This is a genomic window from Streptomyces sp. NPDC006235 (genome assembly GCF_040613735.1).
In the GTDB taxonomy this organism is placed as follows: domain Bacteria; phylum Actinomycetota; class Actinomycetes; order Streptomycetales; family Streptomycetaceae; genus Streptomyces.
In genome coordinates, this window is sequence record NZ_JBEXSR010000031.1 from 1 (window position 1) to 57671 (window position 57671).

The 57671-nt window shown below is 67.5% G+C and carries 50 protein-coding genes and 4 pseudogenes; 20 read left to right on the forward strand and 34 right to left on the reverse strand.

What is annotated here, in order from left to right; all coding sequences use genetic code 11:
* Positions 1-84: 84 nt before the first annotated feature.
* From ABZ192_RS29290 to ABZ192_RS29310, 5 genes are all read right to left on the reverse strand, one after another.
* Positions 85-1305: a hypothetical protein gene (locus ABZ192_RS29290; protein WP_356927485.1), complete on the reverse strand. Its 1221-nt coding sequence runs from the start codon at positions 1303-1305 to the stop codon at positions 85-87.
* 39 nt (positions 1306-1344) lie between these two features.
* Positions 1345-4656 (reverse strand): hypothetical protein, encoded by a 3312-nt coding sequence (locus tag ABZ192_RS29295; protein ID WP_356927486.1) that lies wholly within the window; start codon positions 4654-4656, stop codon positions 1345-1347.
* A complete protein-coding gene (locus ABZ192_RS29300; RefSeq protein ID WP_356927487.1) occupies positions 4653-5900 on the reverse strand; it encodes a hypothetical protein in 1248 nt (415 codons plus the stop codon). Before ABZ192_RS29300 ends, ABZ192_RS29295 begins: the two co-directional genes overlap by 4 nt.
* A 10-nt stretch (positions 5901-5910) precedes the next feature.
* Positions 5911-7215 (reverse strand): helix-turn-helix transcriptional regulator, encoded by a 1305-nt coding sequence (locus tag ABZ192_RS29305; RefSeq protein WP_356927488.1) that lies wholly within the window; start codon positions 7213-7215, stop codon positions 5911-5913.
* 105 nt (positions 7216-7320) lie between these two features.
* Entirely contained in the window at positions 7321-7773 is a 453-nt protein-coding gene (locus ABZ192_RS29310; RefSeq protein WP_356927489.1) for a DUF317 domain-containing protein, read from the reverse strand.
* A 417-nt stretch (positions 7774-8190) separates the two neighbouring features.
* Between ABZ192_RS29310 and ABZ192_RS29315 the strand changes: the two genes are divergently transcribed.
* The gene (locus tag ABZ192_RS29315; protein WP_356927577.1) at positions 8191-9408 is read left to right on the forward strand and encodes an IS110 family transposase; all 1218 of its coding nucleotides are present in this window, start codon (positions 8191-8193) and stop codon (positions 9406-9408) included.
* 246 nt (positions 9409-9654) lie between these two features.
* Here the strand turns inward: ABZ192_RS29315 and ABZ192_RS29320 are convergent, their stop codons facing one another.
* The 5 genes from ABZ192_RS29320 to ABZ192_RS29340 form a co-directional block, all read right to left on the reverse strand.
* A complete protein-coding gene (locus tag ABZ192_RS29320; protein WP_356927490.1) occupies positions 9655-10836 on the reverse strand; it encodes a NosD domain-containing protein in 1182 nt (393 codons plus the stop codon).
* 44 nt (positions 10837-10880) lie between these two features.
* Positions 10881-11078, reverse strand: a complete 198-nt coding sequence (locus ABZ192_RS29325) for a hypothetical protein (protein ID WP_356927491.1) — start codon at positions 11076-11078, stop codon at positions 10881-10883.
* 41 nt (positions 11079-11119) lie between these two features.
* Entirely contained in the window at positions 11120-12025 is a 906-nt protein-coding gene (locus tag ABZ192_RS29330) for a carbohydrate ABC transporter permease (protein WP_356927492.1), read from the reverse strand.
* A complete protein-coding gene (locus tag ABZ192_RS29335) occupies positions 12022-12897 on the reverse strand; it encodes a sugar ABC transporter permease (RefSeq protein WP_356927493.1) in 876 nt (291 codons plus the stop codon). The genes ABZ192_RS29330 and ABZ192_RS29335 overlap by 4 nt, the downstream gene beginning before the upstream one ends.
* 62 nt (positions 12898-12959) lie before the next feature.
* Positions 12960-14300 carry an extracellular solute-binding protein gene (locus ABZ192_RS29340; protein WP_356927494.1) on the reverse strand — a complete coding sequence of 447 codons (1341 nt, stop codon included), beginning with the start codon at positions 14298-14300 and terminating at the stop codon, positions 12960-12962.
* Between the two features lie 436 nt (positions 14301-14736).
* Here ABZ192_RS29340 and ABZ192_RS29345 point away from each other — a divergent pair, with 436 nt between their 5' ends.
* The 4 genes from ABZ192_RS29345 (at position 14737) to ABZ192_RS29360 (ending at position 19798) form a co-directional block, all read left to right on the forward strand.
* Positions 14737-15741 (forward strand): LacI family DNA-binding transcriptional regulator, encoded by a 1005-nt coding sequence (locus tag ABZ192_RS29345; protein WP_356927495.1) that lies wholly within the window; start codon positions 14737-14739, stop codon positions 15739-15741.
* A gap of 91 nt (positions 15742-15832) precedes the next feature.
* Positions 15833-17212 carry a glycoside hydrolase family 172 protein gene (locus tag ABZ192_RS29350; RefSeq protein WP_356927496.1) on the forward strand — a complete coding sequence of 460 codons (1380 nt, stop codon included), beginning with the start codon at positions 15833-15835 and terminating at the stop codon, positions 17210-17212.
* Complete coding sequence (locus tag ABZ192_RS29355) at positions 17205-18674, forward strand: glycoside hydrolase family 32 protein (RefSeq protein WP_356927497.1); 1470 nt, start codon at positions 17205-17207, stop codon at positions 18672-18674. Before ABZ192_RS29350 ends, ABZ192_RS29355 begins: the two co-directional genes overlap by 8 nt.
* Before the next feature lie 161 nt (positions 18675-18835).
* On the forward strand, positions 18836-19798 hold the full coding sequence (locus ABZ192_RS29360) for a carbohydrate kinase (protein WP_356927498.1): 963 nt from the start codon (positions 18836-18838) through the stop codon (positions 19796-19798).
* Positions 19799-19914: 116 nt separating this feature from the next.
* Here ABZ192_RS29360 and ABZ192_RS29365 read toward each other — a convergent pair whose 3' ends face one another.
* Genes ABZ192_RS29365 through ABZ192_RS29395 form a run of 7 tightly spaced genes read right to left on the reverse strand, consistent with a single transcriptional unit; the run spans position 19915 to position 26269 of the window.
* Positions 19915-20337 (reverse strand): hypothetical protein, encoded by a 423-nt coding sequence (locus ABZ192_RS29365; RefSeq protein WP_356927499.1) that lies wholly within the window; start codon positions 20335-20337, stop codon positions 19915-19917.
* The gene (locus tag ABZ192_RS29370) at positions 20334-22433 is read right to left on the reverse strand and encodes an integrase (protein ID WP_356927500.1); all 2100 of its coding nucleotides are present in this window, start codon (positions 22431-22433) and stop codon (positions 20334-20336) included. Before ABZ192_RS29370 ends, ABZ192_RS29365 begins: the two co-directional genes overlap by 4 nt.
* Positions 22430-23494, reverse strand: coding sequence for a hypothetical protein (locus tag ABZ192_RS29375; protein ID WP_356927501.1), 1065 nt, complete (start codon positions 23492-23494; stop codon positions 22430-22432). The genes ABZ192_RS29370 and ABZ192_RS29375 overlap by 4 nt, the downstream gene beginning before the upstream one ends.
* 9 nt (positions 23495-23503) lie before the next feature.
* Entirely contained in the window at positions 23504-24184 is a 681-nt protein-coding gene (locus tag ABZ192_RS29380) for a hypothetical protein (protein WP_356927502.1), read from the reverse strand.
* Entirely contained in the window at positions 24181-25194 is a 1014-nt protein-coding gene (locus ABZ192_RS29385; RefSeq protein ID WP_356927503.1) for an integrase, read from the reverse strand. Before ABZ192_RS29385 ends, ABZ192_RS29380 begins: the two co-directional genes overlap by 4 nt.
* 23 nt (positions 25195-25217) lie before the next feature.
* Positions 25218-25763, reverse strand: coding sequence for a site-specific integrase (locus ABZ192_RS29390; protein ID WP_356927504.1), 546 nt, complete (start codon positions 25761-25763; stop codon positions 25218-25220).
* A 23-nt stretch (positions 25764-25786) separates the two neighbouring features.
* A complete protein-coding gene (locus ABZ192_RS29395) occupies positions 25787-26269 on the reverse strand; it encodes a hypothetical protein (protein WP_356927505.1) in 483 nt (160 codons plus the stop codon).
* Positions 26270-26590: 321 nt separating this feature from the next.
* Here ABZ192_RS29395 and ABZ192_RS29400 point away from each other — a divergent pair.
* A pseudogene (locus ABZ192_RS29400) lies at positions 26591-27788 on the forward strand (IS110 family transposase).
* A 290-nt stretch (positions 27789-28078) separates the two neighbouring features.
* On the forward strand, positions 28079-29356 hold the full coding sequence (locus tag ABZ192_RS29405) for a hypothetical protein (protein WP_356927506.1): 1278 nt from the start codon (positions 28079-28081) through the stop codon (positions 29354-29356).
* 56 nt (positions 29357-29412) lie between these two features.
* Here ABZ192_RS29405 and ABZ192_RS29410 read toward each other — a convergent pair whose 3' ends face one another.
* The 6 genes and pseudogenes from ABZ192_RS29410 to ABZ192_RS29435 all read right to left on the reverse strand — a co-directional run bounded on the left by ABZ192_RS29410 (position 29413) and on the right by ABZ192_RS29435 (position 35070).
* Entirely contained in the window at positions 29413-29871 is a 459-nt protein-coding gene (locus ABZ192_RS29410; protein WP_356927507.1) for a hypothetical protein, read from the reverse strand.
* Between the two features lie 167 nt (positions 29872-30038).
* Positions 30039-30224, reverse strand: coding sequence for a hypothetical protein (locus ABZ192_RS29415; RefSeq protein WP_356927508.1), 186 nt, complete (start codon positions 30222-30224; stop codon positions 30039-30041).
* A 62-nt stretch (positions 30225-30286) separates the two neighbouring features.
* Positions 30287-31411 (reverse strand): DnaB-like helicase N-terminal domain-containing protein, encoded by a 1125-nt coding sequence (locus ABZ192_RS29420; protein WP_356927509.1) that lies wholly within the window; start codon positions 31409-31411, stop codon positions 30287-30289.
* Positions 31411-32682 (reverse strand): annotated as a pseudogene (locus tag ABZ192_RS29425) (DNA cytosine methyltransferase). The gene ABZ192_RS29420 and the pseudogene ABZ192_RS29425 overlap by 1 nt, the downstream one beginning before the upstream one ends.
* Positions 32679-34469, reverse strand: a complete 1791-nt coding sequence (locus ABZ192_RS29430; protein WP_356927510.1) for a TraM recognition domain-containing protein — start codon at positions 34467-34469, stop codon at positions 32679-32681. Before ABZ192_RS29430 ends, ABZ192_RS29425 begins: the two are co-directional and overlap by 4 nt.
* A gap of 31 nt (positions 34470-34500) precedes the next feature.
* A complete protein-coding gene (locus tag ABZ192_RS29435; protein ID WP_356927511.1) occupies positions 34501-35070 on the reverse strand; it encodes a DUF317 domain-containing protein in 570 nt (189 codons plus the stop codon).
* 193 nt (positions 35071-35263) lie between these two features.
* On the opposite strand from ABZ192_RS29435, the gene ABZ192_RS29440 reads away from it, so the two are divergent.
* The 7 genes and pseudogenes from ABZ192_RS29440 to ABZ192_RS29470 all read left to right on the forward strand — a co-directional run bounded on the left by ABZ192_RS29440 (position 35264) and on the right by ABZ192_RS29470 (position 42037).
* On the forward strand, positions 35264-35677 hold the full coding sequence (locus tag ABZ192_RS29440) for a DUF317 domain-containing protein (RefSeq protein WP_356927578.1): 414 nt from the start codon (positions 35264-35266) through the stop codon (positions 35675-35677).
* A 37-nt stretch (positions 35678-35714) separates the two neighbouring features.
* Positions 35715-36735 (forward strand): annotated as a pseudogene (locus tag ABZ192_RS29445) (SpaA isopeptide-forming pilin-related protein).
* Positions 36736-36841: 106 nt separating this feature from the next.
* The gene (locus ABZ192_RS29450; protein ID WP_356927512.1) at positions 36842-37042 is read left to right on the forward strand and encodes a hypothetical protein; all 201 of its coding nucleotides are present in this window, start codon (positions 36842-36844) and stop codon (positions 37040-37042) included.
* A gap of 600 nt (positions 37043-37642) precedes the next feature.
* Positions 37643-38089, forward strand: coding sequence for a hypothetical protein (locus ABZ192_RS29455; protein ID WP_356927513.1), 447 nt, complete (start codon positions 37643-37645; stop codon positions 38087-38089).
* Positions 38082-39809, forward strand: a complete 1728-nt coding sequence (locus ABZ192_RS29460; RefSeq protein ID WP_356927514.1) for a caspase family protein — start codon at positions 38082-38084, stop codon at positions 39807-39809. Before ABZ192_RS29455 ends, ABZ192_RS29460 begins: the two co-directional genes overlap by 8 nt.
* A gap of 340 nt (positions 39810-40149) precedes the next feature.
* Positions 40150-40524 carry a hypothetical protein gene (locus ABZ192_RS29465; protein ID WP_356927515.1) on the forward strand — a complete coding sequence of 125 codons (375 nt, stop codon included), beginning with the start codon at positions 40150-40152 and terminating at the stop codon, positions 40522-40524.
* Positions 40517-42037 (forward strand): caspase family protein, encoded by a 1521-nt coding sequence (locus tag ABZ192_RS29470; RefSeq protein WP_356927516.1) that lies wholly within the window; start codon positions 40517-40519, stop codon positions 42035-42037. Before ABZ192_RS29465 ends, ABZ192_RS29470 begins: the two co-directional genes overlap by 8 nt.
* An 84-nt stretch (positions 42038-42121) precedes the next feature.
* Here ABZ192_RS29470 and ABZ192_RS29475 read toward each other — a convergent pair whose 3' ends face one another.
* The 5 genes from ABZ192_RS29475 to ABZ192_RS29495 form a co-directional block, all read right to left on the reverse strand.
* Positions 42122-42250, reverse strand: coding sequence for a hypothetical protein (locus ABZ192_RS29475; RefSeq protein ID WP_356927517.1), 129 nt, complete (start codon positions 42248-42250; stop codon positions 42122-42124).
* Between the two features lie 790 nt (positions 42251-43040).
* On the reverse strand, positions 43041-43910 hold the full coding sequence (locus ABZ192_RS29480) for a sugar nucleotide-binding protein (protein ID WP_356927518.1): 870 nt from the start codon (positions 43908-43910) through the stop codon (positions 43041-43043).
* A gap of 20 nt (positions 43911-43930) precedes the next feature.
* On the reverse strand, positions 43931-44743 hold the full coding sequence (locus tag ABZ192_RS29485; protein ID WP_356927519.1) for a class I SAM-dependent methyltransferase: 813 nt from the start codon (positions 44741-44743) through the stop codon (positions 43931-43933).
* A 390-nt stretch (positions 44744-45133) separates the two neighbouring features.
* The gene (locus tag ABZ192_RS29490) at positions 45134-45841 is read right to left on the reverse strand and encodes a hypothetical protein (protein WP_356927520.1); all 708 of its coding nucleotides are present in this window, start codon (positions 45839-45841) and stop codon (positions 45134-45136) included.
* 598 nt (positions 45842-46439) lie between these two features.
* A complete protein-coding gene (locus ABZ192_RS29495) occupies positions 46440-47126 on the reverse strand; it encodes a hypothetical protein (protein ID WP_356927521.1) in 687 nt (228 codons plus the stop codon).
* Positions 47127-47786: 660 nt separating this feature from the next.
* Between ABZ192_RS29495 and ABZ192_RS29500 the strand changes: the two genes are divergently transcribed.
* The 3 genes from ABZ192_RS29500 to ABZ192_RS29510 all read left to right on the forward strand — a co-directional run bounded on the left by ABZ192_RS29500 (position 47787) and on the right by ABZ192_RS29510 (position 49372).
* Entirely contained in the window at positions 47787-48140 is a 354-nt protein-coding gene (locus ABZ192_RS29500; protein WP_356927522.1) for a DUF317 domain-containing protein, read from the forward strand.
* Between the two features lie 104 nt (positions 48141-48244).
* Complete coding sequence (locus ABZ192_RS29505) at positions 48245-48535, forward strand: hypothetical protein (RefSeq protein WP_185015125.1); 291 nt, start codon at positions 48245-48247, stop codon at positions 48533-48535.
* 15 nt (positions 48536-48550) lie between these two features.
* Positions 48551-49372: a DUF317 domain-containing protein gene (locus tag ABZ192_RS29510; protein WP_356927523.1), complete on the forward strand. Its 822-nt coding sequence runs from the start codon at positions 48551-48553 to the stop codon at positions 49370-49372.
* A 555-nt stretch (positions 49373-49927) separates the two neighbouring features.
* On the opposite strand, the pseudogene ABZ192_RS29515 reads toward ABZ192_RS29510, so the two are convergent.
* A pseudogene (locus ABZ192_RS29515) lies at positions 49928-50260 on the reverse strand (hypothetical protein); the annotation flags it as partial.
* 300 nt (positions 50261-50560) lie between these two features.
* Between ABZ192_RS29515 and ABZ192_RS29520 the strand changes: the two are divergent.
* From ABZ192_RS29520 to ABZ192_RS29530, 3 genes are read left to right on the forward strand one after another with little or no spacing between them, the layout of a single operon-like run.
* Positions 50561-51625 (forward strand): site-specific integrase, encoded by a 1065-nt coding sequence (locus tag ABZ192_RS29520; protein ID WP_356927524.1) that lies wholly within the window; start codon positions 50561-50563, stop codon positions 51623-51625.
* Positions 51625-51951: a helix-turn-helix transcriptional regulator gene (locus ABZ192_RS29525; protein ID WP_356927525.1), complete on the forward strand. Its 327-nt coding sequence runs from the start codon at positions 51625-51627 to the stop codon at positions 51949-51951. Before ABZ192_RS29520 ends, ABZ192_RS29525 begins: the two co-directional genes overlap by 1 nt.
* On the forward strand, positions 51948-53411 hold the full coding sequence (locus ABZ192_RS29530) for a hypothetical protein (protein WP_356927526.1): 1464 nt from the start codon (positions 51948-51950) through the stop codon (positions 53409-53411). Before ABZ192_RS29525 ends, ABZ192_RS29530 begins: the two co-directional genes overlap by 4 nt.
* Positions 53412-53505: 94 nt before the next feature.
* On the opposite strand, the gene ABZ192_RS29535 is transcribed toward ABZ192_RS29530, so the two are convergent.
* From ABZ192_RS29535 to ABZ192_RS29555, 5 genes are all read right to left on the reverse strand, one after another.
* Positions 53506-53652 (reverse strand): hypothetical protein, encoded by a 147-nt coding sequence (locus tag ABZ192_RS29535; protein WP_356927527.1) that lies wholly within the window; start codon positions 53650-53652, stop codon positions 53506-53508.
* Positions 53653-53897: 245 nt separating this feature from the next.
* Positions 53898-54974, reverse strand: a complete 1077-nt coding sequence (locus ABZ192_RS29540; RefSeq protein ID WP_356927528.1) for a UbiA family prenyltransferase — start codon at positions 54972-54974, stop codon at positions 53898-53900.
* Positions 54971-55621, reverse strand: coding sequence for a hypothetical protein (locus tag ABZ192_RS29545; RefSeq protein WP_356927529.1), 651 nt, complete (start codon positions 55619-55621; stop codon positions 54971-54973). Before ABZ192_RS29545 ends, ABZ192_RS29540 begins: the two co-directional genes overlap by 4 nt.
* Positions 55605-56552 carry a hypothetical protein gene (locus ABZ192_RS29550; protein ID WP_356927530.1) on the reverse strand — a complete coding sequence of 316 codons (948 nt, stop codon included), beginning with the start codon at positions 56550-56552 and terminating at the stop codon, positions 55605-55607. Before ABZ192_RS29550 ends, ABZ192_RS29545 begins: the two co-directional genes overlap by 17 nt.
* The gene (locus ABZ192_RS29555) at positions 56552-57580 is read right to left on the reverse strand and encodes a UbiA family prenyltransferase (RefSeq protein ID WP_356927531.1); all 1029 of its coding nucleotides are present in this window, start codon (positions 57578-57580) and stop codon (positions 56552-56554) included. The genes ABZ192_RS29550 and ABZ192_RS29555 overlap by 1 nt, the downstream gene beginning before the upstream one ends.
* Between the last annotated feature and the right edge of the window lie 91 nt (positions 57581-57671).

Consider the following 57671-nt stretch of genomic DNA (forward strand, 5'->3'; position numbering starts at 1 on the left):
CTGGGAGAGACGCGACGACATCCACGAAGCCTTCCTCGGCCTCGCCACCTGCCTCATCACCCACCGCCACGTCCAACGCCTTTGTTAGGACCTCTTAGGCATGGTGGCGTGCAGGGGCCGGACCTTGCCGGGCGCCTCCATGGTGAGTGATTTGCCGCTGCCGCGTTTGTCGATCTCCGTATTGGCCCGGGTCTGGACAGCGAGCAGGCCCGTGTGGTCGACGTCCAGACGGGCGGCGATCTCCAGTCCGTATCGGTTGGCGGACTTCAAGCCTCCGGGGCCGTCCAGCTTGAGGGAGAGGACTGGCTTGTCGCCGCCGCAGTCGACCATGGCCGTCTTGGCGTAGATGACGGCATTGCTGATGCGCCGGTTGCTGCCGTGGAAGTGGATGACGGGGTTGGCATAGCCGGTGAAGGTGGCCATCTTGGTGTCAACGCGGGAGAGCGCGTAGTCCCGGGCGCTCCAGTCATCGGGGAGTTCGGACCAGTTGTCAGCGATCTGTTGTGTCGCTTCGGCGCTTGGAGGGTGCCCGATGTGCGCGAAGGCGGGTCCGAAGGGGTGGTCCCAGGCGATGACGCTGCCGTCGCTGAGTGGCCGGTAGGCGAGAGCGGCGGCGGTTTCGGTGTCCTTTGCCCATCCCGCTTGCCGGGACTTGGCCGTCTCCTCTCGTTCCCTCTCGTCCTCTGCCTGTTCGGACTCCTTGCTCTTCGGCGTCACCGGCTTCATGGCGTACTCGGTGAAGTGAGTCCCGGCGAACTTGTCGGCCATGCACCAGCGCACGGCCTGGTAGGCCCAGTCAGGCGGGTTGGGGGCCAGGCTGCCGCGGTTGAGGATGACATCGGCCAGGGAGAGCTTCGCCGGCGTGGTGGCACGGACGAGGTCCGGCAGCGTGGACTTCCCGGTGTCGGGGGCGCTGTCGAGCGACGTGCCCTTGACCGCGGCTTCGAGGTAGGTGAACAGTTTGGCGAGCTTGACCGGGTCGATCTCCTTGAGGGAGATCATGTAGCGGAAGTGCTTGTCGAGGTGGACGTAGCCCTCGCCGAGGGCTTGCAGGGCGGTGGTGGCGATACTGAGCGGCCACAGCATCGCCACGTCCACACCCTCAGGGAGATTCTTGTTCTTCCGGCTCTCCCCAGCCCACGCACCATACTTGTGCCACTCGACGAGAATCTCCGGCTTGTCTTTTCGTCCTTCTCCGCCGAAGTCGCTCCAGTCGTGGAAGGACCACACGTACGCGTACTGGCCCGCCAGCACAGCGTCGTTCAGGAGGAGAGAAGAGGTGTAGATGGTGGTGAGCTTGGCCATGCGGCTGCCGGAACCTCTCTTCGATTAGACCGGCCGGGGTCAGGAGAAAGAGTGCGAGACCTCGGCGTAGCGCAGGAATTCGATGATGGCTCGACCGTACAAACGGTTCATCATCTCGCGTTCCTCCGGTGACCAAGCATCGTAGATGAGCCGGATGACCTCTGCGAGTCCCGTCGTATATTTGGTGCCCAACGCGGCCTGATCGACTACGAATAGATCCATGTCGGTGTCGCCGCGTCGTGCCCGTCCGGCGAGTTGGATCAGCTCCACGAGCATCGAGCTGATCAACTCCATCTGAAGGTCCTGATGCATGCTGGAGAACCGCGTGGGGGAGCGCAGGATTTTCACCAGGTGCTCGCGGGATGCGGTGCGGGCGTGCTCGATCGCCTCGCACGGGTCGTCCCCGCTGAAGGAGCGCGCGGCACGTTGGCCGCGCGCGTTGACGCTGCCATGCATCCATGCTGGGTCCTCGATGCTGAGGACTGGCCGGACGCACAGGTAGACGTCGCTGATGGCCGAGCGGGTCTCGACCACGATGTTCAGGCCGCGGGCGATCCGGGCCATGGGGGCAATGAGGATGTCGCCGAACTCGTGGAAGTCCTCCAGTTCCTCGGCGACGATCGCGCGGACGCCCTTGGGGAGGATGTTTCTGTACTCCGCGAGATCTTCACGGCGCAGCAGCACGCATACGCGGTGTGTCATCCCTTCCGCTTGCGCCATGCCGATGGCGAGGTAGAGCCCTTGCTTGTAGCCGTTGACCTGGAGGATGCAGCGGGCTCGGTCTGGGTCGTGGCGGGCAAGCCAGTCGAGACGCCCCCGAAGCTGTTGTTCGTAGATCGCCTGGCCCATCTCCCGCAGCGCCGAGAGCTTGTGCTCGTCGTAGAGGCCGGCGATCTGGATTCCCTCTCCGCCTGGCACGACGCTGTTGGTGACGGGCAGTCTGTTGGCCCTGATGGACTCCTTGACGTCGGGCATCCACCAGGCCACGGGCGCGTGGACGTGCTCTCCGGAGGCGTGGGGGAAGAACGCCGTGGCCGACAGGCCAAGGACGGGACGTCGTACCCCGGCCTCCATCAGCGAGGTCAGACGGCCGAGTTCGCTGATGAACGTGTGAGGGTCACCGATGGTGGCGCTCTCGCGGAGTTCGGCTGTCGGCTTGCTGTCGTCACCGATTCCAGTCACCTGGTATCCGTGGATGTCGCGGCCCAGCATGCCGGTCGGGTACAGCTTGGAGACCGTGCTCCGGTAGGTCATGGCGAGGATGTCCCGGGCTGCGGCGCTGTCATGGTCCTGGACCTTCTGCGCCTGTTCACGCAGGAGAGAAAGAGCCTGTCCCAGTTCCAGCAGGGTGGCGCGCACGGTGATGAGGTTGACGAGACGGGCACGTACGGTGTCCTCGGTGACCGTCCCCTCAATGGACTCGTGCATGGCCTGCTTTACGGGAAGCAGGTTGTGCCGGCCGCGTGGAGAGACAAGGTCGTAGAGCTGGTCGGTAAGACGCTCCCAGTCGGCTCCCTCCGGCATCAGCAGCAGCTCGACGGGCTCGTCTTCGTCAGAGTCTTTGCCGGGCATGAGCTGGTTGAGCAGGGTAAACAGCTCATCGGGGATCGGCTCGTCGACGTCGTGGTCGTCGGGGAACAGGTAGTTGATGATCTCCCGGTCCCGGGACGTCGCGGTCCGCCATCCCTTGTTGTCGCGGTAGGCGTCGTCCTTGTCGTCCCGGGCTTTGCTGAGCGCGGGCGGGTTGAGGATCAACTGTTTGTTCGCCAGCCACAGAAGCAGGTTCTCGGCGGTCAAGCGGGCGTGGCTGAGGGGGTTCGTGAGCAGTTCGCGCAGGTGCGGGGGGAGATTGCGCCTGTCGTCATCGACGATGTCCAGCAGGGACTTCTTCATCAGGGATGCGAGGACCGCTTCCTTGGCGCATCCCTTGATGGCACTCAGTTGGAGGGCGTCCACCTCGTCCACGACGAGCAAATGACACATGCGTGCCATTGCTTCGAACACGGACGCTCCACGGGTCCCTCGGGGCTTGTTCTGGAAGGAGTCGCCGTCGAAGACGACTCCGGTTCGCAGGGTTCCTTCCACGAAGTTCATGTGGTTGGTGATGATGACGCTGGCACGGGTCGCCTCGTAGAGGGGCCGGAACTTGTCGCACACCGGGATGAACGGACAGGCGTAGGTGCCACTCTCTCCGGGCTTGCTCAGCGTCAGGCAGTTCTCCTCGCCGGCCGGGAACGGGTCCTGGACCGTCATGTACGCCTTCTGGGCGCACGCATAGCCCACCTCGGCAAGATCTTCAAGGTTCTTACCGTCCCACTGCTCGATGGGCGTGTCCTTCATGAGTGCCCCGTACTCCAAGGCACGTTCGTGGCGCTTGGCCGGGGACATCAGCGCGGCGCAGGTCTTGGGCTCAGGGAGCTCCTCCAACTGGTACAGCCAGTCAAGATCGCTGCTGATGTCCCGCTTCATTTTCAAGGTGGCCTTGACGTCCGGGACGACAATCCCCAGACGCAGGTCCCGCTTGGCCATCAGCGCGGCCAGCACCCGCACCAGGACTGTCTTCCCGCTGCCGGTGGGCGCGTTGAGGATCTGGAAGCTGCCGTTCATCAGCTCGAGGGCCTTGACCTTGCCGCTGGGGCAACGGAGCTTCTTCAGGAACTTCTTCACGGTCCGGCGGATGTACTTGGTCCCGGCCTTGCGTTCGGGACGGCTGAGGAGTTCGGCGACCTCCAGGATCTCTTTCTTGCTGAACGAGAGCTCGGGTGTCTCAGGAACGGTGACGATGTGGGGAAGGGCGTCGTGACCGGGAGCCTCGTCGAAGTCCGGGGCTGAGGGGAAGGTGAGGCCGACCGCGGCCCGGCCAAGGTCCTTGCCGAGGTAGGCGACGCGGGTCGTGTAGTGGCCGGGACCGGCAAATTCCAGCGCGCGCGGGCGTTTGCCCATGGTGTAGTAGCCGCGAATGATGCTGCCGGCGTAGTCCAGCGGCGGCTCGGGCAGGTAGCAGAGCACATGCCCGGTCGCGCCGTCGGAGGGCAGTGCAAACAGTCCGTCGGTCAGGTCCACGGAATGTTCGCTGTCGTCGCCCAGCACGGCCCGGAACGCGACGCGGACAGCGTCGGCCGACGTGTAGGAAGAGGGCAGCTTCTTGATGACGCGGGCGAAGACGCGGTATTCGTCGGTGGTGAGATGGTCCCATTGTTTCAACGACCAGGGTTTGCGTTCAGCGAGCAGGGCCACGTGCCGAAAGGACGCGATGGGCGTGCCGTCGTCGCTGGTTGCCGGGAAGAGGTGGCTTGCCAGGGCGAACGCGGCGAGGAGGGCGTCCTGCTCGGGGGAGCGTCCACTGCTCACCTGTACTCCTTCAGGCGGTCGGTGAACAGGGCCAGGAAGTCGGACGCGGCCATGGCCGTCATCCCAATGCGTTCTCGCTGAATGACGGATGTGAGGTAGCCGACCTGCTGGCGGCGGTGGTCGGGCACTACGAGCCAGGTGGCTCCGCCCTTGTCCCCGCGGTCCTCGATGAGCTTCTTGGCCAGGGTTCCCGGCCAGGTGTAGTCCTTGACGTCGATGGAGAAGACGACCGTGTCACCGTCTTTGACCTCGATGTCGACGCGGTCGTTGTCGGGCCAGACCCGGACCGTCAACCGGGTCCCTGCAGCGGCTTCCTTGAGGACGTCGGCAAGCCTGAGTTCCGGGAGTCCGGGGATGCAGGTGCTGCGCCAGACACGTCGCACCAGCGCACGGTATCCCTCAGCAGGCCGAGCCCTTGGGGTTTCACGCGATGCTCCCGTATACAGCGGCATCTCGGCCTTGCTGGGGATGTAGATGCGGTCCTCGGCATGGAGGACCGGGACCTGGTCGCGGGTGGCAGTGAAGGTGAAGCGGGCTCCGGTGTCCTGGTGCCACGGGTAGAGGCACCTGACGGCGTAGGTCCTGCCGTCGTCGTGCGGAATCACCTGCATGGGATAGGCACAGGCAGGACATCCGAACCACCACTGCCGCTTGTAGAGGCAGTAAGACGGGATATCCTGATAGAAGACCTGAGCCACGGCAGGAGGGAATCCGAGTTCCTCCAGCTGTTCCTTGTCGCAGACAGGGTATTCGATGATATTCCGGCGGTGCCGCTCGTAGAGGCCGCCCTTAATGGCTTTGAATACCTGCTCCTGGCCGAACTCACTCTCCAGCTCGAAGTGAGTAAACCTCTCCCCGCGCCGCTGCTTCTTGTCGACGATCTTGAAGATCTCCGCGGCTTCCCATAGCAGGTCGCAGCCCTCCTGAGTGGACACGCCCACACTGTCCAGGAAGCGGAGGTTGCGCAGGGGGCCGGCGAGTGCCTCGTCGGGGAAGATACCGACGAGGCTCCCGGCCTGGTCACCGGAAAGACGGTTGAGGAGATCCCGGAAGGTGACGCGGAACCGGGGACCGACGGTGGCCATGATCACTCCCTGGGCCTCCATCAGCTTCTCGACGCGCTGCCCGGAAGAGAGACCGTCGTTGTAGCGGGCCTCCTCGCACAGCGCAAACGCGCTGGCGGCCCGCAGGACTGTCTCGTCGTACTGCCATTCTTCCGGGTGTACTTCATCGTGCTCGGGCATGCCGGGCAGACTACGGGCCACCACTGACAGTCGGGGTCCGGTACGGCGGCGGGATGAGGTCTTCGAGGCCGTCGGTGGGAACCGTCGGATACAACTCGCGATACTGGGCGAGGTAGTCGGCGATATGTCTCCAGCCGGAGGCTGAGGGAAACCAGGCGTGCCGCCCCCAGGTGGCGCCGTCGGGGAGCCGGTGCTCGAGATAGCCCCGAGAGGGCGCCTCCTGGCCAGGACCGGTCTTTACCGTCAAATGGAGACGTGCACGGCCGACCAAGTCGTAATCGCCGCCGCGCTGACTGGCAAAGGCAACACGCACCAGTGTCCGCCACAGCCACACCGACATCATCGGGGCGGGAGCACACTGGCTACCGGAGACGCCGAGGCCGGCGCGGGCAACCGCCCTGCCCCGCTTGGTCATCCCCACCTGGGTCCGCTTGATCAGCCCGGCTCCGGGAATCGTGACGGTGTCGTGGTGAACAGCGATCAGGCCGCGCCGGTTCAGTGCGGCGATGGAGGGGCCAGTGCCGGGATCATGGACGCCGCGGTCGCGGAGGCGTTCCTGAAGACGGCTGTAGCCAGTGATCTCCGGCGGGGCGTAGAGGGCGAGTGTCATCTTCCGCCACACGGCGGCGGGGCGACGCTGGCCGGTGTGCGTGTAGCGCTCACGCTCTGCCCGCTCTTCTTCCACGTCTTGGAGGAAGCAGGCTTCCAGGTAAATCCGCTGGCGGTCATTGAGACCGTTCCAGGTTTCCATGAGGGCGGAGCGCCCCGCGCGGGGACCCGGCCTCGGCAGTACCGGGGCGGGCTCTGCAGGCCGGGTTCTGCGCCATGCATCAACGACCACGTGCTCGGGGACCTTGTACACCAGGGCGAGGGCCTTGACCAGGCGGCCGGCGTGCTCGGGGGTGGAGCAAACTACGCCACGTACGGGCAGGCCGCGTTCAAGGCGGAGCAGCTTGGTGCTGTCGAAGCGGATGCCGCGCATGACTTTCCTGCCGGATACGGCCTGCGCCGCGTGGTCAGCACTGCTGAACCCGGCTTCCCGTCGAAGATCGCGGAGAGTCGCACTCCCCCTGGGCCGGTTCGTGAGGTAATGAACATCGACCTTGAAGAAGCTCATCAGAGCGTGCAGCTGGCGGGCTTCCGGTTTGCGCTGACCGCCCTCCCAGTAGGCGACGGTCCGCTGAGTGACGCCGACCGCGTCAGCGAGCGCGCGACGACTCACGCCCCCTAGTTCCCGCAACTGCCGAAGAACTTCAGGTTTGAACGACTCTTCTCGCCCCATACCGCTCCAGAGAACAGCATGGAACAGTTCCATGCAACTGTTCCGAAACAGCTATAGTCCAAAAAATCCAAGAAAGATAGCGATTCGTCTTCCTGGCCGTGGCACGCGCAGCGATGGACACGCCGAGCACAAACGCTGTCAGTGGGATCGGCTGGCCTGTGCCGTGGCTGCACTCGGGAGCGCTGCTGTGGGAGTGGTGATGAGGTGCGCGGTGTGCCTCACCTTCACGGGGGTGTGCGTCCGAGGTCCGGTGCCGTGGGCGAGGGTCTCGGCGAGATCGGCCAGCAGCAAGCTGGGGGTATAGGGGGAAGCCGTGACGGCCCAGGTTGGGCGGTCGATGCTGGGGCCGGCCCAGAGGGTCCAGGTGACGAGCGTGCTGTTCGGTTGCTGGGCGGCGAAGGCGTCGAACTGGATACCAGCGTCCCCGGACGGAGTTGTCCACCGGATCCAGCGTCCGTCGACGGTGTGCTTCCAGCCAGCGTCGGTGAGGGGCTTCGTGGCGGCGCTGACGGTCTTCTTGTTGACGGGGCTACCGATGGCGGTGTCCCACCCGTCGCCTTCAGCGAGGTGGTGCAGCAGGGTCTGGAGCACGGGGCAGGAGTAGTACCGGTCGCGGTGAGGTGCCACATCCGGTCGGAGACGGGCGTCTTGTACGCGGCCACGGTCCAGGCGGCCTCACGCGGGTCGGCTTCGTGGACGCGCTCGATGCGCAGGGTCTGGGATTCGTGGATTGCGTGGGTGGTGTCGTCGGAGAAGGTACGTTCCCTAATAAGACCTACCGAGGCTCCATCCGGCAGACTCGGTGCCCGGTAGCCGCCGGCAGGTGAGCACTCTATGTTCCCTGGACATCGAGTCCTGTTGACAGATCGTGCCCCTGCCGGTCGGCCAGGAGCGAAATCGCTGATGGGATGTCGTGCCCGCCCGGTTGCGGCGTGAGCACAGCCTTATTAGGTCGCTGATGGTTCTGGTGCGGGCTACTGCCGATCGAGGTCGATGACGGAGGACGAGTTGCTGTTCGTTGGGGACGACTGGGCCCAAGACCACCACGACGTCGAGCTGATGGACACCGCCGGCCGCCGGTTATCCAAAGCTCGGCTGCCGGAAGGCGTGGCGGGAATCGAACGGTTGCACTCGATGATCGGTGCCAAGCTCGGTGAGGACAGCAAGGACGAGGTGGTGATCGGGATCGAGACCGATCGGGGCCGGTGGGTGCAGGCGCTCATCGCTGCGGGCTACACGGTGTATGCGGTCAACCCGCTGCAGGCCTCCCGGTACCGGGAACGCTTGGCGGTGTCAGGGGCCAAGAGCGACGCGGCCGACGCGCACATGCTCGCCGACATGGTGCGCACCGACTCCCACCAGCTCCGCCCGATCTCCGGGGACACCGCCGACGCCGAAGCGATCAAGGTGGTGACGCGCATCCACAAGACCCTGATCTGGGAGCGGACCCGCACCACGCAGCGGCTGCGGCACGCCCTGCTCGACTACTTCCCCGCCGCCCTGGAGGCGTTCGAGGACCTGGACGCGCCCGACGTCCTGGAGCTGCTGGCCAAGGCACCTGATCCGGCGGCGGCAGCAAAGCTGACGAACACGCAGATCAGTGCGGCCCTCAAGCGCGCCCGCCGGCGCAACATCGCCGACAAGGCCACCAGGATCCAGGCCGTACTGCGCGCCAAGCACCTGGGCCAGCCCGCCACTGTGACCGCGGCCTACGCCGACTCGGTCCGTGCGCTCGTCGCGCTGCTGGTCACCTTGAACGAGCAGGTCAACTTCCTGCACGGGCAGGTCGAGGACTACTTCGGCCAGCACCCGAACGCTGAGATCATCCGCTCCCAGCCCGGACTGGGCCCGCTGCTCAGCGCCCGGGTCCTCGCAGAGTTCGGCGACGACCCGCACCGCTACGCCAGCGCCAAGGCCCGCAAGAACTACGCCGGCACCAGCCCCATCACCCGTGCCTCCGGCAAGAAGAAAGTCGTGACCGCCCGCTTTGTTCGCAACGACCGGCTCATCGACTCCCTGATCGCCCAGGCCTTCTCCGCGCTGCGAGTCTCCGCCGGCGCCAGGGCCTACTACGAACGGCAACGAAGTCGCGGCATCGAATTCAACGCCGCCCTGCGCCAACTCGCCAACCGGCTCGTCGGTATCCTGCACGGCTGCCTCAAAACCGGCACACCGTACGACGAGGCGACAGCTTGGTCCAACCGAGCTCACGCGCTCGCCGCTTGACACGCCAGCTCATGGGATGTCTGTCAAGTGCAGCGTGTTGAACCACTGCGGGAAGGACTGCGTCATCAGACGCGTCTCCTTGATCATCAGATCCGCCGTCTCTTGGACACTCCCGGGACAAGCACCTCGCCGACCTGCGAGCAAGCGGTGGGCGAGTGGCTGGGACGGTGGTGAGGGATCACACGTGCGTGTGCGCGGGCACCGGGATTCTGCTTGTGCAGTCCGGTGCCCGCGCTGGCGGCCCACTTACGGGGTGGCTACGAGGGAGTAGTTGTCGGTGTACGCCTGCAGCTGGGATTCCTCGGCGCTGTAGAGGATCTTCGTCTTGGTGGAGGAGGCGTCAAGGACGACCTTGACGCCGAGGTTGGCCTTGATCTTGTTGGTGGCCAGGTAGTTACGGTCGCCGCCAGCGACAAGGATGATCGTCGGATCGGCTCCGGACGGGCTGATGTTGCCGGCCGGGACGGAGAAGGAGAACTGGTTGGCGGTGACGGAGTTGTCGCTGCCGTTGACGTGGACGAGTCCGTAGAGGTCGTCGAAGCGGGTGCTGGTGCCGTCGCCGGAGACGCGGCGGAAGTGGTTGCCGGAGATGTGGTTTTCCGAGCTGCCGTTGGTCAGGGCGATCATGCTGGGGAAGTTGCTGAGCAGCTTGTTGGCGGAGATGTTGCAGCGGTTGGAGTTGATGAGGGTGATGTTGCAGGCCCACAGGATGGTGTTGCCGGAGATGAGGATGCCCTCGGCGTTCTCCGCGAAGACGGAGTAGCCCGCCCAGGCGCTGATCAGGTAGTTGTTGGTGATCTTCGCGACCTGCGAGGCGCCGGTGAGTGAGATGGAAGTGCCGCACTCGGCGACGAAGTTGTTGGTGAAGCTGCAGGCGTCCGCGCCCCGGACGACCATGGCCTGGGTGAGGTAGACGAAGCCCATTCCCTCGAAGCGGAACGAGTCGTTGTCCGACTGGACCGAGATGCCGATCTTGTGGTTGCCCTCGACGTAGGGCTTGGTGGAGGCCACGCCGTCGATGCAGAAGTCCTGGAAGACGATGCCGTTGAGCCGGCCGACCTCGGCGGGCGCGCCGGAACGCTGGACGAGGAACGCCTCGTTGTTGCCGTCGGTGTGCTTGACCCGGATGTGGCTGGAGCCGGGTTGCACCTCGAACCAGTTGCTGGTGTCGGAGGTGTCGTCGTGGATGGCCCGGGACAGGAAGCCGTGTCCGGAGCCCTTGATCGTCAGGAAGCTGATGTCGATGACGACGCGGGTGAGCAGGTCGTAGTGGCCCGGCGGGATGTAGATGACGGCGCCGGGTCTGGTGTTCTGGGTGGTCTGCTTGGACTTGATGTCCGCGATGATCTCGTTGATCACCTTGCCGATGTCGGTTTGCGGGGAGACGCTGCCCTCGAAGGTGGTGACGTCGTAGACGGTGCGGGCCACGGGTGTCCTTCCAGTTGATGGGTTCTGCCAGGCCGAGGTTCTGCTCAGAGGAGGCCGACGATCTTGGCGTACGGCGGATGTGCCTTGGGGGCGCGCGCGTCGGGCTCGGGGCGTTCCGGGACGGCTGCGGCGGCCGGCTGCGGCGGTGTGGCGGCCAGGAACGCCACGGTGGTCAGCGCCGAGACGGCGGCGCCTTTGAGCAGGGTGCGGCGGGACGGGGCGGGTGGTTGGTCAGGGTGCATGACGGCTCCTCGCGAACTGGGGAGGTGGGTGTGCGTGGGGGTCAGCGGACGGCGCCCGCGGTCATGCCCGCGATGACCTGCTTCTGGAAGGCCGCGTAGATCGCCAGCTGCGGCAGCAGGACGAGGGTGGCGGACGCCATCATGGCGCCGTAGTTGACGCTGTAGACGCCCTGGAACTGGGAGACGCCGAGGGAGACGGTGGTCATGTTCGGGTCGTTGATGAGGGTGACCGCGAAGGGGAACTCGTTCCAGACGTAGATGACGTTGAGGATGGCGAGGGTGGCGATGACCGGCCGCATCAGCGGGAAGACGACCTTCCAGGCCATGCGCCACAGCCCGACCCCGTCCATCACCGCGGCCTGTTCGATCTCTTCGGGGAAGTCCCGCAGGAAGCCGGTCAGCAGCAGGATGTTGAAGGGGATCGTCACCGCGATGTACGGCAGGATCAGCGCGAAGTAGGTGCCGAACAGGCCGAAGGCGATGTCCAGCCGGTACACCGGGAACAGCAGGATGTAGACGGGGATGGCGAGCCCGGCAAGGAAGTAGAAGCGCAGGGTGTTCTGCGTGCGGCGCCGGCCGCTGCGGAAGACCATTCGGGTGAGCGCGAATGCGGCCATGTAGGAGATGACCAGCCCGACCGTGACCGAGACGACGGCAAGGATCAGGGTGTTCTTGTACATCACCAGCAGATTCAGGGTCTCCAGCGCCTGCTGGTAGTTGTCCAGGGTGAGATTGCTCAGCGAGAACGGGTCGTTGAGGATGGTGTCACTGCTCTGGAAGGACAACAGCATGATCCACAGCAGCGGGAAAAGGATCACGAAGGTGATCAGGTAGGCGACCGCCGAGACCACGATCCTGCCGCGGCTGCGGCGTCGCGGCCTGCTCGGAGTCTCGCCGGAAGCCGCCGGGGACGCGAGTGGCATCTTGACCTCGGTATCGATGCTCAACGGACTTCTCCCTTACGGCGGTTGCCGAAGAACGTGGCCGCGGAGGCGAGCGAGCCCACCACGAACACCACCACCGCCAGGGCCATGCCGTAGCCGTACTGCTGCGTGGTGAAGGTGATGTGGTACATGTAGCTGACCATGACCTCGGAGAGGTGGACGGGACCGCCGCCGGTGAGGGCGTAGACGAGCTCGAAGACCTTGAACACGCCGGTGACGACGAGCGCGGTGACGATGCCGAACGTCTCGCGCATCATCGGAATCTGGATGTGCCGCAGCTGCTGCCAGCGGCTGGCGCCGTCCAGGCTGCTGGCCTCCATCACGTCACGGGGCAGCATGCGCAGGCCCGCGTAGAAGATGGTCAGGACGAAGCCGATCTGCTGCCACAGGTAGACGAAGCCGATCGAGTACGGGCTGAGGGTGGGACCGCCGATCCACTGCGGGTGCGCGGGCACCCCGATCGCCAGCAGGAAGGCGTTCACCAGGCCGATCTTCGGGTCCAGGATGAAGATCCAGATCAGCCCGACGAGGATCGGCGCGATGATCGCGGGGGCGAAGACGAGCGCCCGCATCGCGCCGCTGCCCTTCACCCGGCCGCTGAGCAGGATCGCGAGCAGGAAGCCCAGGGGGATCAGCAGGAACAGGGCGATGCCGAGAATGATCCCGGTATTGCGCATCGAGGTCCAGAACGCGTCGTCCTGGCCCATCTGCTGGTAGTTGTCGAATCCGGCGAAGCCGTTCGCGGAGACGCCGTCGAAGTTGGTGAAGCTGTAGTAGAGCGAGTACAGGATCGGATAGATCATGTACAGGCTGTAGATGATCAGGGCCGGCGCGACCATGAGGGTGAAGTGCCGGCGCGTGGTGAGCCAGTTCATGCTGTTCCCGTCGTCCGGGCCCGCGCGCCGCCCCGAGCGGCACGCGGGCGCCGGCAGCGTGACTACTTGATGGTCTTCTGGACGTTCTTCACGGCCTCTTCGGGGCTGAGGCTGCCGCCCATCACGCCGTAGAAGCTGTCGTACATGGCGCTCGCGGTGGCCGCGGAGACGACCAGGTCGGGCTGGGCCTTCGGGCTCTTCCAGCCGGGCTTCGAGGCTTCGGCCAGGACGGCGGCGAAGACCGAGTTCTTCGCGGCGTCGACGTCCGGCTCGTACGTCGTCACCGGCGGCTGGGCGTTGTCGACGAGGATCTTCTGGCCCGCGTCGCTGTAGTAGAACTGGATGAACGCCTTCACCGCGGCGTACTTCTTCTTGTCGTCCTTGACCTTGGCGCTGACGACGAACGGCGCCGAGGGCACGTTCATCACGAGCTTCTGCTCGCCGACACCGTCGGAGAAGGTGGGCCCCGCCCAGAAGCCGGTGTCCTTGCCCACGGTGCTCTTCTGGATCTTCGCCGCCTCCCAGACGCCCGCGTCCAGGAAGGCGGCCTTGCCGTCCGTGTAGGAGGCGACGGCCTGGGCGTAGGTCTGGGTGTTCATGTTCGAGGGGAAGGCGCCGGCCTTCGCCAACTCCTCCACGTGCTTGTACAGGCGCAGGAAGTCGGCGTTGTCGTAGCTCGCCTTGCCGGACAGGATGTCCTGGTACTTCGCCTCGTAGCCGAAGCGGTCGAGCATGGTCAGGAACGCCCACACGCTGAACGACGAGTTGTTCGCACCCTGCGCGATCGGCACCACGCCAGCCGCCTTCAGCTTCTTCACCGCGGCGAGCAGGTCCTCGAAGGTCTCGGGGACGGCGATCTTGTGCTCGTCCAGGATGGCCTTGTTGTAGTAGAAGCCCGTGACCAGCGCCTGGTACGGCAGGCCGTACTGGACGCCGTCCTGCTGGAAACCGGCGAGCATGCTCGGGGCGAACTTCGACTTGAGGCCGTTCTCGGCGAGGATCGGGGTCAGGTCCAGCAGGTCGTCGCTCTTGACCATGGTCTTCGCGAGCGAGTCGTAGACCCAGAAGATCTCCGGCAGCGTGCCGCTCTGGGCGGCGATGGTCATGCGCTGCTCGTGCTGGTCGACCGGCTGGCCCTCCAGCTTGATCTTCATATCGGGGTGCTTCTTGTTGAACTCCTGCACCATCTGCCAGGTCGCCGGGTCCTGGGTCTTGCTGTCCGGGTTGTGCATGGACAGCGTGATCAGGCCGTCCGACGACGATCCGTCCGCCGTGTTCACTGCGGACCCGCAGGCCGTGGCGGTGACGAACAGGGCGCTCGCGGTGGCGGTGAGCAGGAGTCGGCGCGAGATGCCGGACGGCCGTCTCGACGTCGGGGTCGCGGGCTGAGGGGAGGTCGCCATGGTGCTGATGCCTTCCGGGAACTGGGTGGGGAGGCGGAACCGGCGTGGGGGTGGCAGGGCTCCGAGGGGTTCGGTATTGGTGCAGGCCGTCTGTTCCGGCATGGATGTCCGGTGTGCTCGAATGTTCGGCATCGGGGCGGCTCTGCGGTCGTTGACGCAAACGTTTCGATGAAAGGTGCCTCGCGAGCCCCGGCGTGTCAATACCGCGTGACAGAGAAGTTTCCAGGAGTGGGCCACTTCGTGCTGGCCACAGCCATTGACGGTCCGCGCCATGGCGTGCGATGGTCTGCGCAATCGTTTCGATGACCTAGTGATCACGGGAAACGAGTGGACGGTGAACCGGCCAACCGCATGGACCGGTGGACCGTCTGGCGTTATGCAGGTACGGACTGGATCACGGATCGGTCCGACGACACGAGGAGGCGGCGAAGCAGCAGTGGCCACGATCTCCGACGTTGCACGGATGGCCGGCGTCTCCACGTCCACCGTGTCCCACGTCATCAACGGCACACGGCCGGTCCGCGACGAGACCCGCACCCGGATCGAAGACGCGATCCGGGCCACGGGCTACCGGCGCGACAGCCTGGCCCGCGCGCTGCGCCGCTCACGAACCGACTCCATCGGGCTGATCCTTACGGACGTGTCCGAGCCGGCGTTCGCGGCGATGGCCCGCGGTGTCGAGCGGGAGGCCATGGGCGCCGGCCTGACGGTGCTGCTGGCCAACTCCGGCGAGGACGCGGAGCTGGAGGCCCGGGCGCTGGAGGTCCTCGCCGAGCGGCGGGTCGACGGCCTGCTCATCGCGCCCGTTGCCCGGTCCCATCTGGAGGCCATCACCGCGGTCATCGACCAGGGCACTCCGGTCGTCCTGATCGACCGCCTCAACGGAGCCAAGGCCGACCAGGTGGGCGTCGAGAACACCGCACCCATGCGGGAGCTGGTGCTGCACATGGTGGAATACCACGGCCACCGGCGGATCGCCCTGGCCGCGGGCGACACCGCCGTGTCCACCATCTCCGAGCGGCGGCGCGGCTACCTCGAGGCGCTCTACGACGCGGGGATCGACGTCGACGAAACCCTGATCGTCACCGGCAGCGGACGGGCGGACGACACCCGCGAGCGCATGACGAGTGTCCTGCGTCAGCAGCGGCCGTCGGCGGTGGTCGCCGCCGGCACCGAGACAGCGGTGGGCGTGCTGGCGGCGGCGAAAGGGCTGGGCCTGACCACGCCCGAGGACTTCGCCTTCGCCACCTTCGACGGCTTCCCGCACACCGATCTGTTCCGCCCCGGCATCACCGCGGTCGCGCAGCCGGCCCACGAGATCGGGGCCACGGCCATGGAGCTGCTGCTCAGCCGTATCGACGGCAGCCTCACGTCCCGCCCGCGCACCGTCCGCCTGAAGCCGGAGATCACCTACCGGGAGTCCTGCGGCTGCCCGGCCTGAGCCACATCCACAACAGCAAGGGGGCGGCAGGAGAGGTCCAGTCTCCCGCCGCCCGAGTTCAGCGAACCATCACTGAAGGGGTCAGTTTCCCATGCCCTCGCACGCCCTCGAACACCTCACCCGCCCCATGCGGGCCCGCACCGCCCGTGTCTCCAGCTGGGACCAGCGCGGCCGCAACCAGGACTACTGGACGACCCCCGCCCACTCCAGCCGCGTCCTGGCCGACCTCGAAGGCCCGGGCCAGATCACCCACATCTGGATGACCCAGTTCTGCCGTCGCACTCTCGGCCCCGGCCTGATCGACCCACTGGAAGCCGACACCGTGGCCCCCGTGATGGAGATCCACAACGCGCTCGGCGTCAACTGGGAGGAGCCGGACCCGGACTACTACCGCAAGGTCCTCATCCGCATCACCTGGGACGACGAGGAGGAGCCCGCCGTCTTGGTCCCGCTCGGCGACTTCTTCGGCATCGGCCACTGCATGCCCAACAGCTACCAGTCGGCCCTGTTCACCGTCTCCGCCAAGCCCGAGGAGTCGTTGATCTTCGGTGGCAGCGCGGCCCTGAACTGCTGGGCGCCGATGCCCTTCAACAAGCGCGCCCGCATCGAGCTGGTCAACGAGAACGACCTGCCAATCCAGCAGTACTTCTACATCGACTACGAGCTGTTCCCCGAGGAACTCCCCGAGGACACCCTCTACTTCCACGCCCGCTGGAACCGCAACAACCCCTGCAACGGCTGGGCACCCGACATCCAGACCAACAGCCCCGAGGTCAACATCGTCGACGTCACCGGCGAGGACAACTACGTCATCCTCGACACCGAGGGCCGCGGCCACTACGTCGGCTGCAACCTCTCCGTCCACCACCGGCAGGGCAGCTGGTGGGGCGAGGGCAACGACATGATCTGGATCGACGACGACTTCCTGCCCGACGGCTCCACCAGCTGGCCGCCCTCCCTGCACGGCACCGGCACCGAGGACTACTTCAACCACGCCTGGGGGATGCAGAAGAACGCCTACCTCTACCACGGCGCGATCCTCCACGAGGCCGACGTCCCCGGCTATTCCGTCAACTATCGCTTCCACGTGGCCGACCCGGTCCGCTTCGAGGAGCGCATCAAGGTCTCCATCGAGCACGGCCACGGCAACCACCTTGCCGACGACTGGGCCTCGACGGCGTACTGGTACCAGACCCTGCCGTCCCCGAAGGCCACGATCCTGCCGCTGGAGCAGCGCCTGCCCGTGCGCCCGGCCAGCCAGCCGATGCCGGTCCCTGCCGCGCGCACCGGCGCGGTCGCCGAGGAGATCGCCGTCATGCGCGAGCGGTACCAGGCCCGCTTCGAACGCCACATGAACAACCTCGCCGAGCGCACCCGGCAGCGCGGCGAGCGTTCGCTCCAGGAGTCCGAGGCCAACATCAAGCAGGCCGCGGCCGTCCGCCGCCGTTACGACGAGCGCGGCAATGACTGAGACCGAGACCCGGGCGGTGGTGGCGCTCGACACGCACTTCCCGGCGGCCCACCTCCGCCCGCCGGCCCACTGGATCAACGACCCCAACGGCCTGGTCTTCCACGACGGCCACTACCACGTCTACTTCCAGTACAACCCGCACAGCGCCCGCCACGCCGACATGCACTGGGGCCACTACCGCAGCCCGGACCTCATCGACTGGGAGCTCCTTCCGGTGGCCCTCGCCCCCACACCGGGCGGCGACGACAAGGACGGAGTCTGGTCCGGCAACGCGGTCTCCCACGACGGCCGCCTCACCGCCTTCTACTCCGCCCGCCACAACGGGCGTTGGCATCAGCCGGTCACCTCGGCTGTCTCATACGACGGCGGTACGACCTTCACCAAGCGCGGCCGTCTGCTGATCCCGGACGCGCCCGAGGGCACCACCATGTTCCGCGACCCGTACGTGTGGCGGGACGGCGACCGCTGGCGGATGCTGGTCGGTGCGGCCCTGGCCGACGGACGCGGCGCGGCCCTGCAGTACGCCTCCGAGGACCTGGACGAGTGGTCGTACGAGGGCGTCTTCCTGGCCCGACCGCCCCATCCCCTCCCGGGTGGCCGCAACACCGAGGAGGGCTGGGAGTGTGCTCAGTACGCCGCCTTCCCCGACGGCACCGGCGCGGTCCTCGCAAGCGCCTGGGACCCGCAGGACGGGGCGAGCTGCGCGATCTACTGGCCGGGCCGCGAACAGGACGGCGAGTTCCACGCCGCGTCACCCCAACTCCTCGACTACGGCCCCGACTTCTACGCACCCGCCCTGCTGCACACACCCGACGGCCGCTGGCTGATGTGGGCCTGGATCTGGGAGGCCCGGGACGAGGAGTACGTCGGTGCCCCGAGCGAGTGGACCGACGAGGCAGGGTGGGCGGGAATGCTGTCCCTGCCCCGTGAGGTGTCGCCAGACCCGGACGGCGAGCTGATCCAGCAGCCCGCCCGCGAACTGCTCGCCATGCGCGGTGAACGCCGTATCGCCGCCGCGGGCAAGGCGAGCGCCGAACAGCCGGTGGACCTCGGCGAGGTGGCCCGGGCCACCGACCTGATGGTGACCCTGGAGCGCGGGGGACGCCTGCGGCTGCTCACCTCACCGGACGGGACCGAGTACCTCGACATCGTGCACGACCAGGTCACCGGCGAAGTGGTCGTCGACCGCGATCACGCCTCCCTCGACTCCCGCGCCAAGCGCGGCAGCTGGCGGCTGCCGTCCGAGAGACCGACAGCGACCCTGCGGATCCTGCTGGACCACTCGGTCGCCGAGGTCTTCACCGCTTCCGGCCGGAGCCTCACCCTGCGCTTCTACCCCGTCGGCGACGGACCTTGGCGCGTGCAGATGGGCGCCACGGGCGTCGACTCCGTCGCATACACGGTCGGAGCATGGGACCTGTCATCGCCCGAACAGCGCATGGCCCGGCGCGCCGGCACCTGACACCTGCGCGGATGCCCCGCCGACGCACAGTGACTTCGGCGGGGCATTCCGTGTGGGGCCATGGACGTCGGCAATTCCGTAACCGCCGCCCACGCGCAGCTGATCAGCTTCCTCTGTGCCGCGAAGGTGCTTCCCCGTACTTTGCGAAAGACGAGCAGCTCATGAGTCCACGTCACATCACTGTCCTAGGAGAGTGCGTCGCTGACGCCTTCACCGAACCCGCAGGCGCCGCGAACGAACTCGCGCTGCGGGTACTGCCCGGCGGCGGACCCGCGAACACCGCGGTCGCCCTGGCCCGCCTCGGCACTCCGGCCCGCTTCCTCGCCAGGCTGTCCGGTGACGTGTTCGGCCGCCTGTTCCGGGCTCACCTGGAGGCGTCCGGCGTCGACCTGTCGTACGCCGTCGCCGCCGCCGAACCCAGCACACTGGCCATAACAGAACCGGACGCCACGGGACAGGCCACGTTCTCCTTTCACGCACAGAACACGGCCGACTGGCAGTGGACCGCGGAAGAACTGGCGAAGGTGAACCTGTCCGAGACAACCTGTGTGCACACCGGCTCCCTGGCACTGGTCCGTGAGCCCGGCGCGGCGGTCGTCGAGGAATTTCTGGCCAAGGCCGCTCCGCAGGCCACCATCAGCATCGACCCCAACGTCCGACCGCTGCTGGTGAACCCCCAGGTCTACCGTGACCGGCTCACGCACTGGTGCGGCCTCGCCGACGTCCTGCGGCTCAGTGAGGACGACCTGCAGCTGCTGTTGCCGGGCATCCCGCCCGAGCAGGCGTGCGACACCTGGCACGCCGCCGGGGCACGGCTCGTCGTGATCACCCTCGGCGCCGACGGCGCCCTCGCCTCACTGGACGGGGAACGGATCCGCATGCCCGCCGTGGCCGCGCCAGTCCTCGACACGGTCGGCGCCGGAGATTCCTTCACCGCCGGACTACTCCACCACCTCGACGCCCGGGGGCTCCTCGGCGGACGCCTGGTCAGTCTCGGGCTCGACGACGTCGCGGAAGCATGCAGGTTCGCCACCCACGTCGCAGCCCTGACCTGCTCGGTCGCTGGCCCCAACCCGCCGTGGCAGCGGCAGCTGGCGCACCTCGCGACCTCCGGTGACGTATGACGGGCGAACGAGCCGCATCATGAGCAATTCCGGCCGACAGCTCGTCGCCGGGATCGGGACGGCGAAGGGCGCGGATCACTGCAAACGTCCCTCTAGATCGGACATCGGGCAGCGGTTCACTGGGTTGGGCCCGGGTGCGGCTGGGTCGGTAGCGCCCGGACGGTGGGGTTGGGCTGCGAGAGCGTGTGGAGCAGCTGTCGATTGTGCGCGGTCAGTTGGTTGACGGCGCGGACGAGGTGCTCGACGTCGGTCCGCAACTGGGCCAGTTCGGTGGCGTCCTTGGCGCGGAGTTCCTTCAGTTTGACGATCTGCTGGCGTAGGCGGATCTCGGAGTGCGGCGTCTGTCCGAGTGCCCTGACCTGGGCGTAGAAGTCGTTCTTGAGGTCCGGGTGACGCTGGGTGAGCGCGTTGCGCGGAACGCCGGCTTCCTGGGCCAAGGCGACGATCGTCAGCGCGCCGTTGGAGCGCTGCGCGGTTCCCTGCAGGATGCGCTCCACGGCCGCGCGGATCCGGTCGCGTTCGTCGGGCGCGGGGCTCATGCGGTGCCGTCCTGGAGGCTGATGTGGGTGCGGTGGTGGGCGTCGGCGAGGTCGCGCAGCCGGGCGGCGTTGTCGCGCAGGCGCTCGCCCAGGGGGCCGGGGACGTGGCCTGCCTGTTGGGCGAGCGTGGTGGCGCGGCGGCGGAGGCTGGTGGCGTGCTGGTCGGTGCGGGCGATGTTCGCGCAGGCGGGGACGCACTGGTCGAGGCTGGGGGTGTCCTTGAGACCGCGGTGGCACAGGGCCTTGTCGCGTTTGTAGACGCACATCAGCAGCGTGTGGGGATTGTCGTAGACGGCCAGGCGGGGGTTGGCGAGGATCCGTCGGGCCTGCCGGGCGGTGATGACGGTGCCGGTGTACTGGGGCGCGGTGGCCGCGGCCTTGATGGCGCGGCGGGCGGCGGGCCCGGAGATGCCGAGGCCGTCCTCGAGAGCGGCATTCAGGTCGGCGACGGTGTCAATGGTGGCACGGGCCGTCTCGACGTCGAGGAGGTCGTGGATGCCGTCCCGGCTGCGCGCGGCATATCCGGTCGCTACGAAAGTCCGCAGATGACCGTACTGAATCGCGAGCGCGACCAGGCCCCCGGGACGGCGGGCGATGTGCCAGGCCAGGCTCCTGCGGAACCGCTCGGTTCCGATCCTGCCATGCGGATCCGGCGGGATCACCTCGTGGGCCAGCCCGCGGGCGGCTGCCTCGTGGTTGGCCCAGGTGATGAAGTCCTCCACCCGGGTGCCCAGGGTGTGCACGGTGAGAGAGCCAGTGCCGGCCCGGGTGCCGCGCAGGTCGTGGGCGTGGTGGTCGAACAGCAGCTGTCCTTGCGGAACCATGCGCTCCAGAACGCGGATGGCATTCACGACGGGGGCGATGGCCACCCAGGGGGCATCGCGGACTTCGCCCTCGGAGCGGTGGTTGCCGTCTTCGTCGCGGGCGGTCTTGTACACAGTGCTCGTGATCAAGTGCCGCCCCGTGCTGTTCGGCTCCGGGTCGGGGCAGCATCCGCTGCGCAGTCCGGCCGCCTCGCCGGGACGCATCCCGGTCAGATAGACGATGACGATGAAGCACGCCGTGCCCAACTGACGCATCAGGAAGCCTGCTTCGGTGTAGTCGACGGTCTCTCTCCAGGGCAGGCCGCCGAGTTTGCCGGTGACCTGGACACGGAGCGGGCAGGGGCCGGGCCGATCCAGGGCAGCCTGCCGCCAGCCGTGATTACGAGTGGCGCTGTAGACCTGGCTCAGGGAGGCGCCGGAGTGCGCGGCGATGTACGCGCCCGCGATCGTGGTTCTGCCCAGCCACTGTGTGGTCGGAATCGGTAGCTGATCGGCATCGATGCGGTCCATGAAGGCCCGAAGCGCGGCTCGTGAGGCGGGCGTGGCGCTGTTGCCGGCAGCCTGCGCATGCAGACGGTTGTGTTCGGCCCAGGCCGACAGGATGTCGTCGCTGAATTCCTCGACCGTGCGGATCGCCCACACGAGCAGGGGGCCCATGGTCTGCTCGGCGATCGCCTCGGCGGCGTTCTCGCCGCCCGGCGTCGCCGGCGGCAGGTAGTCGTCCACCCCCTCGGTCTCCCACGGCGGGCGGCCGACTCCACTGGGACGGCCACTGAGCTGGTCGAAGACCCACAGCCGGGTCAGCCACGACAGCACGCTGTGCACCGTGATGCGGACCGCCCCGCTGTCGCGCAGGTGACGGCCGTACTCACTCAGTACCTGGGTGGTGCAGTCGCTCAGCGTGGTGATGCCCCGGTCGGTGAGCCACACGGCGAGCCGACACCAGGTCCCGATCGTCTGGCAGAGCGCCTTGGGTGCCTGGCGTGAGCGCCAGGTGGGATGTCGCTCACGCAGGAACACCGCGGGCAGTTCACCGTTGAGCAAGGTCCAGGCGGCCAGCCGCATCTCCTCACGGAACGGGTCGGGGAACGTCGGCCAGTGGATGGTGCTGTGCGTGACGCCCGGGTTGGCGTTCATGGGGATCAGCGGCCAGGCCGGCGCCGCCGCGTAGCGCGCGATGGGCCCGGTGTAGCCGCCGGCGATCCGGTGGGCGGGGATGACGGGCGTGTCGGGTCCGGGAGGGACACGGACAGGGGCTGGGGTGGCCGTCACAGGTCGAGGTCTCCGTTGAGCAGCAGGGCGATGAGTGCGCGGTCGGTGTCGGTCACGTCGGCCAGGGCACGGGTCCACACCGCGGTGCCGAGCTGGCCCTTGAGGTGTTCCAGGCGGGCGTGTCCGTCCTCCCACTGGCGGTGCCACTGGCCCGGGTCCAGGGCGGTGCGCAGGTTGCCGAGTGCGTGATGCAGGTAGGCCAGACGGCTGTGGTGAGCGGGGTGGATCCGAGCGTTGGGGCAGGCCAGGCACATCAGGAACGAGGCCCCGCAGCCGCCGCCGGGCCTGGGATAGGGGCTGTTGTCGTAGTCATGGCAGTCGGCGGTGGCGGTCGGCTGGTCGCCCGGATCGGCTCCCTCGCGCAGTTCGGCGGCGAGCACGGTTGCGTGGGCTTGGGTCACGACGGCTTCGGCTGCCTCGGCGATGACAGGGACCGCTCTCTGGCGGACCTGGGGATCAGTCAGCGCGTAGACGCGGTCGTGCGTGGCCTGACTGTTCTGTCCGGGCGCGCGCCGATGCAGCGTGTTCACCGTCCGCCGCCCCCTGCGGAACGGCGAAGAGGAGAAGCCCTGTTGGGTCGCCCACTCCTTGGCGGTACTGCCGGAGATGCCGAACCCGAACACCCCGATGCCCGGATTCTTGCCGCTCTCGTCGTGCGGGTCCTCCAGCGGAGCCCTGGCGGAGCGCCAGATCAAGAAGCGGTCCGTACCGGGGCTCAGCGTATGCACGGCCGCGCGGGCGAACACGGTGGCCTCCAGCGCCTTCGTGATGAGCCGCCCGGGGGAGGTGGCCCCGTCGTCGGTCAGGTTGCGGGTCTCGAAGTACCGGCCCGCGCCCCTCTTGTGCTTCTCCAGCTCGACCCGGTAGATCCGCGGGCCGTCGCTGCTGGCGTCCGGGGCCGCTTGCGGCACCTTCAACCGGTTGATCACCGAAAGGTTCCAGCCGTGCTCGGCCATCAGCAGCACCCCCAGCGCGACCGTCTCCATCCGGGACAAGAACAGCCGCTGCCACGTGTGCTCGGGCCGCTCCCCGCCCACCACCCGTGCATAGCGGGCGAGCACCCGGCCACGCTAGCGACGCACCCGGGTGTCGTGGGGCGCCTCACCGGTCCGGGCCAGACAGTCCAGCGCCTCACCCAGCAGCCATGCCTCGCTGTCGCGAGGGAATGTTCCCGACTGCCATTGGGCCAGGTGGCGGGCGTTGTCCGTGATCCGCAGATGCGCGGCACGAAACATTCGCCGCGCCGTGGTGACGATCGCGTCGAACTCGGCACCCTGGAAGGACACTTCCTTGACCGTGGGCTGCAGCACGCGGCGGGCGAGCGCTTCCCGTGTCGCCGCGGACAGCCGCGGATCGTCCAGCAGCAGCCCCCGCACGGTGGTGATCTGGCGGTAGCCGAACCGGGTGTTCTGTCGGCTGAGCCTCCACTGCTGCCACACCCCCGCGGTCAGCTGGTCGAGGTCGGCAACCGGTGCGTCCAGCGTGGCCAGGTACGCGGTGAACGCCTGCAAGGGCAGCCAGAAGTACCTGCTGCTGTGGTGCGAGGTCCACCGGCTGGGCACGCACCGCGCGGCGAACAGGCGGGCCAGCGACCGGCGCAAGGCATCCTCGACCGGCAGAGTATGGAAGTCGTAGACGGCAACGGCTCCCGATCGATCGCGGTGCTCGACGACGAGGCCGTCGCCCGTCAGAACCGGTGGCCTGCGCACCGGCGTTGTCGGCAAAGGCGCCGTACGCCCGCGCCGGTTCACCCCGTCGTCCGCGGGGTGACCTGCAGCTTCGCGTCGATGTCTTGGATGCCCTCGGCCTCCCGCGCCAGACGCGCGAACACTTCATCCATCTCCCGCGCTGGCCGCTCCCCTTCGCGGAACGGGGATGCGGTGGTCAGCAGCGACCGCAGCTGAAGATCGGCGACCGGGGCCAGATACCGCTCGCGGGTCGTCTCAAGGAACGCATGACCCAACAGGTCTTGCACCATCCGCCACGGATCCCCGTACAGCAGCCGGTAGTCCCGCCGCTCCTCCGGGCTCAGACCGAACCTCTGATCCATCAAGTGGTGCAGGACTACCAGCATGTAGAGGGCGAAGCTGTGCCGGCAGGAATGCGGCGTCGCATACGGAGCCAGACTGCGATGCGGGTCCAGCCGACGCTCCGGCTCCGGATCCAGCACCGTCCGGCATCGCCGGTTCGCCCCCGCGAAAACGTTGTTCCACGAATGCGGCTGGAACGGCAGACCCATCTCGTTCAGCCACAACCACAACCACAACGGCTCCGGCCCCTCAGGGCCTTCGGTGTACCACGTCATCCGTTCGTCCGCGGTCGCCTGCGTCAGCGCGACGCGGCCCGTGACGCCCTGGCGGTCGCACCAGTACACCGTCGGCTTCGGTCCCCGGCTCACCCGGGTGACCAGCCGCATCCCCGGCACGCCGTCGTACCGGCCCCGGGCCTGCGCCGAGCGGATGGCCTCGGCACGCGAGGAGTCGACGTAGTTCTCGATTTCGCCCACCACCTGAGCCTCGACGTAGTAGGTACGGGCCTTCTTGGAACGCGTGACCGCCGCCGCGAGGCGCCCCGTGTAGTAACGGCCCCCCTCCAGACGCAGTGACGGCACCTCGAACGTCAACAGCGAGGCACCCTCCAGCCGCCGCATCCCCGACGAGGTCAGCAAGCGCACGAACGCAATGTTGCGGTCCTCCAGGCGGCCCACCCATCCCGGCGAGGGAAGACCGTCAGCGCCATATCCGCGCAGCCCGACGTCCACCCAGAGCCGGAACGTCCGAGGTGTCAGCCAGTGGACATTGCTGCCCCGGGCGTCTTCGCCCTCCCATCCGGCACCTCGACGATCTGCCCATGCCGGCCGACCACGCGATGCACCGGCACCGGGTTGCGCGGTAGAAACTCGTTCCCCGGCTTCATCGCCCACGTGTACAGGTTCATCAACGCGGCCAGTTCACGATTCCACTTGTTCCCGCCCACCCGCACCGGGTTCTCGAGCGACGTCTGGCGCCAGAACTGGAAGTCGTCGACATCCGACTCGACCGCCTGGGTCCAGACCTTTCCACGCTGACACAGAAAGTTGAGGAACAGACAGAGGTCCGTGATGTAGTTCCGTTTCGTCTCTTTCGTGTATCCCCGGAAGGGGCTACTGCGCGTGTACAGGCTGAGGAGTTCGTCGATGCGGTAGTCCGGCGCCAGCAGAATGGGGTCACCGGGCCGGATGCCGGTTGACGCTTCGCGCTCCGCCAGGTCAGTCCACCCCGCCGGAAAACGGGCCCGCGGTGGGGCGATCGGTGCCGGCTTGGGAACCCAGAAGACACGCCACTTGCTCATCGCGCCACCTTGTCAGATCGGCTTCAACATGCCGATTCAATAGGGATGGTGCGCCATTTCTCCCAGTCGCTGTGTGCGGCGAGGAACTGGTCGAGGAGGCCGTCGTGATCGCCGGCATCGGCGGCGTAGGCGGGCACGATCTCCGGTTCCGGGGCGGCTGGTTCGGCTTCTGTGGCGGGTATATCGAGCGAGGTGCAGGCTTGGGCGACGGCGCGCTCGGTGTCGGTCACGGGCGCAAGGCCGGGGCACATGGTGTCGCCGTGGAGGCGTTCGAAGGCGGTGAGAGCCTGGGCGGGTGAATCGAAGGTGTCGGCGATCTGCCGCAGGTGGTTCTCGCCGTGGAGGTAGACGCTCTTGCCGTTGTCGCGGTAAGTGCCGACGGCGACGGTGGTGCCGCTGTCGTCGGCGTGGGCGTGGATGATGAGCCGGCCGTGGCGGATGTCGTCGTAAATCTTCTGGGCTTCGTTGGAGACCTCCCGGATCTCCGCCCGGGTGCACCAGGGCATCGGGTAGTTGGCCCAAGTCCACTCCTCCTCGATCGCTTCGCGGAGCCGGGGAGTGATCTCGGTGATGAAGCCGTCTGCGGTCAGGGCCTTGGCGGCCTTCTCGGCCCAGTAGGGCTCCGTAAGTTGTTGTGCGGCCCGGGAGGGCTGGATGTGGCTGAGTAGGGCCTGCCAGTGGTGGCTAGCGAGGAGTGGCCGTCCGGCTCTCCGGGGCGCCCTGGCTGCTGATTGAGATGTGCGCGCCTTGTGCGGTCGCTGTTTACGGAGCGGACAGCGGGGCGTTCCTCGGGCCGACGGCACAGCTGTGTGGCACGAGGAGGACGAGTGAGTCAGCGGTACGGTCAAGCCTGGTGTGGGATCGACGCGGGCAAGGTCCATCACTGGGCGGCGGTGGTTGACGAGACCGGCGGGACACTCTGGTCGAAGAAGATCGATAACGATGAGACGGCGATCCTGACCGCGCTCGGCGAGATACTCGACCTGGCGAATGAGGTCCACTGGGCGGTGGACATCTCCGGAACAGCATCTGCTCTGCTGCTGGCCCTACTCGCCGTCCACGGCCAGCAGGCTGTCTACGTGCCCGGTCGTACCGTCAGCCGCATGGCTGGCGCCTACCGTGGTGAAGCCAAGACCGATGCGCGCGACGCCTAACATCATCGCCGAAACTGCCCGCCACCGCCGCGACTTCGCGCCCATCGAGGTGCCTGCCCGGCTGGCAGCCGACCTGGCGCTGCTCACCGCACACCGGGTCGGGCCTGGTTGCCGACCGTGTCCGTATGATTAATCGGTTGCGTGACGTGCTCAGCGGTGTCTTTCCCGCACTGGAACGTGCCTTCGACTACTCGGCCCACAAGGGCGCCCTTGTCCTGCTGACCGGATATCAGACTCCGCCATCCATCCGTCGCCGCGGGCTGACGAGGCTGACGTCATGGCATGCTAACCGCGGCGTCCGCAGCGCCAATGTAGTCGCCGCCACCGCGCTGGAGGCTTCTCAGGCTCAGTACACCTCACTGCCGGGTGAGGACGTCGCCGCGCAGATCGTCGCCGATTTGGCTGCCCAGGTTCTGAGCCTGGATGACCGACTCAAGCGCGTCGACCGCCAGATCCGCGAGACATTTCGCACCCATCCCCAGGCCGAAATCATCGAATCGTTGCCCGGTATGGGCCCGATCCTCGGTGCAGAGTTCGTCGTAGCCGCCGGTGACCTGTCGACTTACCCGGACGCTGGCCATCTGGCCTCCGCGGCGGGGCTGGTGCCAGTGCCGAGGGACTCGGGTCGTCGCACCGGCAACCTGCACAGGCCCAAGCGCTGTAGCCGACGTCTACGGAGGGTCTTTTACCTGTCGGCACAGACCAGCATCATCCGCGAAGGCCCGAACCGGGACTTCTACCTCAAGAAGCGCGGTGAGGGCTGCAAGCACGTGCAGGCCGTTATCGCACTCGCCCGCCGGCCGCCAGTGTCCTGTGGGCCCTCCTGCGTGACAACCGAGCCTTCGAACCTCTCGCGCCGACCAGGCAATGAGGGTCCGGGAAGACAACTACTCGAACGCATATTTGAGTCAGGTTCAATCCTGATCAAGCCAGAGGGGATCACGTGGATGTTGTGGACTCCCTGTGTCCGGTAGCCCTGTTGGGGTCAAGTCGTTTGGCGTGTACCTGAGAACAGGGGTTTGGATGACGATAAGACGTGTGCTCGCGCGGGCTCGAATACGCGCGGCTGCCGTACTGGTGCCCGGGCTGGTGGCATCACTGCTCATGCCCTTGAGTAGTGCCCAGGCTGACGGGTCTGACTCGCTGAGCATGGAGTCTTACATGCGGCCGGTGAACTCCGAGCCGCTCGACCTCGCCGAACTTCAACAGCAGCCGAGCAAGTTACGTGGCCTTTCCAGCGAGGACACCACGCAGGCCGTTCTGCCTCGTGAGACGCTCGGCCAGGCCAAGACCTTCGCTCCGCTCGCCACGGAGGCTTCGGCACGCTACCAGCCTCCGGGGCGTAAGCCGCTTGCCTCCCGAGCGCCGACGGCAGTCAGCCTTCCTGAGCCACCGCACACGATGACGACTCAGGAGTGCGTTGCGGGACTGGCGACGAAGACGTTCTATATCAAGTCCCGTTACGCGCTGTGCTCCGGTAAACAGTTCGAACAGGTCTGGCTGCGCAACGGGCAGCCGGTCGGCACCAGTCACTTCGATGTTCTTGCCATCGGCACCATTCCGAAGAACAGCAGGACCATCACGGTCACGTACTACTTCACCGACTTCACCGCGGCGAAGGAGAACGGCGCTGCCGCGATGGGCATCACGACGAAGGGCAGCATCACCCATCTCTGGCCGTCCACGGCGGCGTACACGCAGGGCGGCGTTAAGATGCCCTTCACCCGGACGTGGAGTCAGTTGCTGGGTGCGGACACGTACAAGCACACGTTGACCGTCGCCGCCGGCCAGGGGTACGACAGCGCTAAGACCGATCTTATCGCCGCGGTGTACGTGCCGAACATCAGCCTCAAGGCACCGCCTGCTTGGTCATCGCTGCCGATCACGGGTGGCGACTTGTTCATGCTGCCGCCCCGTTGGGACAAGGCTCCATACTTGCCTAACGCAGCGGCGGGGGCCGCCTCGTGGGCCGTGCTCACGCCGCTGAGGTACAGCACGGCGGCCGGTGCTCCGGAGCGGGAGGTGGCCCTGCACATCCAGAAGGCGTTCACCAAGCCGGGGATGACGCAGCCCCCCATGGCGAAGAAGGATGTTCCAGGTAAAAGCCCCGATCCCGCGCTGACGCGCCTGTACTGGGACAATAAACGCCGGGAGCTGAACCGTAACCGCTCTACCTACAACTGCGGGAAGTACTTCGGCAAGGACTACGCGACGTCAGCCGGATACGCGCGGGAATGCGATGAGTACCCGATGGCATCTACGTATGAGGGATCGGGCCACTCGGACTACGACCCGCTCGCTGAGCCGGGCAACTTCAGTGTCCTGCCCGTGAAGAAGGAGCACAACAGGGACGCAGGAATCCTGCTCGCGCAGTTCTACGACAAGAACAGAGTCATAGACGGACCGGACGACGGCTTCATGGTCGAGATCACTTCGTAGGCGCCCTTGGCCAGGTGCGGGGGCGGCTCGGGAGATGCGAGCCGCCCCTCAGCAATCTAGGCGTCCGGCCAGAACTGTGCGATGTAGCGCTCGACCCCGTGGACCACACCGTGCTGAGTCTGCGCAAATGCCGCCTCACGGCCGGTACACACCACTCGCACCGTCCAGACGCCCGGCCCGTCCGACAACTCGATCGCCTCCGGCATCGGTCCTGCCGCCATGCCCCTGGCGCGCAACTTGCCCGAAGAACAAACGATGCCGGCCAGGGCCGTCTCGTCCCAATCTCCGGCCGGCACCGCCGGCTCCCGGTCCCAGATCTCCACCGTCAGGGACGCGGTGTGGGTGTGCCCGGCACTGTAGAAATCAAGACGCCCAGGATGAGCAGTGAGGAACGTGTCGCCCTCGAAACCCTCAGGGAACAGCACAGGAACCTGCGTGTCGTCGAAGTCCTGCAAGGCCCATCCGTTGTAGTCCACATTCACCGGATACTCCTGGCGCCTGATCAGGCTGGCCACGTCACCCACCCCTTGTCGTCGTCTGGTGCGAGGGGCTCCATCATCGTCGATCTTCGGCGGCGAAATCACTGCGGAACCAGCCTTTGCACGGCGAGGCGGCGGTAGCTGCACAGGCAAGACATCGGCCTCGGCGCTCTTCGATAGACCATGCAGGTGGCTTGACTCAGTCATTGAGACTCCTCGTGATCGATGCGGGCGAGGACCAGGACGTTGGTGGCAGCGGTGCTCCAGTCGGCAGCCTCCAGAGCCGTGAGAGCGACGTGGGCCTGGCTGCCGGTGAGGTGGGCCTGCACGGCGCTCGGGTGGGTGGGGTGGGTGTCGAGGCGGACACGGGCGTCGATGGCGGGAGTCACGTGGGGGTCTCGTCTCTCCGGTGGCCGGGCCTTGGGGTCCGGCCACCGGTGTACGCGGAGGGTTATCGGGTTGCTCGTGTGGACCCGGCGGTGTGTGCGGCCGTGGTGGTCGGCGGGCCGGCGCGGGTGGCGGGCGCCGGTCGCCGACGTGGAGGCGGGCAACGTAGAGGTGCGGTGGCGTGCTGCCAGCGGGTGCGGACGGCGGCGATGTCGGCGAGGGCGCGGCGGGCGCCGACGACGAGCTGGAAGGGGGTGTTCGCCGGGTCGCCGGCGTACGCCTCGATGCGCCGGCCGGTGTGCTCGGCCATGGCCAGGAGGGAACGCTGCAGGGCGCGTTCGCCCCAGTGCTCGAGGGATCCGGCCGGTTCGGCCAGCATGCGGAGGACCTCGCCTGGTTCACTGCCGTCGTCCAGCAGGCCGCGCTGTTGGGCTTCCCACAGGACGGTGACGGGATCGACGGCCTCGCTGCGGCGGGCGAGGGTGGTCAGGCACTGCCACAGGCCGGCGTGCAGCGGCAGGGTGAGGTCGTCGGGGATCAGCCACCGGACGGAGTCGATGTCGCCAGGGCGGGCGGTGGCGGTGGCGAGTAGTAGTTGCTCCTCCTCGACCGCCTCGGTGTGGTCGGGGGCGAGGGCGGGGGGCGGTGCCGGAGTGCGGGGGAGGACGCCGGAGCGCGGGGGGAAGCGGTTCGCGATGTCGTCCACGACCGCGGCGAGCGCATCGGCCTCGGCGAGCACCGTCTGGACGGGGTGCGGGAGGCAGACGTCATGGACGGTGTGGACGAGGCGTTCGGCGGCCGTCAGCAGGCGGCGGCGGGCGTGCTCCGCCTCAACCATCCGGGCGTAGGCGGGGGCGTGGCTGGGCCAGGGGCAGACCTGGACGAGGGCGTGCAGGTAGGAGGCGGTCAGCCCGCGCGCCCGCTCCCGGCCCGCGTCGAGCACGCGGTCGAGCCACTTGGTGTTCTTCGCGTGCTCGGCGGGGTCGGGCCGCGGCACGGTGCTGATCGCGGCGTACAAGGCGGAGTGCGCGGCGCTGGAGAACGAGTCGGCGGCGATGCCGCTCACGTCGTCCAGGCGGTGCGGTTCGAGGAGGAGGGCCCCTAGGAGGGCCTGCTCGACGTGGAACACCGGCTGGGGCGGTGCGATGGCGTCGAGGTCGTCTTCGTCGGATTCGGGGGCGTGGGGCATCAGGCGGCGAGGGTGAAGTCGTCGGGGTCGAGGGTGACGCCGAGGTGCGGGGCGAGGAGTTGGCCGGCGAGCAGCGGGGGAACGGCGTTGCCGATCTGGGAGAACTGCTGGCCCTTGTTGCCGGCTCAGGGGTAGTCGGCGGGGAAGGTCTGCAGGAGGCCCGCCTCGCGGGCGGTGATCCGGATCGGCTCGGGAACGGCCGGCGCGTCGGTGTCCGTGGCCGTAGGTGTGGCGGGTTCAGCGACCCAGGTGCACTCGTTCGCGCGGTGCCCGAAGAACAGCGTTCCCGCCGGCTCGGACAGCGGACGGACGGTGGCGTTGGCCTGGTTGTTGCTGCGTGGGGACCAGGACCAGCGGTGGGCCTCGGCGGAGAACGTGGGCGCCGGAGCGTCGGCGGCATGGTTTTCGCGGGTGCCATGCCGGGCCGCCCATCCCGCGCCTTCGCGGCGGGACTTGAGGACCACCCCGTCCGGCCGGGGCATCCAGGTGCCGCGCTCCCGGGCGTCGGACAGCGTCTTGCGGGAGCCCGACGGGAACGGTTCAGGGCCGCCGCCGGGCCCGCCGCCTGCGCAGACGGTGGGGACGGGCCGGTCGGTCGCGCCCCATCCCAGGGCTTCGGCCATGCTGACCCAGCGGGAACGGCCCGGACCGAACAGCGAATCCGGCTCGGCGAGTTGAGCGTGTGTGGGCGTGGGCGGCTGCGCCGTACGGACGCGGGAGGCCAGGAGTATCGCCCGCTTCCTGGTCTGCAGGACGCCGAAGTCGGCCGCGTTGAGGATCCCGTACCAGACGGAGAACCCCCACCCACGCAGGACGGCCGCGTACTGCTTCCACAAGGGCAGCACGTCCGGTACTTCCTCCATGGCGCCCCAGTCGGGCTCGCCGACCGTGTTCAGCGCGTACAGATAGCGCATCGGCTCGGCGGCGAGCAGGGAGCGCTCGTCACGGCATCCGGCGAGGAGGCGTTCGCGGGTGTCGCGCCCGGCGGTTAGGTCCTCGACCGCCGCGTGCACCAGCGGCTGGTCGACCAGGCCGAGGCGCTTGCCGGCCACGCTCCACGCCTGACACGGCGGCGAGGCGATCACGCCGCGCGTGCGGCCGATGAACGGCCAGGTCGGATACATCGCCACGTCAATCCGGATGGTCAACTGCCCCGCCGCAGCGCGGGTCTTGCACGCCCACTGATCCCATTCCAGCCCGACGTCGCGCACGCCGAGGACGTGCAGTGCCCTGCTCCAGCCGCCCGGCCCCGCGAAGAGGTCGAGTATCACGTGGCCAGCCCGAAGTCGGACAGTGTCGGAGCGTGCTTCGCCACGGCGCGGGCGGTGATTGCCTGCGACGCGCGGGCGGACGCCGCGGTCAGTTCCTCCGCGCCGGGCTCCCGGTACCACGGTCGGAGGTCGAGCATGGCGGCGCGCATGCCGGTGGCGAAGCAGATCGCGGTTCCCTTGGGCAGGGCGCGGATCGCGTCGGCGGGCAGGATCCGCTCCTGCCGCATCGACACCGACGTGCTCTTTCCGGACTCTGAGTGCGAAGTGGACGTGGTCTCCACGTCGTGGTCACCGATCAGGCGGCTGAGCTTGTCCGCGAAGTCTGGGTCGTCGATACCGCTGCCGATCACCTTGACAGTCGAGGCGGACCACATGGCGTCCATGCCCGCGTCTCCCCAGACCTTCTGGCCCTGGCGGTAGGACTGCAGGATCGTGATCGGGATGATCCCGCGGCTGCCGAGGTGGGAGTACAGGTCCGGCAAGTCGCTGATCTTGCACACGTTGGCGGCCTCGTCGAGGATCGCCAGCATGGGCGGATCCAGGCGCCCGCCAGCACGTTCGGCCTGCGCGGTCGCGGCCCGCATCACCGAGTCCGCGCACGCGGCGATCAGCGCCGAGGCTCCGCCGCCGCCATCCTTGCTGAGTAGGAACAGCGTGTCGGTGGACGTGACGAACTGCTCCGGCCGGAATTCCGGGACGTCCTTCTGCGGCGTCACCCATGCGGCGATTTCCGCGTTCAGGAGCGCGGAGGCGTACTGCCGGGCTGTCTCGTAGATGCCGTCCCTCGTTTCCGGGGGGCCTTCGACGGTGCCCTTGAGCTGAGCGGCGACGGCGGCGAAGTCGTGGTCGCGCAGGATGTCCAGCGGAGTGCGGTCGGCGGGGAAGGCGAGCCACAGCATGATGTCGGTGATGGGCCGCTCGTCGAGCGCTGCGGCCAAGAGCAGCTGGGACAAGATGTTGCTGCCGGCCTTCGACCAGAAGTCGCCCTGCTGGGAGGCGTCCACCGAGGCCGCGAGGAAGTGTCCGGCCAGACGGTTCGCCCCGTCCAAGGTGGTCGCGCTGGCGAGAGGGTTCCACCACATCTCGCGGGCGGCATGCGCGATCTGCTGTGGATCCATGGTCCACACCGCCCCCACCCGGGCTCTTGCCTCGTAGGCGGTGGTGAAGGCGTCGCCAGCGGCCTTGTTCGACGTCAGCAGGACCGGGCCGGGTGCGCCGAGCATGGACGGGATGGCGAGCGAGGTGGTCTTGCCGGACCGGGGCGCCATGATCGCGACGGCGACGTCCTCGAACCCCATCCGTACCTCGTGGTGGCTGCCCTGCAGGTTGCCGAGAAGGATGCCGGTGTCCTTCGCGTCGATGTGCTTGCTGTCCTTCAGGCTGGGACGCAGGGAACGGGCTTTGTCGGTGATCGCCTTGGCCATCAGCGGCTCGATGTCCCGGGCCTTGGCCATGTCGGTGATCTTCTTCCGGCCGCCGCTTCGGTTCTTGTGCCGGGCCCACAGGACGCCCGCCCCTGCCCCGAGAGCGAGGAGCAGGAGAACCGGGACGATGCGGGCACCGATCAGCAGGGACGTTTCTCCTGCGTCGGGCCAGACCTGCTCGGGGCGGAGCAGGGCGTTGGTCGGCTGGTAGGGGGCCCAGCTGGTGCCGGTGAGGTAGGCGGTGATGTTGCCGGACAGCCAGGCCAGGTGGGACAGGGGGACGACGACGGCGAGCACGCCGAGGAGGAGGCGCAGGACGAGGTCGTATCCGTCCGTGTTGCTGCTGGGGGAGGAAGGGGGCAAGGGCTATGTGCTTCCGGGCGGGGAGGGAGGGTTAGCGGCTGCGGCCGTGTCTGGGCGGCGCTGGCCGTGAGGGGATCGAGGCCGTCGGCGTGGTGGTGTGCCGGGCAGCGAGGGAGTGAACGCGGTCTTCCAGCGCGCCGGCGACGTACACGACGAGCACGTCGGTCGCCCGGCGGATGACGACGTTCGGGTCAAGGGTCGGCAGACTGCGCCCGCTGTCGGTGCGGTACACGGGCTTCGGATCGCCGAGCGCGGCGGTGAACGCGGCGACAAGGTGTGGCGGAGTGTGCGCACCGAAGCGGGCCTGCCAGACGTTCTGGTGCATGCCGAGGGTGACCGCGACGAACCAGGCTTCCGGATCAGCCGGTGTTCCCAACCGCTCGACGTACGCCGTCTTGTCGGGGGAAGCAAGGCCGTTGTCGCCGTATGGTGACCAGCCGGCCTGCCGGAGCCCTCCGTGCGGGTCGCAAGGCGCGTCAGCGGCTGGGGCCGGGCCGGTGAGGGCGTCGGTGAAGGCGGCGATCAGTTCGACGGGCGTGCGGGCGCCGAAGCTGGCGTACCAGGCGGGCCGGTCCGGCTCGGCGACGTGGTGCAGGTCCACCACTGGTCGTCGGGGTCGGGCTCCAGGCGGTGGCTCCATCCGCAGGCACGGTGGAGGGGAACGGTGTGATCCAGGCGGGGGTAACCGCTGCCGGCGAGGTGGAGCGGGGTGATGAAGTCGACCTCGACGGTCTCGGGAGTCCTAGTAGCTGTTCGACCTCTATCTCGAAGACAAGTGCAGCGACCGGGACCGGCTGTTCCAAGACGAGACGGCACCGTACGAGGCGTACGCGCCGCTACTCACCCGCGGCTGGAGCCACGCCGTCAAGACCGACGGCACCCAGACCTTCCTCACCCCGGAGGGACTCGGCGGTGTACGCCACCGCTACGCCACCGGCGGTTCCAGCGAGCTGGCCTGGCGGGCTTGGGGTGGGTACCCCAGCGAGCCGCACTGGACGGCGCGTTTCTCGTTCGGTACGCCCACCACGCTCGTCGCGGCCTTCACCGCCTCGCTCATCTCCACCGAACCGCTGCAGCGCACCGTCCAAGACATCCCCGTCCAGACCCGCCGCGCCGTGTACGTCGCCACCCCGACAGGCAAGCAACAGCACGGCAGCACACCCGTCCCCCCGACACCTCCCGCCCCGGACTCTGGCCGCAGCCGATGACCTTCCCCGTCCCCTGTCCCAAGGAGTCCTCTTTCTCGTGCATGCACGTTTAGTCCGATCCGCTGCTGCTGTCACGGTCATGGCGGCCGGCACCCTGACCTGGGCGCCGACCGCGAGCGCCGAGCCCTCCGAACCGACCCCCTCGGCCTCGGCCGCCTCTGCCGAGACACCGGCCCCGGACGCGGGCAGCGTCGAGATGACTGCGAAGGATGCGGCCGGAGATCCCCTGCCCGGCGCCGTGTTCCTACTGCTCGACTCCACCGGCCAGGAAAACGGACGCGGGAAGACCGGTGCCCAAGGAAAGCTGACCTTCCCCGACCTCGCGCCGGGCGTCTACCGGCTCAAGCAGACGGCCTCCGGCAGCCTGCTACACGAGGTCGTCGCCGACCAGGACGTCATCGTCACCCCTGGCACCGCCACCCGGCTGACGATCACCGACCCGTTCAAGGCCGCCAAGGTCCTCCTGCAGGCCAAAGACGATAAGACTGGCAAGCTCCTGCCCGGCGCGACCGTGAACATCGGCACCGGCACCTCGACGCTGCTCACCCTGACCACGGGCGCCAAGGGCACGGCCTCCGGAGAACTGCCCGTGTCGAGCCGCAGGACTCAGTTCTGGGTCAAGGAAATCAAGGCCCCCGCCGGCTACGACCTCAACAAGCCGACGAAGACGTTCACTGCGGGCCCCGGCGCCCCGGTGACCGTGACCGTCACCAACGCCAAGACAGCCACCGGCCCGAAGCCCGACCCCTCAGACAAGCCGACGCACAAGCCCACCGACTTCCCGTCCAGTCCGGGCAAGCCGAGCAGCGGTACGGGAGGGGCCACGCCCTCCGCCTCGGGCAGCGACACACCGGATCCCGACTCCTCGCCCGTGGCCGCGACCCCGGTCGGGGACTCCACGCCGAAGGCGCCGACGGGCTCCCTCGCCCACACCGGAGCCGACGCCACCGTGGCTGATCGGCGGCGCGGCCGTGCCAATCGCAGCAGGCGGAGCCGTTCTCCTCCTGGCACGCCGCAGCCGCACGGACAGTCCCACCGACGACTCCACCGAGAGCTGACCCGCCCTCCACACCTCTCCACGACTCCGAGCCCCCGGATACCACAGCCTGGAATCCGGGGGCTCTGTCGTCCACGAGCGCGCGCGAGCCTCGTTACGCTGCCGCAGTGATCGACCCCTCTTCGCTCCCCGGCGACCCCTCCGAGCTGCACCTGCGCATCTCCTACGACGACGAACTCTGGGACACCCCGCAGGCCGACACGCTGGAGCGCTGGAATGTGGCCGTCCTGCACCGCCGATCCGCCCGCGCCGCGGGGACGAGCTGGTCAGGCCCAGTGGGGACGTGGCTCCCGACGCGAGCGCGGTGATGGCCGGGGATTTCTTCGGGACTCCCTCCTGCCGGAAGGTCTCCCAGTAGCCAGCGAGGTAGCGCCGGTGTCGTCGGCCTGGTCGAAGACGACCATCAGGCGCGGCACGTCGTCGAGGCGGTCGTCGTCGAGGTCGGTTAGCCCGGTAGCGACGCCGACCAGGGCGTCGTGGATGCCGGCAACGTTGCCGCGGTGGGTCACGGTCGGCAGGTCCTTCGCCCACAGGTGGGAGATCCGCGTGGCGTCGAGGAGCAGGGCGTGGGCGCCCTGGTGCAGGAACTGGGCGATGACGGTGCGCAGGATGGTCGTGCTGCCGCCGCCGGTGCCGCTGCCGGTGCAGACCAGAATGGGGGACGCGTTGTCGACGCCAATGGCGATCGCCGTTCCGTGGTGCTGATGCCGATCAGTGCGGCAGAGGCGGGCAGCGCCTCCAGCTGCTCACGCAGGCCGGGGTCGATGAGGCGGAGCGCGTCGCTTCACGAGGGGCGCGCGGAAGCACACGGAGCGAATCCGAAGGTGGCGAGGGTCGTCCATCGATACATTGAGCCGGGGACATGCATGGCCACATTCAGAGGCCGGGGGGGTATGAAGGTGCGGCAGATGAAAGTCACCGTTACTGCTGGAAACGGCCGGTTCGATCCAGACGATGATCGATGGCTGCCTCAGGCTCGGGAACTGTACCGAGGACTCGCGAGCGAGACCGAAGTGACATACCAGCACTCGGCCGCCGAGCCGGGTAGCAAGGGCATGGGTCTGACAGAGGTTGCCATCGCCGTCGGCCCGGCGGTGGTCACCGGGGCCGTTGCGGCGATCACCGTATGGCTGAAGCGCGACCGTGACCGTGCGGTCCACCTGAGGTGGACCGTGGACGGCGTCCAGAACGAGTTCACACTCACTGGCAGGACGGTCGACAACCCGACCATGCGCGCAGCGGTCGAGAACGGCTTGCGGGCGGCAACCGGGGCCGAGGCGGGAACCTTCGGCAACGCCGAAGGGGCGCTGGAACCGGCGGACGCAGACCCGGCGGATGACAACCCGCGTGAATGAGCCCGCCCGTAGATACCGGGCCCTCCTGATCGGCAACGGCGAGTTCCCGCGCGACACCGAGCTCTCGCGGCTGCACGGCCCGGCGGTCGACCTACCGCACCTGCGTGACGCGCTGAAGGACACCGTAACGGGATTGCCGTGGGAGGTGACGGAGGTACTGGACGGCACTTCAGAACAGATCCTGGAAGCGATGACGGCCTTCTTCGAACAGGCCACCCGGCATGACCAGCTCCTGCTGTACTACAGCGGTCACGGCCTGACTCACCAGGCAAACGGCCTGCTGTACCTGTGCGCCCACAACACCCGGACCGCCAACCTGCGGGGGACCGCGGTACGACACTCGGACATCAACGACCTCGTCGAAGGATGCGGGGCCCGGACCATCGTCATCGTCCTGGATTGCTGCTTCAGCGGAACAGCGGCCGTGAAGGGAGGGGGCGTGCCGGCCGACAAGTTTGCCGGCCGAGGGCGATACGTCATGACCAGCTGCGGGCCGGGCCAGCCGTCCGCAGACGCGACCGCACGGGGTGAACCGAGCCCCTACACCGCGCACTTCGTTCGCGGCCTGGGGTGCGGGGCGGTGGCCGCGAACGGGTTCGTCACTGTCGCAGCGCTGTACGACTATGTGTACGAGTGCCTCGATGGCACCGGGCAGCAGCCGCTGATGAGGGCGGACGACCGGTTGGGCCATGTGCCCATGGCCCGCAGGCCGATGGCCGAACCGGAGCGGACGGCGCTCCGGCGTCGGATGGCGGATTCCGTGGGCGCCGAAGCTGCCCTGGATCTGCGCCCGGTCCTCACCACTCCGCACGGGCTCCGGGTTCACCCCCGCGCGGAGAGCCATTTCTCGGGCGTGCTCCATATCCGACTGCGCGACTCCCTGGGTATTTTCAGCGTCCACCGGGACGATCTGATCGACGCGGGGCGAGGGGAGGAGCGTCCGGCATGGTTGGCCCGCGACTCCGTGATGGGTAGCTGGCGCCCGTCGACATTGACCAGCACCACGACACCGGACGGTGACGTGCTGTTCACCCTGCCCGGCGATGGAGGGACCCTGCTCTGGACGGCGGGCCAACTGAAGGACTTCGAAGAGACGAGGGCGCTGGGAGGCTGGCCCAAGGCGCGGTGGCCCACCCAGCACGCGGCCACCCGCGCCGTACTCAGGTCCCGGGATCCCGTCTTCCGGTCGATCACCCGCGTAGGAGGGTGCATCACGGCTTGTCTGCTGACGATCTGTGGCGAAGGGCTCTCGATCGCTCGGCTCGTCATCACCGCTTTGCACGGCACTGCCAGCGGTCTGGCCGCACTCGGCGTGATCGTGTTCGCGCTTCTGACGCTTGCCGTCTGCCCGTGGACTGTCAGAAAAGTCTGGATCTCACGACGTATTTCGGCACTTCTACAGCTCCCTACGCTCCCGGTCACCCCGATGCTGATGAAAGCAGTGATCGAACGCCCAACAGCCCCCCCGGTCATCCTGCCTCACCCCCATACCGCGACGCCGCCCGCCGAGGAATTCCTGGTCCTCTCCTGCGAGGAGAAAAGGATCAAGATGCCGCTGGATTTCCACAGCAAACAGTTCCGCAAGGGCCACCCTCCCTTCGACATCAAGGAGCCCCAGCCGGTCGAAATCGTCGGCCTGCCCGCGAAGGGCGAGTGGATCGCCGTCCGCACCCCGCACGGAATGCTCTGGCCGAGCGGCAGGGTCCAACAGGCCGTGTGACCGAGCGCCAGGGTACGGACCGTTCCGCAAGGACGTGCTGCCTGAGCGCCGACCCGGTACTCAGGGAGGCAGGTCAGCGCTAACAACCCCGAGGGAGAGCCGGTGCCTCCTAGCGTTCGTTGCTGAGCGCGTCGTCCGCGACGGTCGTCTTCTTGTCGATCACCAGGGTGGAGCGATCGGTGAGTTTGTACTGCTTCCAGTCCGGCCTCGGGGAACAACGGGTCATCAGCGCACTGGGCTCCATATCGTCGGTTTTCCCAATTGCACGTCCCAGCAGGGCATTTGTGGCATGCTCAGCCTTTTGTGGTGTCTTCTGGGGGAGAGTATGAATCATTCGCCCATGAACGTGCGGTTGGCGTTGAACGATCCTGAGGGTCCCGAGGTTGCCGACCGGGACATGACGTATCTGATCGAGGAGATCCGCGATCTTGATGTCCTGTCCCTGGAGCATCCGCCTGCCGAGCAGGCACCGCAGGGCACGCGGGCCGGTGAGCCCGTCCTGTACACCTCGTTGCTGCTGGGTCTGGCTGGTGCGCCCGTGCTCAGAGCACTGATCGCACTGTCTCAGGACTGGCTGGCGCGCAGGAACAGCGGAACCATCGAGATCAAGCACGGTGACCACGTGCTCCGCGTGACGCATACCGGCCGCGCGGATCAGAAGGCGGCTATCGAAGCCTTCATCGCGCACGCGATGCGAGACTCCGCCGATGGCTAGGCGGGCACTGGTCCTGGCGAACCAGAAGCACGACGATGAGCGCTTCAGCAAGCTCCCAGGTGCCGCCGCTGACGCGCGGCATCTCACGGACGCCTTGAAGGACCCGGCCATCGGCGGGTTCGAAGTGACCGTGGTGGTCGACGAGACAGCCCGCACCTGGCGCAAGGAGCTCCAGCGGTTTTTCCGGGACGCGGGCATGGACGACGTGCTGCTAGTTCACCTGTCCTGTCACGGGCGCAAGGACACCGGCAACCGTCTGCACTTCGTCGCCCGGGACACGGAGTTCGACGAACTGGAGGCCACCTCAGCCAGCGCCGACTTCCTCGCCGACTGCATGGAGCGTAGTAGGAGCCAGCGCATCGTCCTGCTGCTCGACTGCTGCTACAGCGGCGCCTTCGCCCGCGACATGCGGGCGCGCGGCGAGACCCAGGTGGACCTGAGCGCGGAGTTCCAGGGCAAGGGACGGATCGTGATCACCTCCTCGACCGCCTTGCAATACAGCTACGAGACGGAGAGGTCGAGTCGGCTCAGGAACCAGCCATCAGTGTTCACGTCGGCGATCGTGGCGGGACTTCGCAGTGGCGAGGCGGACCTGGACAAGGACGGGTACATCACCGTGGAAGACTTGTTCGCATATATCACCCGTCGCATACCCGAACAGGTCCCGGACCAGACCCCCACCCTCAGCGTGACCACAGCCGTCGGTCAAATCCTGGTGGCCAAGAACCCCCGTGCTGACGAGCTGGCGTTGAACCGAGGGACAGGCCAAGGGCCGTCTCCGGAGGAGGAAGCTCAGTTCGCCCAGGCAGCAAGTCGGGCACGCGAACTGGCGCGGGAACTCGAACGCCACAAGTCGCTGCACGCGCGCATCATGCGAGGTCAGGCCCATCTGCTTAGGTGGTTGGCCGTCACAGCAGTGACGGCGTTCGGACTGTGGACCGCCTCCCTGTGGTCGGACAGCTTCGTGCTGCCGCCTTCAGGTAGTCAGCGAGGATTGGCGCTATTGGTGTGCGCTGCTGTGGTCACCCTTGGAACCAAGGCGCTAGCAGCCCCACTCATCGCTCTGTCCGTGGCGGTGACCAAGGCAGTCTGGGGGAACCCCAAGCAAATGGTGCGCTGGTGGCTTCAGGGCGGTCGGCGCGGGTGGGTAGAGAGGCTTATGCGCATACTGGCATTTTTCGCCGTGTGCTTGACCGCCTTCATCGGATTGACCACCCTGATACCCCTGCTGTCACTCTACGTCGCTGGTTCACTGGCCACCCAGATCGGACTTGCTGTCACCACGCCTTCCGGCTGGGACGCGATCCCCATCCTGTGGAGCATCGACGCCCTGCAATTTCTCTCGGTGGGCGCACTCAACCTGCTGCTACCCGAGCAAGAGCGAGTGGTGGCGAAAAGCGGCAACGCCATTATCGCCCGGGACATTACGCACGTGGGACCCTTTCATTGGGGCAATAAAACCGTAATGAAAGGAACGCTCCACACACTTGACGACTTCCCTCACGAATGGTGAGTCCGTGATCACCAGGTGATCGGCGACAGCCCCTGGGGGGCCTGCGCGCACCGTGCGATGAGCTGTGCCCGCTGATGGTGTCGCTCATCCGGCGAGGGCGAGGGCGAGGGTGCGGGTGGGGTTCTGGTCCCACGGGATTCGCTTCTTGCGGTAACCGTCGAAGGTGCGGCTGCCGGGGGCGTGTTTGCTGTGAGCGGCGACGGCTTCGGGCATGGCCTGGATGGACGGACGTGAGGCTGTTGTGGCCAAGGTCCAGGGTGGTCAGCCGGTACAACTTCCCGATCTCGGCCAACACGTACTGCACAGCATGGTCCTTTTCGGACGGACAGCGGACCAGGTCACCTGATACCACAATCGAATCGGGCCAGACCACTTGAGGCGGAAGCCAGATCATTCGAGACGGGACAACAGTCGTCCCGAGGCGGTAATCCAGCAGTCCGTTGTCAGTGAAGCCAGCCGATTTGCCATCCAACCCAGTCGAATCGCGGTATGCGCCGATGAAGACCCGTAACGGGGTTGATTCCTCGGTGTCCCTGCAAGGACACCGAGGCCCTGCCGTTGCGCGTGAGCTGTGCACTCTCAGATGGGAGAGTTGTTCACATGAAAGAGGTGCGCTGCGAGCGATGCGACATCGGCATGGGGTGCGCCTGCCCTCCTGATGGCAGCGTGCCCAAGGCGTACCCGGAGACAGGGCGTGTTCGGCAGGAGTGGCGGCGGTTCCCCGGCAACCCTATCTTGATCAAACAGGGTGGTAAGGCGCACGTTCCAGGCGCCTGCGATCACATGACAGAAGACGAGGTGCGGCCCCCGAAGTGGGGTTGGATTCTCGATCCGTCCCCCGGAGATTGGGACCGTATCAGCGAAGGCAGCCCAGCCGTTGCCACTGGGGGAACGCGCAGCTGCGGCGACGAGCCGGTGCATGACGTGTATGGGGACTCTCGGCAGCTGATGATCTGCGGGGCTTACTGTGCTGTCTGGTAGCTGAAGCGCGTGTGTCGTTCTTCTACCGGCGCCCGCGTGACGCGCGGTCGCCGGGCTGCGGCGTCCAGGCCGTGGGGGCGAGGAACTGGTGCGCGCCGCGCAGCGTGGTGCGCAACTTGCGCTGTGTCGAGCGGCTGTCGAGGCGGATGTCGAGGGGCCCGGGAAGGGTGCTGTCGGCCCGTAGGCCGGTGGGCAGTCGCGATGCGTCGAGTCCGTCGCGTCGGGCGATGAGCACGCCCAGCTCGTGCCGGCTGAGAGCCTGGTTCCCGCCGAGGTGGTGGACGCCGGTCGTGTCGCCCGACGCGAGTTCGAGGAGCGCTGCGGCCAGATCGCTCGCGTGGACCGGGCATCGGAAGTCGTCTGTGAAGAGGACGCCTTCGCGGGTACCGGCGGCCAGTTCGTGGACGGTGCGTTCGTGCTCGGACTGTCCGTCGCCGATGATCAGCGAAGTGCGGGCCACGACGGCGTCCGGATGGATCAGGAGCACCGTTTCCGCGGCGGCCTTCGCCGCTCCGTACGGGGTGATGGGGTCGGGCCTGCAGTGTTCGTCGTAGGGAACGTGGCTCTTGCCGGAGAAGACGGCGTCGGTGGAGACCTGGATCATTCTGCTTCCGGCCTTCGCCGCGGCGATCGCGAGGCGGACGGGTCCCTCGGCTGTGACTGCCCAGTCGGCCCCGCCGCTCGATGCATTGACGATGACGCGAGGGTTCACCTCGGCCACGACCGCTTCCACGCTCCCTGGATCCCGCAGGTCGAGGCTGCGCCAAGTAACCCCCGGAGCACTGCCGGGCCTGGTCGTATAGGTCGCGGCCGTCGGGCGCCCCGCCGATACAGCTTGCCGGACCAGCTCGGTGCCCAGGAACCCGGACCCACCCACGATCAGCAGCGTCATGTGGCGACACCCTAGACCGGTCAGGGCCCGGTGATGGCGAGAAAGTGGGCGGAGGCGTCGGTGAGGGCCGCGTGCGGTTCCGCGATGCGCGCCGCGGCGAGGGCCGCTTCGTATATGTCCGTGCCCATGAGGTTGGCGTTGGTGTACTTCTCGATGGCCTTGACCGCCACCCACCCGGGTCCTTCGATTCCGTAGAGGATGGGATCGGTAAGACCGGCCTCCGTGACCTCCGCGCGCAGCTCGGTGGAGGTCTGGAAGTAGGCGACGGTGAAGCCGCGCTGTCCGGCGTAGCGGCCCTGGGCCAGGGTGTCACGGACCCCGTCCTGGATCGCTGACTCGGTGATACCGGTGGTCGCGATGTAGTCGAGGAGGGGCGAATAGCGGGAGATCGCCGCAGCGGCGATGAGTCCGCCAGGCCGGGCCACGCGGGCCGCCTCCGTCAGCGCGGAGATCCGGTCGGTCTTGTCGTGGAGGTGGTAGAGCGGGCCGAGAAGCAGAACGACGTCGTACGTCCTGTCCGCGGCGGTGAGGCGGCGGGCGTCGCCCAGTTCGGCCGTCACGCCGTCAATGGCGGCTTCCTGGGTGACGTGCTTGGGGACGGGGTCCACGACGTGCACCGTGTAACCGTCGTCGGCCAACCACCGGGCGTGCGTTCCGGGACCACCGCCGACATCGAGCACGCGGGCCGGTGCCGGCGGGAGGTGGCGGCGCAGTAATTCGCGGGTGCGCGCGAACTCCAGGGTGCCTGTGGCGGTGGTCTGCAGCCGTGAAGCTTCGTCGGACCGGGTGTAGAAGTCGATGATCTCCGGGCGCACGGTGGGGTTGCTCGTCATCGGGCGTCCTCGTCAGGAGGGGCTGTCGGTGTCCGGCAGGGTAGGGGAGACAAGGAAGTGATCACTTCGATTTTCGGAGCCCTGCGACGGTCCGGCCCCCACCGCCGCTGCCACAGTGCCCGGCTCATTCTGACCAGGGCAGGGCCACGCATGCAGTCCTAGATGCGAGGTTGTGGAATCGCGGCTGGTCGTCGCACACCAAGCCGACGAGGGAGCAACTACCGGGTCCAGTGGGTACAGGACGGCAAGAAGCGCACGTCGGCGGTGAGCTACAACCTGCCCACCGCGTAGGACCGCAAGAGGACGCTAGAGGCCGAGGGCACCGCCACGGATATCAACATCGTGAAGGTGCAGCCCGGCCAGTAGGTGCCGGCATCCATGAGTGAGCGGTCACGTGGTTGTCCGGCGGGCGCTGCTCCGGCTGAAGAACGCGGGGACCCGTGCCCGCCGCCCGGGCCGCTCGTCAGTGCGTGGATGGTCTCGGCGGTTCAGGTGCTCCTGCGCGGCCTGCGTGAACCGCTCGATCGCGGTGAGCAGCTCCTCATGACGCGTCCAGGAGCGCTCCGGGTCCGGCGGGACGACTCCTCCGGCCACGCGCTCGCCACGCCCCGCCTGCCGGAGCATGCGGAAGAGGCCGGTGGTGGCGGCGCGCACCTGCCGCGCGGCCTCGGCTACCTCGGCGGGCCCTTCGAGCTCCACATGCTGGACAGCCGTCGATACCGGGTTCGGGTTGTTTACTGCCGATATGCGGCCCCGGAAGTCTGCTTCCGCCGCGGCCTCGCGGGCGGCCACCCTGCGGGAGAGGTTGCCTGTGTTCGCGGCCGCCCTGTCCATCCCCCTGGCCAGCCGAAGGACCGGGTGTACCTCGGTCGCGTAGCTCTGGGCTGCCGTCATGAGCCGTACGTAGGCTTCCCTCTGCGCCGCGCGGCGGGCCGTGTCGAGGGGGCCGAGGTAGGAGCTGGCGGCCTGGGCGAGCCCAGCTTGGACAGCGGCTGCGGCTTGCCGTCGCGCACCACGAACGGTGAACATCCCGGTGAGAGCCGCGCCCACCACAGCTCCTCCGGCGCCCATGAGGGCGGTGGCTGTCTCCTGTCCCATACCCCACAAACTCATGTCCCCGATCTTCGCCTACGGTGCCGGGGTTGGTCCCGGAATCGTAGGCAGGAGACAACGGGCTGGCGCTGGCGGGAGGTGCTGAGGTACTCCGGCCGGCGGGCCCCCATGACCGGCTGCCGGGAGACGCCATTTCTACGGTTCTACGCCGAGCGGTTTCAGACCCTCGGACCGTCAGGTTCGCCGCGAGGATCAGCGCGACGGTGGTGATGAAGATGCCCAGCCCGACATGTTCATGGGTCAGGAGCCTGGCACCGAGTTAGGCGTTCAGCGGGAGCAGCCGGGAGGCCGGACTGCCGAGCGACTGTCCCAGAAGAGGGCTGCGCCACCTCGCCTTCATCCCCTAGAGCGAACAGGGTGGCCAGAAATCCTCAGATCCATGGTCAATCGGCCACGAGGTGGCCATGGCCGCGAGATTTGGCCACGCCATCTGAGGCCCCACAGTTCGATGTCAACGGACGGTTGTCCGTTGTCATCCAATCGAGGCGTTTGACAGCGAACCTAGCTAAGGATGCCCTCGTTGAGGGAAATCACCGCACGGGGCACTTGATTCCGTTCAGGACGACTCAAGGCGGAGCCATATCTATTCACCCTCCGGAATTTCAAGCCATCGGGCATAACGACCCCAGTCACGTCGAATCATCGCGACCGAGTTCCGCTGCCTACTTGAAGGGATCTCATCTTCCATACGCGCCCATGAGACGAGGAGGTTCTTCATCAGTCGCGAAGATCTCTCATCTCCATTCTCCATGACGTGGAGAATGGAGGCCCCCATAGGGTGCTCCGTGTTTACGACCACCTGAAGCGTCCCGGCTACCAAGTCGATCGAGAACATGCCAGGTCCCGGCAATGGCTGGGCTATGAATCTGACGAACAGCTCCTCATACGAGGGTGCGTCGCGACCTTCTTCATCGCCGGCAGCATTCTCCCTCCTTTGCGCTTCAACGGTTTCGGCGTCAAAGCTTGATGTGAGCGGGTAAAGGTCCGTTTCGAGTAGGGAGCTGACGCCAGTTTGATCCTCAGCGTCGCCAGGGGTCCTGCCGAGGAAGCTGACTGACGGGGCGGCTCCCTGTTCCTCGTAGTGCCCGGCGAGCCACAGTTCGCGGATTGCTGCGATCTCTTGGCTTGTAACTTCGATGTCGGCGAAGTGCAGGAGGGCTGCGGTCATCACCTCCACCTTGGACCAGGCTGGAAAGCTTTTCCCGTTAAGGATATTGGCCACTGCCTGATGGGAGATGATGTCTTTTGCGGAGTCCGTCCTGTCGACCATAGAGCTGATCCTGCGGGTGCTCGGGCACCCGGCATTTCGGTAGTGCACATGCATGGCGGCCAGAAATGTGCGACGAGGGCCCTCAGGAAGTTGCTCCTCCGAAGGCATCGAAATTCGCTTGGCCCTTCCACCCGTCATTCCATCCGCGCTAGTCAGATTAGGCGCCCATAATTCTCTCCGTCACGGCCTGAGCTACCCCGCCAGTGATGGCGGAGAGAAGCGTGATCGCCACTATCGCGGCCACCTTCCTGAGCGGCCTCTCAGGCTCAGGGCGAGGTTCCATCTCATGGGCTTCTTCAGTGCTCATGAATCAAGTCTTCCGGCACCTCTGGGCCGCGTGACGACAGTGGACGCTACTTGACAGAACTTTACATACCGTCAGCATCCCACGCTGTCGCTTAGTTCAGAGAAGCAAGCATCCGCCCGAACGAGGCATCGGGCCATAGGGAGTTGACTTCACCGAGCCCGCTTAGCGGACTCGTTGACATCCAATCCAGTCGCCCCAGGTCAGCGCACCGCACACGACTAACTTCGCTGTCAAAGGACAACGGTTCGCCGGGGGCAGACAGGAAAGATCGCGGAAAGACTGGCCAACGGGCGCAAGGGCATGTCAACGTAGACGACCTTGCAAGAAACCCCAGGTCAGAGAGGTGATTGCCCGTGACCGTAGCCCCTGCGGGCCCCGGTTTCTCCACCACCGTCGAAGCCCTGCGACCGCGGGAGTGGCAGCTCGGCCCCGGTCAGCCGACCCTGGTCATGGACCAGTTCTCCGCCGAGGACTTCCACCTGATCGTCGATGATCGCGCGGACGTGCACGTCAGCTCCAAGGACGGCCGGTTCTACCTCGGCTGGTTTCCGCTCGGCCGCCCCGGCACGGATAGCGAGGGATGGAAGATCGCTGTCACCGGAACCACCAAAGTCCGCGGCTACCAACTGTCGTTCGATACCGAGACGCCGGCCGACATCGTCGCCGCCACCGTAGCGAGTGTGCTGGAGACCTCACGCCGCCTCTGACAGCGCGGACACCGACACGTAGTGACCGCCCGGTGAGCGCTGGCCGTACCGAAGGCCGGCCCGTTCCACTGCCCCCGTTTCCCCCGAACCCCAGGAGGCTGTCTGTGACGTCCCCGGAGATGACCGTCGGCGATCTCATCGACCTGTTGTCCGGCTGCGACCGGAGTGCTCCGGTCCGCCAGGCCATGAACCCCTTCGCCCCGATGGCGCACCGCTTGGCGCAGGTCCTGCAGTCGGTCGACGAGACCGGCCAGACCGTCGTCTACCTCGCCGAAGGACCGGACCCGGACGCACAGCTCGGCCACCTTCCGCCGGAGGTCGCCATCGCCCTGACGTGGCAGGGCCCCGTCCAGGCGCCCCCGCGCCGCCCTCGCCGCCGCGCCGGCGGCAACTAGACCCGCACCGAGCCCTTGGAGGCGCCCCTGTACCCCGACTTCCCGTCCGACTCGTCCGCCCCGCGTGGCGGACAGCCCGCGTTTTGGGTCGGCCCCCGGCACCTGGCCGGTGACGATGGGCGCCTCTACGACGTCGTCGCCGACGCGCTCGCCGGCCTGGGTTGGACGAGCCTGACGATCGTCCGCGGACGGCACGAGCCGGACGAGGCGCCGGAGGACCGCCAGGTCCTGCGCAGCACCGTCCTGCACATCAGCCCCGACGCCTTGCGCTGGGCCCAGTGGGGCCTGGCGGACGAGCCGTTCCACCTGGGCGAGCTGCCGATCGCCTGGCAGATTTCCGCCCGAGCCGAGGCGAGCAGCCCGCTCGCCCAGTGGTCGGCCTACTTCACCCGTGACGTCCCCGGCGAGGCGGTGGTCGACTTCCTCATCGCGCTCGACGCTAGCGACCAGCCTGCCGTGTCGCTCGCCGGATCCGAGCTGGTCCTTGACGCTGTCGCCGCCCACGGATGGTTCCGCGACATCGACCAACCCGAGGCGGCGGCGACGGACCCGACGTTCACCTCGCACATCAGCCTCGGCGAGGTCCCGCCCCTCATCCAGGACGCCGACCCGCGGGCCCTGTCCACCGAGGACGACGAGACGGGACCGGCCGGATGGCAGGCGTGGGCCGAGCCCGCGCTCGGCGCACCGTGTCTGTGGGCGGCATCGTTCGCCGCCAGCGTCCCGCACGATCTCGTCGCCGCCTTCGCCGCCTCCCTCAGCTCGACCGCACCGGTCCTGCGGCGGGTACTGCCCGAGGCCACCCAGGAGCGCCTCCTGCGCGCGCCGGCCATCTAACGTCCCGCACACAACTCTCGACGATCGCAGTCCGGCACCCTCCCAGTTGGAGGGGCCGGACTTTCTTGCTTCTCGAGTGAAGTGGCCCGGTCTTCGATGCCCAGGAAGAATTGCCGCCCGTTGATGGAACGATGTAGGAGGCGGCGATGCACCCCAGCCCCGGCGCCTTTATGGTCATCGCTCTCATCGTCGCCGCAGTGGCAGGCATTTCAGCAGCACTGAAGCTCCGGGCAGGGGCAACTCCTCCAGGTGACGCGGGTCTACCAGCACGGCCGCCGTGGCTCCAAAGGTGTCGTGACCTGGTGCGACACCGGGCGGCGGCAGGACGCCTGGTTCTGGAACTGGCACGTTCCCGCAGGCGCGTACCTGCTCGTGAACGCCTGCAGCGGCTACGGGCCGCACAGTCACAACCCGAACGTGCTCTGCTTCCAGCCCGGCCAGGTCCGAGCCTGGGTACCAGGCCAAGCCGCTCGCGCCGCTGAACGCGTCAGCCAGTAACGCACTGCTGCCCCCGACCTGCGGTGGTCGGAGGCAGCAGCGTGACGTGCACGCAGGTCAGCTCGTTGCCGTGGCCTTGTCGAGGGCCTTGTCGAGGTGGCGGTCGACGAGGGCCGGGGAGCCGGAGATGACCAGCAGCAGGTTGCCGTCGCGGATCGCGGTCTGCTTGACCACGGTGCTCCGTCCCCGGGCGATGAATGTCAGGAGCTGGCTCCACTGCTCGTCACCGCTGGCGTGGGGTGCGGGCAGCTTCTGCGAGGTCACGTCGACCGGGGTGCCGCCCGCGACGACCTGATAGGTCCTGCAGCCGGTCATGGCGTCGAAGATCCGGTGGATGCCATCGGGGAGCTTCTTCACGCTATCGCTGTACAGCTCCTCGGAGATCTCCGAACCGGCGCGAATCGCACCCGATGCTAACTGAACGTATTTTGCGCCACGCTGGTCGACCGGACGTAGAAGAGCACTGACCAGTGGATTGAGGCTTCGCAGTTGGTCTGCAGAGACGGTAGCGGACGGGCAGGGCCTGTGTCGTCCCGCTTCACCTGATCGGATGGCTGACCTGCCGTTCCGCTCCGGGCTTCGCGTCTGATGCGACATTCTCGCGTCGGATGCGATCTACGGAGCGTGATGAATTTGGCGGGTAAGGACGGGGCGGCCCCTGGGGCCGCGCGGCTACACCTGGCTGACGGAGTGCCGCTGTTGTGGCCAGAGGAGCAGGTCTTCGAGGCAATGCTGGACGGCTGGCGCAACCAACAACTGGCGCGGAACCTCGCGCTGTGGACCATCAACGGTCGGGAGCGGAAGGTGCGGGCGTTCGCCGCGCACGCGGATGCCTTTCCGTGGAGCTGGTCCTCAATGCTGGCTGACGAGTGGTTCGGTGACCTGCGGGCGGTCCGTGGCTGTGTCCGCTCGACGCTACGCGGATACCAGGTGGCGGTGCGTCTGTTCTGCGATTACACCACCGACCCGGCCTACGGCTGGGCAGCGGAGTGTGAGCACCGTTTCGGTACCCATCCGATCCAGGTGTGTCACGAGTGGAATACCGCCGTGCACATGCAGGAGTGCGAGGCCGAGTCCCCGAAACGGGCCTTCACCCGGGATGAGTTGCAGGCGCTCTTCGACCACGCCGACGATGAGGTGAGCCGGGTCCGTGGATGCGGCCGCAAGGGCTGGCTGCCGGCTTTCCGTGACGCGATGCTCCTCAAGACTGCGTACGCCTACGGGCTGCGGCGCAACGAGACGCGGATGCTGGATACGGCTGACTTCGGTCGCAACCCCGAAGCGGCGGAGTTCGGCGAGTACGGCGTCTGCTACGTCCGCCACGGCAAGGCGAAGAAGGGATCGCCCCCGAAGCGCCGCAGCGTGCTGACTGTGTGGGAGTGGTCGGCCGAGATCGTCGACCAGTGGATCAGTGAGGTGAGGCCGGCGACGCGGCACGCGGACGGTCCCGCCCTATGGCCGTCCGAACGCGGTCGGCGGGTCGGACTGCAGCGGCTGGACTCCCGCTTCGCCGCCTACCGCGACGACCTCGGCCTGGATCCGGTCCTGGATTTCCACTCGCTGCGAAGGTCCTACGTCACCCACCTGATCGAAGACGGCTGGGATCCGCTGTTCGTGCAGCAGCAAGTCGGCCACGAGCATGCCAGCACCACCTCGGTCTACACCTGCGTCTCCTCCGACTTCCGGACCCGCACCCTGCGTCGCGCCCTGGACGCGACGGTCGAGGCCGCTCTCAAGCCCGCGAGGAGGGCCTGATGAAACGCCAGGTCAGCTACCAGTGGCGACTGCGCGAGAAGATGGCTGTCGCCGGGATGTTCACCACCAGCGAGCTTGCCCCGCCTCTTGCCGAGCGTGGCGTCAACCTCTCCCTCTCGCAGGTCCACCGCCTGGTTACCGGCACTCCCGAGCGCCTGTCCCTTCCGGTGCTGGCCGCGCTCTGCGACATCTTCGACTGCACGCCAACGGATCTGATCGCCACTAAGGCGGAGAACGCCGTCATTCGCAAGGTCGCCACCGGCGACGCAGTCGTCGACCTGTCGGCCGTCCGTCCCAAACGCGCCCGCATGCGGCCTGAAGGATGAGCCGTACCCGCGTCCACGCCGAAGACCCGTTCTGCGTGAGATGCCGCCGGGCCGTCCGACCCAGGGCAGCCCACTGGCCCGAGGGCTACCTCTGTGCGAGCTGCTACGCCCAGGCCCTGGAGACCTACGGAACCTGCGCAGGCTGCGGCATCGAGCGGCTTACCCCGGGCCTCGCACCGGACGGCGGCAAACTCCGCACCGACTGTGCTGGTGGCCTAGGCAACTTCACCTGCGGACAGTGCGGCCAAGAAGCACGACGCTACCGCCGCGGAATCTGCGCCCGTTGTGTCCTGGCCGAGCGCCTTCACGAACTCCTCGGCGACGACACCGGCCGCATCCGGCCCGAACTCCTCCCACTGTTCGAGACGCTCCGACAGATAGAGCGCCCCTGGGGCGGGCTGACCTGGACCAATCAGCCGCACGTCCAGCAGAACCTCCAGGCCCTGGCCCGCAACCGAGCCCCACTCACCCATGAGGGGCTGAGTCAGCTCACGCCGTGGAGATCGGTCGCCTACCTGCGCGACCTGCTCATGCAGTGCGGTGTCCTTCCGCCGGCCGACCGGCATCTGCTGCTGTTCCAGCGGTGGCTCGCCGAGAAACTGCCGACTGTCAGCGACCCCGAGTACCGCAAGCTCTTGGACCTCTTCGCCACGTGGCACATTCAACGCCGTCTCCGCGCCTTGGCCGGCCATGGGCCGCTCACCAGCAGCCAGACCCAGCAGGCCCGCAACAAGCTCTGCCTTGCAATCAACTTCCTCGAACACCTTGCCCAGCGCGGACGCAGCCTCGCCGACTGCACCCAGGCCGATGTCGACACCTGGTATGCAGGCGGCTACACCGCCCGGCGCCTCACCCATTCCTTCCTCCGCTGGGCTGTGCAGTCCAGGCACATGCCGACCGTCACCATCCCGCACCGCTCGACGGCGAATCCTGCGCCGATCACCCAGCACCAACGGCTCGCGCTGCTGCGACAGCTCGTGAACCGCGACGACATACCGCTCCAGGACCGCGTGGCCGCCGTCCTTGTCCTCCTCTACGCCCAGCCGCCTACGCGGATCACCAGGCTCAGCAGCGACGACGTCCAGCACGAGGGCGGCAAAGTCCTCGTCCGGCTCGGCGACCCACCGTCGCCCGTTCCCGCCCCGTTCGACGGAATGCTGCTCAACTACCTGGGGCCGCGACCGAACACCAAGACCGCGACCAACCCCGAAGCCCGATGGCTCTTCCCCGGCCGCTGGGCCGGACAGCCCATGACTCGGGAAGCCATGGCACCTCGGCTCCGCCAACTGGGCTTCCCGACCCGGCCAGGACGCACAGCGGCGATCCGCCAACTCGTCCTCCAAGCCCCCGCTCCGGTGATCGCCCGGATGCTCGGCTACAACGACGACCACACCACCCGGCTCGCCGAAGAGGCCGGAGGAACCTGGCGTCACTATGCCCCCGGTGACCACTCAAGGTGATCATTACCTGTCAGAACGTGAGAGTCGCGCGACTCCCGACTACGCGAGGTCGTCGGTGTTATGCCCGAGTACGCCGACGACCCCAACTTCATCGTCACTGCAGACAGACTCTGGGGGCCGACATCGAGGACAAGCTGACCCAGCAGATCGCGCCCTGGACGAACTTGCGGCTGCCGCAGTCGACCTGGAGGCCACCGTCGACCACGTCCTGCTGGCACTGCTGCCCGACGAGGACGGCCACGAAGACGTCAGCTGCTCCTGCCCAGCCATGCCGCGCCGCCCAGGACGAGGAGTCCGGGCGTGGCCTCCTGCTCGTTCGCGCTCTCGCCGACGACTGGGGCGTACGGCTGACGGACCAGGGGAAGACGATCTGGTTCAGCCTGAAGTTGTAGGGGTCCCCGCCGGCAGGCCATCGGACCGCGGTGTGCTCACAAACCCAGCCCGTGGCCCGGATCTTCTGACTCGTTCCCCAGGTCGGGCAGCCCTTCACGCCTCCGGCAGCTCCTTGTGCGCAGACGGCAGGCGCCGTGCGGTGCGGGCCAGGAGCCGTCGACCGAGGCCAGCCGCGAGCGTGGCTCCCGTCACGGCTGCCATGCTCAGGGCGACTTGGGCGGGGCGGGGTGCCAGGGCCGCCGTCGCGCCCAGCACCGCGATGAACGGGCCGGCCAGGAACAGCACGCTGCGGCCGCCGGCCGAGACGCGCCGTCCGGCGGTGTGGCGTGCCAGGGGCGCAGTGCCCGCGAGGAGGGCCGTGAGGGTGGTCAGGAGGAGCGGAAGCTGGGCCGACGCGGTAAGGAGTGCTGTCAGGCACAGCGCCCCTGTCACCGCGTAGCCGGCTGTCATCGTCAGCCGGAATGCGGTGGACGTGCCGACACCGTGCGGTCCGGGCCGCAGGCCCAGCACGATCGCCGTGGTGCGGAGTCCGGCGGACAGGTCCGTCTCTAGGTCCTTGACGTCTCCTCCCGCCACGTCGAACGCGGTGACCACCAGGGCGAGAGCGGCCGCCGCCGCCAGATGTCCGGCCGTGGGCGCCGGGGTGAACGCGAGCAGCGGCGCGGCCACGCTGACGCCCCAGAGCAGGTCGGACACCGGTGTTGGGACACGGGAGCGCTTCTGCCGCGTGTTGCCCCAGACGGTGAGGGCCAGGGAGACCCACAGGAGGGAAGGGTGCTCGCTGGGCAGGGTGAGCACCGCGAGCGTGAACAGCGCGCCCAGGAGCAGCGACAGGACGACAGCGTGCCGGACCGGTACGCGTCCCGAGGTCAGGGGCCGGTTGGCTCGCCGTGGGTCCAGGGCGTCCAGTTCCCTGTCGGCGATGTCGTTGCTGGCACAGCTGAGGCCGTGCAGGGCCAGACCGGCTGCGAACCAGGCGTATGCCGTCGCCGGCGAGCCGGTGGGTGACACGGCAAAGCCCAGCAGGAAAGGCACCGATAGCAGGGGCAGGCACTCCAGCCGCACCAGACCCGTGTAGTCCCAGAGGCGTCCGGCGATCCCTGTGCCGTTACGGCCGGAGACGGCTGCGGCCGGTACGGCAGTGCCGTGCGCGGTCCTGGCGTCTCTCACGGTGTCTCTCGCCCGCCTGGTGCCGCCTCGCTCAGTGCGTCCAGGGCGCGCTGGAGCATCTCCCGGCTCCGCTCGGTTCCGGCCGCGGACAGCGCGGCGGCGGGGATCGGCTCGCCCCGGGCGACCCGGATCGTACTGAAGGGACGGGGCACCGACTGGCCCTGGAACTCCCAGGCCCGGTCCGCGCGGACGCGCAAGGGCGCGACCGCCCTGCCGGTGTCCTTCGCCAGCGCTGCAAGGGAAGTCCTCACCCTGCCGTCCCGGCGGCCTCCGTCCGTGAAGATCCCGACGGGCCCCGTGCGCTCGCGGAGGAAATCCCGGACCTGCTGGTACGGACTGCGGTGTCCTCCACGGCCGATGCGGAAGACGTCCACTCCTGCGGCCAGAGCGGGCAGTGCTGCCGCGTAGCCGCCGACCGTGTTGTCGTTGACCCAGGCGAAATGACGGAATCCGCGAGCGGCGAAGACCCCGGGGACGAGGTCTCCGTGCGGCATGTAGTAGAGCACCGGGTCCGGGGGCATCACCGTGCGCGGCACCCGCACGGTGGGGCGGAAGAGACCGATGCAGAGGGTGTAGTAGATACCGTAGGTGTGCCCGGTCAGCCGGGTGCGGACCGGGGGCTTCACGCGGTCACCCCAGACGAGCATGGGCGCCTGATCCCTTCTCCGCTCGGTCGAGCTGCCCTGCGGCGCGCTCGGCCCATGTGTCGGTCAGCCCGAGGACGACTCCGGCGTCGGTCCGCGACAGCGCGGCGCGCGCCCGCTCCAGGCAGCGCAGTGCGAGTCGCAGCACCACGGCTGCTCCGCCGCTCAGATAAAGGGCGTCGAGGAGGTCGTCGGCGGTGTGTGCGGCGAAGGGCGCGTGCGAGGGATCGGCACCGTCCGGGGCGCTGATGCCCAGCGCGCTGATGCCCAAGGAGACGGGAAAGGTGACGTTGCGGTGTTCCCAGTCCTCCCTCAGATCTTGCAGGTCGTCGAGCAACTGGAGTCCGGAACACAGGTCCGTGACGGCCTGGGGCAGCTGCGCGAGGTGCTGCGACCGTCCGCAGCGCGCCGCCACGACAACCAGGGCCAGAATCCCGGGGGCGGCCTTCTCTCCCAGACGGAATACGTCGTCGGGGCTGTAGTCGTCTCCCGGCCGCTCGTTGTGTGCGATGTCTCGCAAGAGCGCCTCGGCATAGGCGGCCGCACCGGCGGCATGGGACACCAGGAAGCGCTCGGTTCCGGCCCCGAGCCGTGCCCCGCGCGTCAGGTACAGAGTGAGCGCGGAGTCCATGAGCACAGCTTGCCTGGGCGAAAGCCGTCCGTGGTCGACGAGCTGGTCGTGCAGGACGTAGTACAGGTGCCCGAGGCCGAAGACGGTAGCGACCTCCTCCAGCCAGCCTCCGTCCTCCTCCCCCCAGTGCATGGCCTGGGCGAGTGGCATGTAGAAGAAGCCGGAATCGAGGCCGAACACCTTGCGAGGGAGTTCCCGGACAGTCCTGTCGAGCGCGGGTACGGCGCGAGTGATCTCGTGGTGAATGCGAGCGACGACGGTTTCCCAGGGCACGGCGGAGCACGCCTCGTTCAGGGACGGCATCAGGCGATCTTCTCCTGCTCACGGGTAGGGAGGGCCACCAGGCCGCGGGTCAGCACGAGCCACACGGCGGTGAGGACGGCGACGACGACCGTCGCGAGGGGTGCCCAGAGCAAGCACGCCACCATCAACGAGAAGAAATTCAAGCCGAGATAACGCTCCCGGCCGTTCGGGTCCACGGCCCGCGCCTGCCGCACCAGCGTCCACAGCGAATGGCCGGCCATGCCCTGGAGGACGAGCAGTACGGCCGTCGCCACCGCGCGGTGTCCGGCCGAAGACGGGGCTGCCAGGACCAGTGCGAGAAGGGAGGCCACCGAACCGAGCAGCAGAACGCAGAGCAGCAGCAGATAGGGGCGCGTCGGTATCAGCCGACCTGAATCGGTCAGCCGCACCCCCGCCCGGAGCGCCGTCGTGTCGTCTCCCACCGCCCGATCGTGTTCGAGGTCCTTGAGATTTCCGGCAACGACATTGAGCAGGACCATGTGGATACCGAAGGCCACGGCCACCAGCCATGCGGGCGTGAGATCACCCGGGCCCGTGACGGCACAGCACAGGACAGCCGGTGCGCCCATGTTCACGCCGAACAGGAGGTCCATCACCAAGGGATGGGCAATCCTGCGCTTCTGATGGGTGTTGGAAAAAGTGACTGTCGCGAAAAGGACGGTCATGCCCACGGCGAACAACCACCCCGATTCTCCCGCGACCGCGGTGAAGATCGTCAGCACGACGGCCAGAGCTAACTGAACTCCGAGCGCGATACGCGCCCCGGCAATACTGACAGCACCACTGACCAGAACACTTCTGCGTCGCGCCGGGTTCCGTCGGTCGGACTCCAGATCGGCGAGGTCGTTGACCGTACATCCATAGGTGTGACCGAGCACCCCGAGGGCCGAGATCGCGATCACCGGAGCTGGGGAGACGTCTCCCCCCGCGGCCACTAAGGGGCCGAGGGGGTAGACGAAGGCCGCGGCGCTCGCGGCATGAACCCTGGTCAGCCGGCTGTACCGCCGGAGACCGGAATCCTTTCTCACCAAGTGACGCCTTCATCGGCGCGCGGTTCGAGAAGCCGCCGGCGCTCTCGTGTGCTGTCCGCCGTCTCCGCCGTACGCCAGTCCTGCTTGA

Bases quoted from the DNA above. Each gene is read 5' to 3' on its own strand.
- ABZ192_RS29290 (WP_356927485.1), bottom strand. From the start codon at position 1,305: ATGGCCAAGCTCACCACCATCTACACCTCTTCTCTCCTCCTGAACGAC.
- ABZ192_RS29300 (WP_356927487.1), bottom strand. From the start codon at position 5,900: ATGCCCGAGCACGATGAAGTACACCCGGAAGAATGGCAGTACGACGAG.
- ABZ192_RS29305 (WP_356927488.1), bottom strand. From the start codon at position 7,215: ATGGAACTGTTCCATGCTGTTCTCTGGAGCGGTATGGGGCGAGAAGAG.
- ABZ192_RS29325 (WP_356927491.1), bottom strand. From the start codon at position 11,078: ATGCACCCTGACCAACCACCCGCCCCGTCCCGCCGCACCCTGCTCAAA.
- ABZ192_RS29335 (WP_356927493.1), bottom strand. From the start codon at position 12,897: ATGAACTGGCTCACCACGCGCCGGCACTTCACCCTCATGGTCGCGCCG.
- ABZ192_RS29340 (WP_356927494.1), bottom strand. From the start codon at position 14,300: ATGGCGACCTCCCCTCAGCCCGCGACCCCGACGTCGAGACGGCCGTCC.
- ABZ192_RS29350 (WP_356927496.1), top strand. From the start codon at position 15,833: ATGCCCTCGCACGCCCTCGAACACCTCACCCGCCCCATGCGGGCCCGC.
- ABZ192_RS29355 (WP_356927497.1), top strand. From the start codon at position 17,205: ATGACTGAGACCGAGACCCGGGCGGTGGTGGCGCTCGACACGCACTTC.
- ABZ192_RS29360 (WP_356927498.1), top strand. From the start codon at position 18,836: ATGAGTCCACGTCACATCACTGTCCTAGGAGAGTGCGTCGCTGACGCC.
- ABZ192_RS29365 (WP_356927499.1), bottom strand. From the start codon at position 20,337: ATGAGCCCCGCGCCCGACGAACGCGACCGGATCCGCGCGGCCGTGGAG.
- ABZ192_RS29390 (WP_356927504.1), bottom strand. From the start codon at position 25,763: ATGAGCAAGTGGCGTGTCTTCTGGGTTCCCAAGCCGGCACCGATCGCC.
- ABZ192_RS29395 (WP_356927505.1), bottom strand. From the start codon at position 26,269: ATGCCCTGGTGCACCCGGGCGGAGATCCGGGAGGTCTCCAACGAAGCC.
- ABZ192_RS29405 (WP_356927506.1), top strand. From the start codon at position 28,079: ATGCGGCCGGTGAACTCCGAGCCGCTCGACCTCGCCGAACTTCAACAG.
- ABZ192_RS29420 (WP_356927509.1), bottom strand. From the start codon at position 31,411: ATGCCCCACGCCCCCGAATCCGACGAAGACGACCTCGACGCCATCGCA.
- ABZ192_RS29455 (WP_356927513.1), top strand. From the start codon at position 37,643: ATGAAAGTCACCGTTACTGCTGGAAACGGCCGGTTCGATCCAGACGAT.
- ABZ192_RS29465 (WP_356927515.1), top strand. From the start codon at position 40,150: ATGAACGTGCGGTTGGCGTTGAACGATCCTGAGGGTCCCGAGGTTGCC.
- ABZ192_RS29470 (WP_356927516.1), top strand. From the start codon at position 40,517: ATGGCTAGGCGGGCACTGGTCCTGGCGAACCAGAAGCACGACGATGAG.
- ABZ192_RS29475 (WP_356927517.1), bottom strand. From the start codon at position 42,250: ATGCCCGAAGCCGTCGCCGCTCACAGCAAACACGCCCCCGGCAGCCGC.
- ABZ192_RS29480 (WP_356927518.1), bottom strand. From the start codon at position 43,910: ATGACGCTGCTGATCGTGGGTGGGTCCGGGTTCCTGGGCACCGAGCTG.
- ABZ192_RS29485 (WP_356927519.1), bottom strand. From the start codon at position 44,743: ATGACGAGCAACCCCACCGTGCGCCCGGAGATCATCGACTTCTACACC.
- ABZ192_RS29490 (WP_356927520.1), bottom strand. From the start codon at position 45,841: ATGGGACAGGAGACAGCCACCGCCCTCATGGGCGCCGGAGGAGCTGTG.
- ABZ192_RS29495 (WP_356927521.1), bottom strand. From the start codon at position 47,126: ATGGTCGACAGGACGGACTCCGCAAAAGACATCATCTCCCATCAGGCA.
- ABZ192_RS29525 (WP_356927525.1), top strand. From the start codon at position 51,625: ATGAAACGCCAGGTCAGCTACCAGTGGCGACTGCGCGAGAAGATGGCT.
- ABZ192_RS29530 (WP_356927526.1), top strand. From the start codon at position 51,948: ATGAGCCGTACCCGCGTCCACGCCGAAGACCCGTTCTGCGTGAGATGC.
- ABZ192_RS29545 (WP_356927529.1), bottom strand. From the start codon at position 55,621: ATGCTCGTCTGGGGTGACCGCGTGAAGCCCCCGGTCCGCACCCGGCTG.
- ABZ192_RS29550 (WP_356927530.1), bottom strand. From the start codon at position 56,552: ATGCCGTCCCTGAACGAGGCGTGCTCCGCCGTGCCCTGGGAAACCGTC.